This is a genomic window from Holdemania massiliensis AP2, assembly GCF_000327285.1.
Lineage (GTDB): Bacteria > Bacillota_I > Bacilli_A > Erysipelotrichales > Erysipelotrichaceae > Holdemania > Holdemania massiliensis.
Map to the genome: position 1 here is coordinate 925,186 of NZ_HE998567.1, position 56,189 is coordinate 981,374.

Here is a 56,189-nt window from a genome sequence, read left to right on the forward strand (position 1 = left end):
AGCTGAACGGCGGATCTTTTTTCTGTTTTCTTTGAAGGAATTGTTCAGTCCGGCTGGGATGTTTGAGAAGCGGCCATACTTTGCCGGGCAAGCGCATGCACCTGCTCCTTGAACTGACGGCCGCGCTGCTCATAGTCGGTAAACTGATCCCAGCTCGCGCAGACCGGCGACAACAGGACAATATCGCCCTCCCCAGCCAGCTGATAGGCCTGATCAACGGCTTCCTGCATTGTTTCCACGACGATGGCATCCGGACGCAGCGCCTTGAGCTGAGCGCGGGTTTCGCCATAGACAATCATCGTTTTAATCCGTTCCAGAACCGGCTTCAATCCTTCAAAGCCGGTTTTTTTGTCATACCCGCCGGCCAACAGGATCACCGGTTTATCAAAGGCATTTAACGCTACACAGGTCGCATCGACGTTGGTGCCTTTGGAATCGTTGTAATAGCGCGCTCCCTGAATTTCAGCCACGAACTCAATGCGGTGTTCCACCCCTTTAAAGGCTTGGATGCCCGCGCGGATCTGATCGGCGCTGACGCCCATTTTTATAGCCATCGCTGCCGCGACCATCGCATTCTGCAGATTGTGCTTGCCCGGCAGATGCAGATCGCTTAACGCAAACAGCGGCTGATCCAACAGCCAGACCTGATCTTGCTTAACGCATAAGTCAGCCGGTTGCTTCAGCGAAAACGTCACGCCCTGGCAAGGCAGATCGGTACAGCGGCGGACGATTTCCGGATCGTCTAAGTTAATCAGAAACCAATCGTCATCGCGCTGATTTTTCCAAACCCGCATCTTGGCCTCATAATAGGCGTCCAACGATCCGAAATAATCCAGATGATCCGGGGTCAAATTCATACAGACGGAAACAACCGGATGAAATTTTTCCATGGCGACTAACTGAAACGCTGCCACTTCCAAGGCGATATCCGTCTTCTGATCTCCCTGTTCGCGCACGATTTCACTTAACGGCACGCCGATATTGCCGGCGGCCCGGGCATTGGGACGCTTGCGCTGAAGCAATTCCGCCAGCAGCGTCGTTGTCGTCGTTTTGCCGTTGGTCCCGGTCACCGCCGCATAGGCAAACTGATCGGTAAACCACGAAGCCACTTCGATCTCATTGACAATCCGCACTTGTTTCTCAACAAAGTACTGCACAAATGGAGCCTGATAGGGAATTCCAGGATTTTTCACGATCAGATCCCAGTTTTCCATCTTTAAAAACTCCGGATGCCCGTGGTCCAGTACCTGAACCCCGGCTTCTTCCAGTTCCCGCTTGGCATCAATTTGCTTCATATCCGTCAGCGTCACCGCATGATGATGCGCGGCCAATAACAGAGCCGCCTGAGTTCCGCTGCGGGCAGCACCAATAATTAAGACTTTCATCCTACATCACTCCTATCAGAAAGCCGGCCACTGTACAGACCAGCTGCAAAATCCAGAACATCAGAACGACCTGCGTTTCCCGCATGCCGCCTAAAACAAAGCTGTAATGAATCGGGGTATAGCGGAAGACCCGCTTCCCGCGCAGCTTTACGGAAGAAATCTGAATGATGACGCACAGCGTTTCCCATACGAATACGCCACCGATCACCACGACGGCAATTTCCTGCTTTAAAATCATGCCAACCGCGGCCAGCGCACCGCCCAAAGCCAGCGAACCGGTATCACCCATAAAGATTTTGGCTGGATGCGAATTGTATTTCAGAAACCCCAAAAGCGCCCCCATCACCGCCATGATAAACGTTGCGATCGCCAGTTTTTCCTGCTGCAGCGCAAACATCACAAACGGCGCAAAGGCCAGAAAGCTGCACCCGGCTGCCAAGCCATCCATGCCGTCCGTCAGATTGACGGCGTTGGAAGCTCCGGTAAACATAAAGAAGACCAGCAGCATATACAGTGCGCCTAAAGGAATCACCCACCGAACAAACGGAAGGATGACATCGGTCGAAGCATTTTGACGGTACATAAAGAAGAACAGCACCGCCAGAAGCAGCTGCAGAAAGAACTTGTACTGCGGCTTAAGCCCTTCGTTGTTCTGGCGGATCACGATGATATAATCGTCCAGAAATCCGATCAGTCCATAGCCGACATACGCCAGCATCACGATCATCGCCTGCAGATCACGGATCGCTGAGGGCTGCAGGATAAGCGTGACCAATAACGGCGTCAGCACAAACACGATGCCGCCCATCGTCGGCGTCTTCTGCTTCTGCTTGTATTCTTCCAAGGAATACTCGCTGACTGTCTGGTTGTAGTTGATTTTATGTAGATAGGAGATCAGCATCGGCATCGTCACTAAGACGATGATGAGGCTGATTCCAAAGGCACTGACTAATGTTAGAAACATGTTTCTTTCCTCCCCGCCTGCCCCAGCCATCGTTCAATCCATTCCCGATCGCTGAGACAAGTCATTGTCGTGTCCTGGATCAGGGAAGTTTCCCCGCCTTTTCCAGCGACTATTATTATATCATCAGTTTGCGCGCCGTCGAGTACAAATTTTATCGCTTCTCCCCGCTCGCGGATGATTTTCTGCCGGCCGTCGCAGCCCTCGGCAATCTGCGCTAAAATTCGATTCGGATCTTCAGAGCGCGGATTATCGTCGCACAGCACGACGTGATCGCAATACGTACAGGCAAGCCTGCCCATCTGCGGCCGTTTGTCCGCTTCCCGATCACCGCCGCAGCCAAACACGACCCATAGCTGCCGTCCGCGTTTGTCTGCCATCGTTCGCCAATGCTTCAGCATCGCTTCCATCGCGCTGGCAGTATGGGCATAATCCACAACGGCCAGCACCGGATGCTCCGTCACAATTTCCATCCGGCCCTCCGGCAGCCGGGCATGACGGGCAAAGTCCAGCATTTTTTCCCAAGCCAGATCCAAGGCAAATCCGCAAGCCAGGGCAGCCGTCAGGTTATAGCGGTTAAACGCTCCGGCCAGCGGCGTTTCAATGCGGTGATCGTTCAGCTCAAAGGTCAGTGAATTCCAGGTTTCCGCAATCGGTTTGATTCTAAAATTGACGCTTTCCTCTCCATAGGTAAACACCGGTCTGCCGATCTTCGCCAGCCAACGCCGAGTAATCGGATCATCCTGGTTGAGAATGGCCGTGCCTTTTTCCTTTAATTTTTCAAACAACAGAAATTTCGCCTGTTGATAGGCTTTCAGCGTTTTGTGATAGTCCAGATGATCCTGCTTCAGATTCGTCAGAACTGCCAGATCAAAAAACAGACCATCTACCCGATGCATTGCCAAAGCCTGCGAACTGACCTCCATAATCACGACCTCAACCCCACGCTGACAAGCCTCATCCAATAACCGCACCAACGTCAAAGGATCCGGAGTTGTATTGGGACTGGCGCGGTTTTCGCCTTCGATCAAAATCCGGCCGGTGCCGATCAGACAGCACCGCCGTCCATTTTCGCAAAACAGATCGTAAAGCAGCTGGGTGACAGTGCTCTTGCCATTGGTTCCGGTCACGCCGATCATCGTCAGCTTCAATGCTGGATAATCATAATACGCCTGAAGCAAAAGCGGATAAACAGAGCGTGGATCCGGATGCACGAAAGTTCGCTCACCCGGCTGATCGCTCAGAACATACCCGCCGCGTTGGCGCACGAGCTCTGCCCATTGCCGGCCGTCTGTTCGTGTTCCTTGAAGCGCGACAAACAGACCATTTTCACCAATTTCCTGCGCGCGGTCGCTGATGCCGCTCAATTCCACCGTTTCCTGACATTCGATTCCGATAACCCGCAACAGCTCATTTAGCCGCCGTCTTCGGGCAGTACAGCCAGACTGTTCCTTGTTCATCAATTTTCACCCCCGGACTTGGCAGCTGATCCACAACGACATCCCCTTCGCCGACCTTCACCAGCTTCAGATTCTCATTTTTCACTTTTTTGTATTCCTGACCGATATAATCCCCAACCTCGATTGTGACCGGATCAGTCCACAGCTTGATTTTCGCCATCTGATCATCCGTTCGCTTCACCTCATAAAGCGTCAGAACATCTTCCAAGACATTGCGGACAATCGGCGAAACAACCGTCCCGCCATACTGAATGTTGGACTTCGGCGCATCCAGCGCAATATAGACGACAATCTGCGGATCATCAATCGGCGCGGCGGCAATCGTGGACAGAATATACTCGCCGCTCAGATAAGCTCCGTCCTTGGCTTTCTGGGCAGTACCGGTCTTGCCGCCGATCTTATAGCCGTCGATATAGGCACCTTTGGCTCCGCCCAGCGCAACGACACTTTCCAAAGCATAGCGCATCTTAAAGCTGGTATCCTCGCTGATGACCTGCCGCACGGCATTCGGCTTAACCTCAACGATCGGATCTTTGGTTGTCGGATGCAGAATGGCCTTGGTGATATAAGGCTGATATAATGTTCCGCCGTTGACAATCGCACAGAAGGCTGTGACCAGCTGAATTGCCGTTACGGAAATGCCCTGACCAAACCCCGTTGTCGATTGTTCCAATAAACCCCAATCGTCAGTATTAAACAGAATACCCTTGGCTTCACCCGGCAGATCAACGCCGGTTTTCTGACCAAATCCGAACTTATCCAAATATTCGCTCAGATTGTCCCCGCCCAGCATCTGCGCGATATGCACAAAACAGGGATTGGACGAGTTCTGCAGACACTGCATATAGGTCTGCTGCCCATGACCTCCGGCTTTCCATGACTTTAACCGCGCTCCCTCTACGATTTCATAGCCGCGGTCATAATACCCATCGTGTTCCATATCGAACAAACCTTCTTCCAATCCGGCAGAGAACGTCACCGTCTTAAATGTCGAACCTGGCTCATAGCTCATCCAAACCGGCAGATTGCGGTTATAGACCGATTCATCATAATCCTGATAATGATTAGGATCAAAGTCCGGCTTGGACACCATCGCCAGAATTTCTCCGGTGTTGGGATTCATCGCCATTCCCCAGGCGGAATCCGGATTGTAGCGCTCCATCGCATTGTTTAATTCCCGCTCCAAAATACTTTGAATCCGCGTATCAATCGTCAGCATGACGTCCATTCCCTGACCCGGTGCTTCATAGCGTTCCGAATAGATCTTGACCGGATGACCCTTGGCGTCAAACGGAATTTTCATGCTTCCCTTGTTCGCTTTCAGAATTTCCTCATACTGCAGTTCCAGTCCGGCTAAGCCCTGATTGTCAACACCGGTAAAGCCCAAGACCTGAGCCAGATAGGCGCCGTTGGGATAATAGCGCAGGGAATCCTGAACTAAATACACTCCGGTTAAATCCAAATGATCAATCGCCTTGGCCTGTTCGTTGGAAATCAAGCGTCCGTAAGGCACAATTCGTTGTGTTGAAACCTTGCGCGTAATCTGCGTGTAAATTTTATCTTTTTCTGTTTGAAGAATCTCTGCCAGCAGCTGCGCCGTACTTTCGGGATCTTCAATCTGGGCCGGTACAACCATCACAGAAGTCGAGGGAATATCACTCGCCAGGACTTCGCCGTTGACATCCAGCAGATTGCCGCGCAGTCCGGAAACTGGAAAATCCCGTTCCCATAGATCCTGCGCTTTGGAGAATAAGCTCTGCCGATCCAAAATTTGAATCCAGGCCAGCTTTCCGATGATCAAGGCAAAAATGACCGTACCGCCGATCACGATTTTATTGATGCGTTTTTTGATCCGCGTACTCAGCATTCGATCACCTCTGCTTCATCCTATGAAAAAAGACCCGCAAACATGCGAATCTTTCTTTTGTCTTTTGTTTGCGGATCTTCAAGATGACATTTTGCTTTTAGGATTCGCCCCCATCAGCCTTCCCCTTGTTCTGACGCATCTTCTTTCCTTTAAACCCGTTTTTGCGGATGCAATACACAGGAGAATCCGTCAATTCCGGTATGTTTATTCTGTTCAAAAATTGAAGTATAAAAGCAAACTCCAATTCAGCGTTCTTCTAATTCAGATGAACTTTTTCATTAATTTACAAAATCAACTCATAAAATCTGTGCTGTAACCTTACTTTTTTCTATTTTTGGCGGGGCTTTTTCCAATTTTCCGCAATATTAAACCTGTAGGGTCTTTTGTTTACAGCGGCTGCCCGTCCGGATGGATCATTGTTTGATTCATTGTTTTCAAGCTTGTTTTTCTGAGCTTAGGAAAGGAGGGGCTTTTTATGAAGCTATTCATAAAACTTTTGAGCTCTATTTCTCTTTCTGAATTCATACTGATCGTCCAAACAACGATCCTGTTTCTTGAATACAGACTGAAAATTATAGATCGAAAAAGAAAAAACGCCGCACTCTCTCACAAAGACCGGCGTTTATCTGTCCACCACTTCCCTCGTAAGAGGTAGTGAATGACGGGTATCGCTGTTGCAAGCGATCCTACCTTTATATTATAGAACATTCCTGAGTTATTTCAAGTTCTTTTGTTTACTTTCACCGGGGATAGAGGAAAAAGAAAACTGTATCAACTTAAAACTGCCGATTGATCTGCAGTCTCTCTGAATTCAGAATAATCTTACGGTCTTCCCTAGCTTCTTTGTTTCATAATCGATGGATAAACCGAGGTTAGATTATGGGTGTTAATGGTATCCGTAAACCGATATTTCTTTAATTGTCTGCGTAGCTCGTTTATGATCTCATCCTGATTTTGAATGATCTTTTCCTGTTCTTCGATCATTGTATCCCGGTTTGTAATTTGGTCATTGAGTATATCATGGATTTCTTCGATTTCCTGTTTAATATCCTCAACGGTATTTCCCTTATCCAAATCCTTTGTTTTCAGATTATAAAGCTGAACTTTCACCTCTTTTGTTCTGAGCATTACTTCTTGATTCACTAGGAATAAAATAAATCCCTCATCAAAATAATCAGCATGCACAAAGTACAGTTCCGATGATAAACGATTTACATTTTGCGTTAAAACATTGGTGTTTTTCATATTTTCAGTGTAGCACACGAAAGCAAAGTGTGCAACGGAAACGACTTTTGAAAAACAAGAACAGGTATAGAAGTCTTTGTTATGTGGATTTAAAAAAGGTCATCCGCGTTTTGCCGATGACCTATCCGGATTTTTCAATTTTTTCGTTGAATCCCTCAGGAACTATTTAAACAGCTTTTTCCTATTCCTGCAGTACAACTTCAATCGCGGTCTGTTTGTTCACCAATGTGCCCGGCGGAATGTTCTGCGAAGTCACTTTGCCATACCCGTCAATCTTGACTGGCAGACCGCTGGCTTTCCAGAAACCGCTGACTTCCTTACGCGTCCAGCCGGTCATATCCGGCATGCTGATCTGATAGGTATCCGTTAATAAGAACACCTTCTGACGGGTGACGACCAGGTCTCCCTCCTGCGGAAACTGATCGATAATCTCATCACCGCCGCCGAGGACAATCACCTCACATTCGCTCTCCGCCATCTTGTTTTGAGCATACTCCAATGAGTGATTGATCAGAGAAGGCATCGTTGATTCATGGATCGGAACGATTTCCGCGGATGGTTCTTTGGGTTCAGCCGCCTCCAGCTGTCCGGCAAAATTATAAGTCATTGCGACTTTGCGCAGCACGGATTTAATCGCATCGGACTTGACATGGGCATTCTTATCATATTCCGCCTGAAAGGCATAATACACTAATATTTTCGGATCTTCTGCCGGCATCGCCGCCATTAAAGAAACAATCGTCTTGCCGGTACTGTAACCACCGCCGCCCACAGCTGCCAGCTGCGTTGTTCCCGTTTTGGCAATGATCGTCGTCTCAGGAATCTGATAAAAACGAGCGGTACCGTCCTCGCGATTGGCCGTATCGTACATCAGCTGCTGCACCTGCTGTGATGTTTCATAGCTGATCGGATTGCCGACAACCTGCGTCTGTCCCTGATACAGGACATTCTGATCATCATAGGAGGAGCGCACCTGATCAATGACATACGGTTTGACCATCGTACCATCATTGAAAATAGCGGAATACGCCTGAATCATCTGCAGCATTGTTACTGTCGAGCCCTGTCCGTATGTCAGCGCCAGTTTATCCGCCGGCCAAGTGAAGTTTTTAACACCGGTGGTTTCCGCAATGCCATCCGTATCAACCAGCTTAAAAAAGCCGAAGCGGTCCAGATAGTCCTCATAAACCTCCGGTTCAATCAGACTTGTAATAATGCTTGCGGTAACAACGTTGGAGGAATACACCAATCCCAAGTCATACGGAATCATGCCCCAGCTTTTTCCGGAAGCATTGCCGATACATCCGATTTTGCGGGAATCTCCCTGCGAAACGCGATACGGCTTACGGTTGGAGGCCGCATAACAAAACTTAGAGCTGTCAACCAGCGCGCTGCCGTCATACGCCCCGCTGTCGATCGCGGCGGCATACGTAAATACCTTCATCGTTGACCCCGGCTCATACGGCATCTGTGAAACATAGTTGACATAATCATCAATATTCATCGTGTTTGGGTCAAAAGAAGGCGACTGACCCCAAGCCAGAATCTTGCCGGTTTCCACTTCCATGACCGAACCCCATACCTTATCCGGATTGAATTCAGCCTGCGTCTGGACAAATGCGGACTCCAGCGCTTCCTGAATCCCCTGATCCAAGGTTAAAATCACGTCGTTGCCGTTCACGGCGCTTTTTTCTTCCATCTTCATACCCGGCAGAATATTGCCATTTTTATCAGCCTGATACCGTTTATAACCATCTTCACCGCTTAGTGCGGCGTTCATATACTGTTCAATTCCCATCTTGCCGCTGACTTCTCCGCTGTCATCGGCCTGGGCAAACCCAATCAAATAAGAAGCAAAGGTCCCCAGGGGATAGGAACGTTTTGTCGTCTGAACGAATTCAATGCCGTTAAGGTCCAGCGCTTCGATCGCTTCCTTAGTTTCCCGCGGCAGATTTCGGCCTTTATTGCCCAGTTCAACCTGCTTGGCGTTCTTGGTCAGATAGCCGTAAATCGTAGATTCCTCCATGCCTAAAATGGGCGCCAGCGCCCGCGCGGTTGCCAGCGGATCGTCCACATAGGCAATTTCACCCTTGCGGCTCTGCCGGTCCTTATCCAGCACGGCGATAATATTATAAGTCACGTTATCCTGGGCAATGATCGTTCCATTGCGGTCTAAAATATATCCCCGGCGCGCCTGCTGAACCTGACGATGGACATTGCTCGCAGAAACATAGTCCGTCAAATCCGTGCCGCTGCGGGCGTGAACCTTGACGACGGCCACTAAAAAAACATTCGCCGTGACCAGTCCGCTGATCAGCAAAATTGCCAGCAGAATCAGCAGTATCATGCGATTGCTTTGCCGCATTTCTGACTACTCTCCAGTTTTGGCAATGGTCACAATGTTCCCCTGATTTTGGGTCATGCCATCCTCGGCGGCGATGCCGGTGACGCGGTCGCGGGTGCTCAAGCTCTGAACTTCAATCTTTAAAGCGTCATTTTCAGTCTGCAGTGCCGCGATATCGCGGGATACGCTCTGTTGGCGCGCGCTCAGTGAGTTGTTATATGTCCGTAAGAATAATGAAGAAGAAACATAACAAACTGAGGCGAAAAAAAGCAGCACTGCAGCAAATCCTTCTAACCTTAGCTTCTTCTTCTTTTTCACTAACTTAGCCATGATTCTAATCCCCTATCCTTTCTAAAACGCGTAATTTCGCGGAATGTGATCGATTGTTTTCCGCCAGTTCTTCACCGCTTGGCAAAATCGGCTTGCGGCTGATCAGACGGAATTTCGGCTGTGTGATCTGACTTGGCAAAAGCGGTATCCGCGGATCAATTTTCTCCACGCTGGAGGCTTGTCGGAAGGCTTCCTTCACGATTCGATCTTCCAGTGAATGAAAAGTGATGACCGCGATCCGGCCGTTGAGATTCAGCAGAGACATCGCCGCCTGCAGGCCTGTTTCTAACGAATCCAGTTCGCGGTTGACCGCGATCCTCAAAGCCTGGAACGTCTGCTTGGCAGGATGTCCTTTCTTATTGAGCACTTTGGCTGGCAGCGCCTTTTTGATCACATCCACTAATTCAAAGGTGGTGTTGATCGGGCTGACAGCTCTCGCTTTGACAATCTGCCGGGCAATGGAGCGGGAATAGCTTTCCTCGCCATATTTCCACAGCAGTGCACTTAATTCTTTTTCTTCCAGTTCATTGACGAGATTCCAGGCTGAGATCGGCTGGCTCTGATCCATCCGCATGTCCAGCTGCGCCTCATAGCGATAGCTGAAACCCCGCTGGGCATCGTCAAACTGCGGTGAAGAAACGCCCAGATCCATGACGACTCCATCAACGCCATGCACACCCCGCAAATTCAGCTCATCCTGCATCTGAGCGAAATTAGCACGGATCAGAGTCACGCGATCCGCAACTTCCGCCAAACGCTGCCGGGATTCTGTTAAGGCCTGTTCATCTAAATCAAAAGCGTATAATTGACCGGTCTGCAGCCGCCGGGCAATTTCCAGGCTGTGACCGCCCCGTCCCAACGTTCCGTCAACATAAATTCCGTCCGGCCTGCAATTCAAAGCATCGACGGACTCTTTAAGCAACACACTGTAATGTTTTATCATACGAGAAACTCCGTGAGCTGTTCGGCAACATCCTCAAATGAAGCGCTGGCTTCATTGTAGTAGTCGTCCCAGCGTTCCTTAGCCCAAATTTCCACGTGATCCGCAACTCCGACCACAACACATTCTTTTTCAATTTTGGACTCTGTGATTAAAGCGGCAGGCAATAAAATTCGTCCCTGGCTGTCCAGTTCACACTCCGCCGCTTTGGACGTCAGCATGTGAATATACATCCGGGTTTCCCGTTTAGTGGAAGGCAGCCGTTTCAGCTGCTCAAACACGGCGTCCCACTGCGCCATCGTATAGGTGCGCAGGCAGCCGTCAAGACCGCGGGTAACGACAAAGCGATTGCCCAGTTCATCGCGAAAGCGGGCAGGAATGATCATTCTGCCCTTGGCGTCAATGTTATGTCTGTATTCGCCCATGAACACGATCAATCACCCACAATCTACCACTTTATGCCACTTCACACCACAATTATAACACTGTACACGCAAATGCCAAGAATTTATTTTAATAAAACGTCATTAAGTTGTCATAATTTGTTAACCAATTTTTACCATTTGGCTTAAACACAGGCTTTTTGTCGAAGATGATCAAAATAAATCAAGTTTTGTTTCTTAATCTAATTGAATTATTTTCAACTTATCTATTAAAATAAAAAAAGATACCGGATTTGATCTTCCGATATCTTCTTTTTGTTTTATTTGCCGTTGTAGGAACCGCAGGAGCAAACGCGATGCGGCAGCTTGTATTCACCGCAAGCCGGGCATTTAACCAGCGTCGGAGCCGTCAGCTTGAAATGCGTTCTGCGTTTTGCCTTTCTTGTCTTAGAATTTCTTCTCTGTTGTACAGCCATGTGTCAGCACCTCCTAATCATCAAACTTGAATTCTTTCAGTTTCGCTAAACGAGGGTCAATTTCTTGTTTTTTCTGCCGGTTGTAATCTTCTTCCCTGATGACTTCCCAGCCTTCTCCCTTGGGATAGGAAATTCCGCTTTTGACTACTTTGAGCGGAACTTCGGCCAGGATCAGCTGAAAGACGACCGGGTAGAGTTCAAGTACATCCTTCTTCAGAACATGAACCTCATCTTCCTCGCACGGAAGGAAAGAGAACACTTCGTGAGAAGAAGTCTCAAACGGCACGATGACGTCTTCCAACGACACCGCGCAGGGAACCACCATATCACCCGTGATCTTGAGATCCGCTTCAAAACGCTGCAGGTCAGGATCATAATGTCCGCTGCCTGTCACCGTTACGTTCTTCAAATCCCGAAGACGATCCGTTGCCCAACTTGTCGGATCAAAAGTTACAGCCTCGTTAATTGTGAGTTCTTGATTCCCTTGATTGATCAGTTCAGCCTTAGACCATTTCACGCGCAGTTCACCCTATTTCGTTAACAGCCTTTATTATATGTAAAAACCAGACTAAAGTCAATGATAACTTTTAAAGCTTAACATCGGGTTTTTTCGCCAGTCTGAAAACGCTGCAGCTGGAGTTTTTAAGGTAATTTTCAGATGATTATTCCGCCTTTGAAGCCGGCTGCAGATCAGCACAGCCCTCCACCTTGCGGCTGATCCAGTCGAGAATCTCCGCCATGACCTGATCCTTTTCTTTTTCATTGAGCAGTTCATGCCGCAGGCTTTTAAACACCCGCATCTCAATATCGTCATACCCAGCTTCCCGCAGCGTCGCCGCCGAGCTTTCCAAGCCCTTGCGACCGCCGGTAACCGGATCATCGCCTCCGGCAATAAACAGCACCGGCAGCTTCGGGTTTTTAAGATTCCACCGCATCAGATCATGCATGTCCTGAATTCCATAGAACATATCGTCATAGGCTGAAGCCGTAAACATGAAGCCGCACAGCGGATCCGTCATGTAGGCATCAACGTTGTCCGGATTTTTGCTCAGCCAATCCAGAGAGGTACGGGGATTGGGAATTTGCTTATTAAAGGATCCCTGAACCAGCTGATCGAGAAACTTGCTGCGGTAATGATCGCCTTTGAACGTGATGATTGTTTTCGCCGCGATCCGACCGAGTGATGCCGCCGGATTGTAGTTTGGCGCTCCGCATAAAATCAGTCCGTTAAGCAGGGCATCGTAGCGTTTGACAAAGCTGCGCGCCATGATCGATCCCATGCTGTGGCCGAACAGGATCACAGGGATATCCGGATATTCCTGTTTGACCTGAATCATTAATTCATACAGATCATTGACGCATTTCTGCCAGCCTTTATGCTTATTGAAATATCCCAGCTCATTCGCATTAACGGCACTGCCGCCATGTCCGCGATGATCGCTGGTGACGACGACAAATCCCCGCTCTGCCAGAAACTGGGCAAATTCGGCATACCGCAGCCGATGTTCTGCCATCCCATGCGAAATCTGGAAAATCGCCCGCGGCTGGCCTTTCGGACGATAAATCGTAGTCGCTATCTTTTGTTTTTCATCCATTATTTTTGTTTCACCTCGGATTCCGTGTTTATTATATCATAGCGATTCTCTGGTTTGTGAGCATTTCACGAATGTTTATGGTATCATAGTGAACGATAGCGGAAAATACTGCTGCAGTTCTGCTTAAGTCAGGGCTTGGAAAGATCTGGAGGTTGCTTATGAAAGCATGCGGAATCATCGTTGAATACAATCCGTTTCATCACGGACATGAATATCATATTGAGCGGGCGCGCGCACTCACCGGCTGTGATGTTTTGGTCGCAGTCATGTCAGGAAACTTTGTTCAGCGTGGGGAACCGGCGATTTTGGATAAATGGAAGCGGGCGGAAACCGCTGTCCGGCATGGAGTTGATTTGATTATCGAGCTGCCCTATCCCTGGGTAACTCAAAGCGCCTCGCATTTTGCCCAAGGCGCGGTGACGTTGTTAAAACAGGCGCAGGTTTCAGCGCTGGTCTTTGGATCGGAAAGCAATAACCTGCAGGAACTGATGGAAATCGCCGCAATGCCGATCAATCCTGATCATCTTAAGGAGTCCATGGGTGAAGGTTTGGCATTTCCGAAGGCTTACGGACTGTGGGCAAAAGCGATGCTGCCTAACGATATCCTGGGCGTCGCTTATCTGAAGCAGCTGCAGGACAGTTCCATTACTCCGTATACAATTCAGCGCACCGTTGGCTATCATGATACAGAGCTGCAGGGCCCTATCGCCAGCGCCAAAGCGATACGCCTAGCCGCAAACGAAGGGTATTATTCCAACGAACAGACACCCATGGCCGAAGCTCTGGAAAACGGCCCGCGTGTTCAATTAGCCCAGTTCTATCCTTATTTAAGAACTTTGCTTCTGACGATGCCTGCCTCCAACTTAAAAACCTATTTTCTGTTCTGCGAAGGCATTGAAGTCCATTTGGCTCACTGTGCAGAAGTTTCACCGGATTGGGACAGCTTCATTAACGCTGCAGTGAACCGCCGTTATACTCGTTCACGGATTCAGCGAACCTGCCTGCAGCTGTTGTGTCAAATTCATTGGGACGAGATCCGCAGCCTGCCGCCGTTAGATACCCTTCGTCCGCTGGCCTTCAACGAAACGGGAAGACGTTATCTAAAACAGCTGCGTGCCAGTGAAGTCCGCATCGCTTCCCGCTTCGCTGCCGTTGCTGAGCCTTACCGACGACTGGAATATCGTACAACCCAGCTGTATGCTTCCCAAATGGAGGAACCTCAGCGACAGGCCTTGTTAAAAAAAGAAATCGGCGGACCGATTTTACTTTAATCAAGGATAACGGATCAAGGAAACTGCGGCATGGACTGCAGTTTTTTTTGTATTTTAAGCAAGTAATCTTGCCCATTATTGATCCTTTTTAAAACAAGTTTCATAAAAATTTGAATTTCTGGTATAAAAGTTCAACTTTCTTCGATTATCAGTGGGACTTTTTCCATTTTTCCGCAATATGTATAATGGAGAGTTAATGATAAACATGATTTACAAGTTTATAAGCTCATCTTAAAAAGCAGCAAAAGAAAAGAAGTCTGCATTTCTGTAAGTTTTATTTTCAGAAATAGCCCAGACTTCTTTTTTTACTGGAACCTCTGATTCAGCTGCGATGAATCGGCTTCCTTATTTCAGCTTCTCCAGATCTTCTTTAATTTTCGTTGTCGATATTCCTTCTGTCCGCGGTAGATACACCACTTCGCAATAAGCTTTCAGTTCGTCAAACTTGCCTTCCCAATCATCGCCCATGACAAAGACATCCGCATGATATTCCTGGATATCCTTGGCCTTTTGACCCCATTCATTCTCAGGAATAACTAAATCTACATAGCGAATAGCCTCCAGCATCATCTTGCGTTCTTCATAGCTGTGATAAGCCTTCTTGCCTTTAATCGCATTAAACTCATCAGTTGATAAACCGACGATCAAATAATCCCCCAATTGTTTCGCGCGCTTTAATAAACGGATATGTCCCCAATGCAGAAGATCATAGGTACCGTAAGTCAATATTCGTTTCATGATGAATTCCTTTCCTTCATTTATCATTATAACAAAAAACTAACTTGAAGGAAAACTTTCATTCATCCGTCGACGGTTTCGATTATTTTCAAGCTTTCCTTCAGATCACTTTGTGAATATGATGCACTACTTAACAAAACGATTGTTTTCCCTTCCTGCTGAGCGTACAGTTAAATTAAAAGAGGGATCGTGTTGAAAATCTTAGATGGAAAAGTAGCCCTGATTACAGGGTGCAGCGGCGGAATCGGCAGAGAAACCGCCATTCGCTTCGCAGAAGAAGGAGCATCGCTGGCGATTTGCGCCCGAACCGCGTCCAAGTTGGAGGAAACGGCTGAAGCCTGCCGGCAGAGAGACGCGCAGGTACTGGCTGTCGTCTGCGATATTACAGACAAGACTCAGCTTGAAAACCTGGTTCATCAAACTACCGATCAATTCGGACGCATTGACATTCTGATCAACAATGCTGTCAATGCCAAACCGGGCAGTCCGTTTCTTGAACAAACGGAAGCGGATCTGATGACTGTATTTGAAAGCGGCTATCTGGCTACATGGCGCTTAATGCGTCTCTGCTATCCCTATTTAAAAGAATCCAAAGGCAAAATCATTAACTTTGCCTCCCCTGCCGGCCTAACGGGTGCGGAAGGTTATGCCGCCTACGCTTCAATCAAGGAAGCCATCCGCGGACTGACTATGGTTACGGCACGGGAATGGGGCAAGGATGGCATTAACGTCAACTGCATCAGCCCAACTGCGATCACACCAAAAATGCAGATGATTATTGATTCCTTTCCGGAAGGCCAGCGCAAACCGGAAACACTGGGTTTTAAAGTTCCAGCCATCGGCCGAATCGGTACCGCTTATGAAGATCTGACGCCAATTCTTGTCTTCTTAGCCAGCGAAGCTTCCAATTACATCACCGGTCAGACTCTTCGTGCTGACGGCGGTGGTACCATTTTCTAAACCGCAAGTTTTCTGTCCCACAGAAAAACGGCTTTCAATCAGCCGTTTTTTCTTTCTTATTCAGACTGTACGTTGTGATAAACCTTCTGAACGTCGTCGCAGTCATCCAGCATCGTCAGTAAACGATTCCAGGATTCTTTATCCTCATCGCTGTCCAGCGTAACATATTCCTGCGGCAGCATTGTAATTTCGCAGGCTTCGTATTCCACCTCCGGAATTAATCCATCAATCGCTTCCTTCGCTTTATGGAAATCCGTCGGATCCACAGTTACGGTCATACTGCCTTCTTCGCTTTCAATATCAATGACATTGACTTCAGCCATGATCAGCGTGTCCAGCATGCCTTCCTCATCTTCATAAGGGAAGTTGAACAGACCCACGTTATCATAGCTGTGCGAAACACAGCCGGCGACGCCCATTTTGCAATGAGCCTTGTTGAAGCATGTTTTTACAGCGCTGACGCTGCGGTTGGTATTGTCGGTCAGACAGTCGATAATGATTGTCGCTGCCCCTGGACCAAAACCCTCGTAACGGCAGGAATCATAGTTTTCCCCACTGCCGCCCTTAGCCTTTTCAATCGCTCTTTTGATGACATCCGCCGGCACCTGATTGGCTTTGGCTTCGGCAATCTTCCGCTTCAGACCCAGGTTCATTTCCGGATCCGGAACCCCCGCTTTTGCCGCAATCAACAATTCTTTGCCATAACGCGAATATAATTTGGATTTCGCTGCAGCTGTTTTGGCCATGGCTGCCGCACGGACTTCATGTGCTCGTCCCATAATTAATAACCACCTTCCAAAATTGACTTTATCATTATATCAAAGCAGCCTGTAAAAATCACGAAAAAGTTGTAAAACAGGGCTTAAAAGCGATGAATTTCCGCTTCATCCTTCAGATAAGGCAAGCCGCCGATGCGAATAGCCGGCTTGTGGTGTCCATGGAAATCACTGCCGCAGCTCATCCACAGGTGATGATCCAGCGCCATCTGCCGATAATGCAAAGTTTCAGCTTCGCTGTGATAGCTGCTGTAAACCTCCAAACCGTCAACACCGCTGTCCAGTAACCGTGCCAGAACTTCATCTTTTCCTTTGAAATTCGCTCCTGGATGAGCAACGACCGCTGCCCCATGGGTTTGATGGATAAGTTCAATAACTTCCGCTGCCGTCTTCTTGGATCCGGCCGTATAACCCGGTTTTCCCTGTGAAAAGAAATCCCAGAAAAAATTCACGTTTGGATTATCGCTGCGGCTGCCGCCTTCACGATAAGGGTCCAGCCAGGCCAAACCATCAAATTCAGCATGACTTAACAAATAGGCACCGATGTCCTCCGGCACAAGAATGTTATCCTTGGCAATTGATTTTAACGCTGCATCCGGCAGATCCAGATGCATCGCCTCACAGAACTGATGTTTGGCTTTCCATGTATTTTCAACAGACTGATCGTAATAATAATGGAACAACGCATCATAGCGCGGATCGGTATAATCAATTTGATAGGCCGTCATATGCAGACCGACGCCTTCAAATTCACAGTCAATTTCAATTCCCGGAATCACGCGAATTCCATTCTGCGCCCCCAACTGCATCGCTTCTGCGATACTGGCTACATTGTTATGATCCGTAATCGCCAGGGTTTTCACACCGTTTTCCTTAGCCATGGCAATGATTTCAGCCGGTGTGTAATCCGCATCCGTGCTGACGATCGTATGAATATGATAGTCTAGGGTACTCATAAATATCCTCCTTCACCTTTAGGCTCAGTATATCGTGAATCCGCTTTCTGAGCAACAAAAGAACTCGGTTTTTCCGAGTTCTTTCATAATCTTTCTATTCTTCAAACAATCCGGATGGATCCAAAGCGATGCCGTCCTGCATGAAATAGAAATGAACATGCGGTCCGGTCGCACGGCCCGTCATTCCCATCACCCCCAGGGTTTGTCCCTGGTTAACCTGATCGCCCTCTTGAACCTGAATCTCATCCAAATGGCCGTAAAAGCTCTGAATCCCCTCACTGTGTTCCAAAATCACATAATTTCCCTGAATCGTATTATAACCGGTTGCAAAAACCTGACCGTCAGCAGTTGCCAGAATTGGTGCTCGTTTATTATCAGGATCCGTAATGTCCAGAGCCTGATGATCCGCATAACAGTTCCAGCCGCAGGTAATTTTCCAATTTTCAACCGGGGATATTGCATTCAGCAGCTGCACTGTTTCATCGCCGTCGGCTTCCGGATAAGGTCTTTGAAGCTGATCCTCAGTTAACTTCACCAAGATCTTGCCCTGAGGCATAAAGCATTCCACAGAGTTGGGTATTTCACCCCATTCCAAGCTGACTGCCGATTCCGCTCCCAGCTGCATGTCTCTCAGTGTCAACGGCTCACCGAAAGGTGTCTGCCAAACCTCGGCATGGGCGATCACCGGGACCTGCATCCCCATCGATTCAAGGGCCTTTTTAGATCCTTCGCACCACACCATCTGATCTGGATCTCCAACCAATTCTACAGGATTCGTTTCATTTTGGATTAACGTCAGCTGCATCTTCATTTCCCATCCTGACTGAGCTTCTGGTTTCAGCATCAAGCCGACGCTGCCGACCAGAACGAGAATGACAACTCCTGCGGCAATCAGTCCTGGTGTTCGTTTTTTATTCACAATCCATCCCAACCTTTCTTTTAAGCGTGTTTGTGTCCGCTGGCTGTTCAGACACTGCAAAGCGTGCTGATCCTTATCCGCCGCTAACGAAAGCAGCAGCTGCGCATAGCGAATCCGTACTGTCTGCGGTTTGTCTTCCAGCAGTTTTTCATCAATAAAATATTCCAGATCCAGCCGCAGCTGATTCATCATCAGTCCGACTAAAGGATTGAACCAATAAACGATTTCCAAGATTTGAATCAAGCCCAGAAACCACGGATGTCCATATCTCAAATGCAGACATTCGTGCAAAAGCATCGTTTGTCTTTCTTCCGCGGTTCTTTGCTTAAAGTCAGTTCCCAAAACCAGGTGCGGCTTCCAATTTCCGTAAATGGCACAGCTGTGTACAGCCGCGCTTTGATCTACCTGAACGCTAAGACAACGGCTTTGACGCATCAACTGCCGTGATTCTTCCTCCAGCTCCCTGCTGCAGGGCTGCAAATTCAGACGACGTTTCAAGCGAAGGCGGCCAATTCCATTCACAGACGCAGCCACAAAGACTCCGAAAATCCAAATCCAAGACGCGATCCCACTGAGCGTCCAGACCTTTTTCTGCGGCATGACCCATGCGTCATCAGAGGTTTTTCCCTCTGGCTGCACGGGCTGGCGCTGGACAAATATGGGCTGGTTAGCCAGCGTGTCCATTTTCTCCTTTACTCCTGTTTCATCCAGCTTCTGATAAGGGCTGTAAACAGAGGTCAGCTGAATCGGAACCATCAGCTGAAGCAGCAGCGGCACCCAGATCAGCAGTCTTGCGGTTTTGCCGAGATGCCGGAAAACCTTGCTGCGCAAAACCAGTAAGACAAGAATCAACGGACTGCTTAAAAGCGAAATTTCAATCAGACAAACAGCACCCCGTTCAAGCATTTATTTCCCTCCTTTCCATTTTTCTCGCTGCCGCCGATTGTCGGCAAACAGCGACTTAACGAAGCAGCGCTTCCGGATTATACCGAATTCCATCAACCATAAGAAAGAAATGCAAGGAAATCGTTTGAGCCGCTCCGGTAGATCCGATCTTTCCAAGTTTATCACCCTGCTGAACTGATTGTCCCTGACTCACATCAAGACTTTCCAAATGCATATAATAGCTCTGCACATCGTCGCCATGATCCAAAACAAGATAATTTCCATTGACTGCCGAATAGCCGGCTTCCGCTACAATCCCCTTTGATACCGCCAATACAGCGGCATGATCATCATCTGGATCAAAGATATCCACAGCCTCATGTCCAAGATGACAACCCCAGCCGCACAGAACCACAGGGTTTTTAAGCGGCGCTGTCATTTCCTTCTGGGCTGCTTTTTCCGGAAGAACAGGGGCAGGTTGGTCTTTGGGCAGCAGACTTACGGTCAGTGGTACAGTCGTTTCTTTTCCAGTACATACCCAGGCATCAGATTCGGGCAGCATCCACTGAATCTCAGCGCTTACCCGTCCCGCCTGCAATTCATTCAGCTGAACTGGTTTTCCGTTTTGCCGAAGCGCGGATGCGGAGAGTGACGCTTTAAGATCTTTTTCCTGGATCTGTTTCAACGCTTCAGGTTTGCCCTGGCATTGAACATGAACCTGCAAAGATTCCAGATAGAGCGAATACTCATAATCCGCTAAGTCAGAAACATCCAATGTTACTGTGTTCATCTGAGAAGCTAACGGTTGTGGCCTTTGCAGCATAAATCCGCAGAAGCCAATCACCGGGATGACGATCATCCCGGCAAGCAGCCAGGGGGTCCGTTTCTGATGCACAATCAATCCCAACCTTTCTTTAAGCCGTTGTTTAGAGCTTTGACTGCTCAGACACTGCAGTGCTTTGTGCTGCGGATCAGTCGCGGCAGATAGAATCATCGCAGCGTAATGACAGCGTTTCTGCGGCGGCTGGTCCTGCAGAAGACGGTCGTCAATGAAGGTTTCAAGATCCTGACGAATTTGCCTGATCATTAATCTGACAAAGGGATTGAACCAATACAGGATTTCCAACAGCCGGAATATTCCGCATAACCACGGATGGCCGTAACGCAGATGGTAGCATTCGTGCCAGATCATCAGCTGCTGATCCTCCAATGACCACTGATCCCAATTTTCACCGATGACTAACTGCGGAAACAGGTTGCCGTAAATTGCGCAGCTGTTCAGCACCGGACTCTCCAGAACCGGAACACGCAGGCATCGTGTCTGACGCATTTGTTCCTGAATCCACTGAGTTTTCTTTGGCGTGCTGGCATGCAGCTGAAGCCGTCTGCGGCAAAATATCTGCGACAGACCATTAACCAGAAGTGATCCAAGCAGGCCAAGAATCCAGATTCCCGTCGCAATCTCCAGAGATGAAACTGACGTCACAGGCTGCGGCAATAACGCATCGGTCTTCTCAGCATGATCCTGTTGTGAATCTTCCAACAGTGGCTGCTGATCCGCGGAAGCGGTCTGCGCAAAATGCAGCTGAATCTGATCTGTCAGCGGTTGGTAAGGACTGCTGGATGAAGACCAGGAAATAGGAACCATCAGCTGAAGCAGCAGCGGCACCCAGATCAGCAGCCGTGCGGTTTTGCCTAATCGCTTAAGAAACTTTCTCCGCAAAATCAATACAATAAGAATCAGCGGACTGACCAGCAATGAAATTTCCAAGAGTGCCCGAAGACTATTTTTCAGCATGACGGATCATTTCCTTTAACTCTGCCAGTTCCTCTTCACTCAGTTCAACTTCTTCCATAAAATTCAGCATCATCCGGCTCATTGAACCGTTAAACAGCTTATCCGCCAGACTTCTCTGTGTTTGACGAGTATAGTCCTTGCGGCTGATCGCCGGCCGGTATAAAATTTCACGCTGGCTGCGGTCCGCAAATACAGCTTCTTTTTCTTCACAGCGATAGATCAGCGTGCGGATTGTTTTGACATTCCACGCTTTGTGCCGCGATACCTCATCCACGATTTGATTGGCCGTCAGCGGTTCATTCTGCCAAAGCACCTTGAGAATTTCCAGTTCAGCATCAGTAATTTTTTCTGCTTTCATAAGTCCACCTCTTTTAGATTACAGTTGTAATACAATTACATATTACATTTGTAATCTATTTTTGTCAAGCTTTCCTGCAACATAAAAACAGCGGGTATTCCCGCTGCTTTCGTATCTAATCTTCGCTGTCACTGAGCTTATTCAGTTGAACTGTTATTTTACTCCCAGCTCGCTTAGAATCTGTTTCTCATTCGCTGTCAGTTTCGGCTTAAATAAAATTTCATGTTGGTTTTCACAATACCATTGATAAGCTTTGGCCAGCCCTGTTTCAAATAGCGTATCTTCCATTACAATCTGATGGATTTTAGACACATCCAGCACGTTATCATAATCGCGGAAAGGAAAGTAATCCTTAGCCTTCCATTTAGCGTCATGGACCGGGATAATATTAGCTTGGATGCCGCAGACATTTGCGCAATGTTGAATCCATTCACTGAAGCTCACACCCTGCTTGTCGCCAACATTATAAATTTCAATGCCCTGCGCTGGCAGCGCTAGCAAAGTGGTAATTACGCTCGCCAAATCCCCGGTATAGCAGAATTGAATGCGATTGTCTGAGGCAGGAATCAAAATTGGCTGGTTTTGTGTCAAATGATGAAAGATAAAACTTTCCCGCTGAACATAATTGTATTCGCCATACATATACGGCGGACGCAGAATCGTCAAAGCGGTCCCCCGCTTCGTGCAGCTGCTGATCAGCGCCGCTTCCGCAGCGATTTTGTCTGCACCGTATTGTCCCCAATATGGATTTTCGCCCAGCGGTTCAGTTTCTGCGATCGGCAGCGCACACCGGTCCACATCGTAAACTGCGCTGGAACTGATGAAAACCCAATGCTGAACCGGACAATCCAGGCTGCCGCAGACGATTTCAATCTGCTTTCGGTTCAACCCTGAAACATCAATAACTGCCTCAAAAGCTTTGCCCTTCAGCGCTTGCTTCATCGCCGCTGCATCATCCCGATCACAGATCAGCTGAGTGACGGGTTCACCTGTCCATGGCCGGCTGCCGCGGTTTAACAGGGTTACTGCCCAGCCTTCCTTTAAGCATTGTTCTGTAATTCGTCTGCCGATAAAATAACTGCCTCCCAAAATCAATACATTCTGCATCGTGCCTCTCCTTTTTCATCTTATTCTATCATTGATGAATGTTTTTTCCAATCCTTGCAGATTATATAAAAGTATTCAAAAAGAGATCTGCGGTATGATAACCGCCTGTTTCCCAATTATCACATCAAGTCGCGGTTTTGCCGTTGACATAATCTCTTTTTATTCTGCCTGACAAGTCCCAGTCCTAGAGTTCTGCAGTCTTAAAATTGACTATATAAGCAAAAAAACGCCCGCTTTTTATAAGCAGCGCTTTTTTATCAGAGTTATGAAATTTATTCTTCTTCAAACAAGCTCATCATTTCAACATCGGAATGAACTTTTTCATCTCCGTCTTCTTCATAGTCTTCAAACGGAATTTCATCTTCACCGACTGGATGATCGACGATCCGCACTTCTTCAATTCCCTTGATCAGACCCCATTCCGGTTTCAATTCCAAAGGTGTTGAGAAGGTTGCTTCCCGACTCATCATCGGCACGTCCTTCGCCTGCAGAATCTGAACCTGCGGATCCATCAAAATCAGGCTGTCATAAGGCTGAACGCATTGACAGTAAGCGATATGATAAGGGTTGGTCTTCAGCCGCTTCACTACAATTTCCCCTTTGACCGGGCGGGCAGTGATACTGACATCGCTCATTTTCACCCGTTTCATATTGCCTTTATCCGACAGCACCCACAAACTCTGGCGTTCATCGCCATAGCTGCAGGCCGCGGCCAGATTGTCGTCTTTAGCTAAATTTAAGGCCTTGACTCCCTGCGACTTGGTCCCCGTTGAAGGCACAAGATCGGAAGAATAACGGCTGATCCAGCCGCTGCGGCTGATCATGATCAGATCTTCATGCGCATACACAACAAACGCCCGGATCATAGCGTCGTCTTTTTTCAGATTCATCGCCGTCATCATCTTGTTGTTGCGCTGCACCTGCCATTGGCTGACTGGTGTTTTCTTCACCTGACCGCGCCGGCTGACCGTAACGATCCAAGCATAGCTGCTGAAATTTTTGACAAGAATCGCATTGATGATCTTATCATCTCCATCAATGCTGACATATTTATTCAGATGGGATCCAATGTCTTTCCACTTAGCTTCGTCAATCTGATAAACTGGCAAATACGCATAATTGCCCTTGCTTGTAAACAGCAGCAGCGTATCCAGGGTATCGACTTCCAACTGTCCGACTAGCAGATCGCCCTCTTTCAAACCGGTCATCGCATTGTCGCTGGCGCCATAGGAGCGCAGTGAGACCCGTTTGACATAACCATCGCGGGAAACCGTAATCATCACCCGTTCGTTTGGAATCATCGCGGTTTTGTCAATGACAATTTCTTCGACTTCTTCCTGAATCTCGCTGCGGCGCGGATCAGCGTATTCCTTTTTGATCTCCTTCAGTTCCTTGATCAAAACGCTTTTCAGCACCGTTTCGCTTTCCAGAATCGTCCTGAGCATTTCCATCTCATTGACCAGCTGCGCAAATTCCTCGCGCAAAGCGACGATGTCGGTGGATGTCAACCGGTACAGCCGCAGCGTGACGATGGCTTCCGCCTGCGTTTCACTGAACTGAAAGGAATCCATCAGGTTGCGCTTGGCGTCGCCTTTATCCTTGGACTGACGAATTACGGCGATCACTTCGTCCATGATCGACACCGCCTTCATCAAACCTTCCAGAATATGGCAGCGTTCCTCCATCTTGTTATAAAGATAGCGGCTGCGCCGCAGCACAACTTCCTCCCGATGGGCAATGAAAGCGTCGAGCATCCCGATCAGCCCCATCTGGACCGGACGCTTATTGACGATGGAAACCATGTTGTAGCTGTAATAGATCTGCAAGTCGGTATTCTTATAGAAGTAATTCAGAATGATGTTGGGATCGACATCCTTTTTGACATCGATCACAATGCGCAGACCCGTACGGTCTGTTTCATCCCGGATATCCATGATCCCCTCAATTTCCCGCGACAACCGGATATCATCCATTTTTCGGACCATGGATGATTTAATGACTTCATATGGAATCTCGCGGATCACGATTTGATTGCATGTCTTGCCGGTCACGATTTCGGTCCGGGCCCGGATGACAATCCGGCCTTTTCCGGTTGTAAAGGCATCGACAATTCCCTTTTTGCCCATCACAATGCCGCCGGTTGGAAAGTCCGGACCCGGCAGGATTTCCATCAGCTCCTCCAGCGTGCATTTCGGCCGCTGCATGCGCAGAATGGCTGCATCAATAACCTCACTTAGATTATGCGGCGGAATATTGGTTGCATAACCGGCTGCAATCCCCGTCGCCCCATTGACCAATAAGACCGGAAAACGCGCCGGAAGCACCGTCGGCTCATTTTCCGTATCGTCAAAGTTCGGGGCGAACAGGACCGTATCCTTGTCGATATCCTCCAGCATCGTCCCGGCAATTTTCGCCAACCGCGCTTCGGTATATCGCATCGCCGCTGCCGGATCATCATCAATCGAGCCGTTGTTGCCGTGCATGTCGATCAACGGCATGCGGATTTTCCAATCCTGCGACATCCGCACCATTGCGTCATAAACAGAGCTGTCGCCGTGAGGATGGTAATTACCGATGACCAGACCGACGGTTTTCGCCGATTTGCGGTGCTGGTGATCAAACGTATTGCCGTCATGGAACATTGCGTACAGAATCCGCCGCTGAACCGGCTTAAGTCCGTCACGCGCATCCGGCAGCGCCCGTTCCTGAATAATATATTTTGAATAGCGGCCAAACCGCTCGCCCATGATTTCTTCTAAAGGAGAAATCACCAGACTGGGTTCTTTAACCGGAGCCTTATTTTCTTTCTTCTTCATCCTTGATCCACCTTAAACGTATCTTCGAGCGTAAACGCCACATTCTGTTCAATCCAAGTGCGGCGCAAATTGGCTTTGTCGCCCATCAAAATCGAAACGTTGCGTTCAGCCTGTACCGCATCTTCAATCGAAACCTGAATCAGTGTTCGTGTTTGGGGATCCATGGTCGTTTCCCACAGCTGAGACGCGTTCATTTCACCCAAACCTTTATACCGCTGGATCTCGACCTTGCCCCACTGCTGCTTGACTTCGTCGAGTTCTTCATCAGTATAGGCGTAGCGCAGCTGCTTGCCCTTGGTCACTTTATAAAGCGGAGGCAAAGCGATGTAAACCATACCATGCTCGATCAGCGGCCGCATATAACGGTAAAAGAATGTCAGCAGCAAAACCTGAATATGCGCTCCGTCGGTATCAGCATCAGTCATAATAATAATTTTTTTGTAGTTGCTGTCGGAGTAGTCAAAACCAGAACCGATGCCTGCCCCCAGGGCATGAACAATCGTATTCAGTTCCTCATTCTTTTCAATTTCCGACAATCCGGCTTTTTCAGTATTCAGCACTTTACCCCGCAGCGGCAGAATTGCCTGATACTTGGAATCCCGGCCTTGTTTGGCGGAACCGCCGGCCGAATCACCTTCCACCAAAAACAATTCTTTGCGGCTGGCATCTTTGGATTGTGCAGGAGCCAGCTTGCCGGAAAGCACCTTTTCACTCTTGCCGGCCTTCTTGCCCTTGCGTGCTTCTTCCCGCGCTTTCCGGGCCGCTTCCCGAGCCTGTGAGGCTTTCTGCATCTTTTTGATCAGCATCGTGGACAGCTCTTTATTTTCTTCCAGATAAAAGCTCAGCTTTTCGCCGACAATGCTTTCCACCGCACTTTTAGCTTCCGCCGTGCCCAGCTTGCCTTTCGTCTGCCCTTCAAACTGAAGCAGATTTTCCGGAATGGAGACCGATACGATCGAAGTCAGACCTTCCCGAACGTCGCTGCCTTCAAAGTTTTTATCCTTTTCCTTTAATAGCCCCAGCTTGCGGGCATAATCGTTAAATGCCTTGGTAAACGCTGTCCGAAAACCCATTTCATGCGTTCCGCCATCCTTGGTACGAACAAGATTGACAAACGAAACCATGCTTTCCTGATAATCATCGGTATATTGGAAAGCGCATTGAACTTCGATGTCATTCGCTGCTCCGGTAAAGACAACCGGATCATGCAGCACAGTGCGGTCTTCGTGCAGATACTCCAAAAAGGCCTTTAAACCATCTTCATAATGGAATGTTTCGGTTTTGCCGGCCCGTTCATCCTTGACAACCATCGTGATATTCTTTAACAAGAAGGCATTTTCCCTAGCCCGTTCGCAAATCAATCCGGCATTGAATTCAATCGTTGAGAAAATCCGCTTATCCGGCATGAATCGAATCTTACTTCCGGTCCGTGTACTTTTGCCCAGCTTTTCCAGTTTGCCAATCTTCTTGCCCCCGTCTTCAAAACGCATTGAAACCATCTGTCCATCCTGACAGACCGTTACCTCCACCCATTCGCTGAGTGCGTTAACCACGGAGGCCCCGACCCCATGCAGTCCTCCTGACGTTTTATAACCGCCTTCGGAAGAAAACTTGCCGCCGGCATGCAGCACTGTGAAAATAACCTGAATTGTAGGAACACCGCTGGCATGCATACCGATCGGCATACCGCGCCCCTCATCCTCTACGCAGACCGCACCGCATTTTTCCAGTGTGATCGTTATTTTTTTGCCAAATCCGTTCAATGCTTCATCGATTGCATTATCGACAGTTTCCCAGACCAGATGATGCAGACCGCGGGCATCCGTGGATCCGATATACATCCCCGGACGTTTTCTGACCGCTTCTAATCCTTCCAGAATCTGGATTGAATTTTCATCGTATTTCTGTGTTTTTGCCATTAACTATTACGATTAGAGAAGAAAAAAATCCTACTCTTTCTCCTTTCCCTTTCAGCTCGATTTTCCTGCTCTTAGCCTTTCCCCGCTTCCTTCATTCCAATCTGCCATAGATTAGATTATACACAAAAACGGCTTAAAATAAAAGTTTACGTACTCTGTTTTTATGATAAAATAGGAGCGAAGGAGTGAAGAGGAAATGATTAAAATTCTTTTTGCGATGGTCTTGGGTTATCTTTTCGGATCAATCCCCTGGGCGTTAGTCATCGGCAAAGTCTTCTATAAAACGGATGTTCGTAACTTCGGCTCGGGAAATCTGGGCGGCACCAATGCCGGACGGGTGTTAGGAAAAAAAGCCGGCGTTACCGTAATTATTCTGGACGGCCTGAAAGCTTTCTTTGTTGTCTGGCTGTGCGTCTTGTTTGTTCCGGAAGCGGCTATTTACGCCGGTATGTGCTGCTGCGCCGGTCATTGCTTCCCGATATTCGCCAAGTTTAAGGGCGGCAAAGCTGTTGCGACAACCTTTGGTTATCTGTTGGCAGCCGGCTTATTTGTAACGCATGAACCAATTCAGATGTTTGTCATTCCGTTTGTCATCTTTATGATTACTCTGAAAATCTGGAAAATGGTTTCCCTGTCTTCCATTATCGGAATTGCCAGTGCAGCACTGATTACAACTTTAACGCAATCCAACCTCATGATGACGGCTTCAATCTGGATTCTCTGGGCCTTTGTCACTTACCGCCATAAAACCAATATTGAACGCATTCGCAGTCACGAAGAAAAGAAAATTTCATGGATGTAAAAAAACTCGTTATCATCAGCGAGTTTTTTTATACGTTTTTCATATTTCGGAATTCACCGTTCTCTTACCGTATTATGTCCTGTCAAAATTTCAACTGCGATTTCCTGATCAGAGTAATCAGGATATTTGTGTTTTATCTCTGAAATTCGCTGAATATAACCCTCTTCTTCCATCAGATCCTCTGCAATTTCTGCAATCGTTAATCCTTTTTCTAATTTCTTCAGAGTTTGCCTGATCAGTTTAAGAAGCGCGCCTTGCGCCAGGCCCTGCTCCATAGCCCGCTCTCTTGCACGCCGAATCTCTCCATTGCGTACCATTGCCCGATCTAACCGATCCGTCTCGTTCATGTATTCAATCATATCCATTGGAATTTCCTGCATTTTTTTCACTGCCTTTCTGCAGCCTTCATTCATTGACATGATCTGTTCAATCCACTTTTCCTTTTCGGGGTCACCCGCAAATTTAAACACAATTCGCCAATGATCTAAAGCCGATAAGCGATCAAGTGGTTTTCGTAATAGACGTCCTGCTGTCCCTGCCTCAATAATACTCACTTGAATATGTTTTGTCAAGCTCATTCCTGTCTTTTCCCCTACAAGGTAGAAGAGTACATCACTGATCTCCTCTTCCTTTTTTCCTTTAAGTAAAGAAAAATTCGTGATCATGATGACCCGTACCGGCTTTAACTCACTATAATCTTTCCCTTTTGTAGCCTGACTGGAAAGCAGCCGAGATAAATAAAACACAATCCGAATCTCTTGATCTTCTAAATTTCCTTCTTGTTGAATTTCCAAATCAAAGTAAATTTCTTCATTGATAATTCCCCGAATATCATAACGGATTGCTTTAGAATCCGGATGCTCAACCCGTTCCTCGTTGGGAAAGAGTCTAATTTTTTTAAAGCTGGGATCAACTGCCATTAAAAAGCTAACAAGAATAGATGGATCTTCCAGATCATAAAATACATATTTAAAAACCCAATCCATCATTAACGAAATACGTTTACGCTTACTTTTCTTAGGCTCAAGCAGATTTGTGGACATTGCTCCACCTCCTCTACTTTTAATATTGCGGTTTTTTCAAAAAAGCCCCGCTAATTTTTGGAAATTTTGAACAAAAAACGACATAAATCAAGAAATCAATGTAACTATTTTCATTTTATTCATTTATTCAATAAAAAATGAATGCCCTGTTGTTTAAACATCTTTTAAACAAATTTCTATCAATTACGGACAAAGAAATTTCCAGTCGTTTTAGACATGAGATGATAAGCAACACGAAAAAGCAGAGCGCTCAATCCTCTGCCTTTTCGTGCCAATAATAATAAGAATCTGAATTATATTCTTCTAATTCATTAATCCTCATTTCTTCTAAAACAACATAAGCTTTTCTATCCTTTAAAATCAAATAAAAATCAACACTTTCGGATATAGGAGAATTTTTAGATAGCATTGTCGGCATAAACTCTCCCTTAGCGCTGTATATATTTTCAGAAAGTTCAGTCAACGTTCCTTCATAAATCGATCGGTGCAGTTTAATATAAGCTTCATCATCTTGTTCGGTAATGATATCAAGATCAAGCCCAATTCCGCAGTCTGCTACCCAGCGTATATTCTTCGAATCCAAGTTAATGACGATATCCGTAGGATAAAACAAATACTTTTCTTTAATTTGATCTTTGATTGCCAATGTTTCCGGAATCAAGCCACCATAATCTCTTTCCGCTGTGTCTTCCTCGACGTTTTGAGTTGGCGGTGGTTCAACCATAACGGTTGGTGCTAAAGAAGATATATCTTCACTCTCTTTGGCCGAACATTCGCCTAATAAAAACAGAGTTAAACAAAGTATTAAAAATTTTCTCATTTCAGAGCTTTTGCCTAATTCGCTCCCAGCTGTTCGTTTAAAGCTTGAAGTATATCCTGGTTTTCACCATAATAAATAATCATCAGCTGATCGTAATAATAAGTATGATAATCCGTATCCAATATTCTTTCTTCACGGGCCTCAGCCTGACCTTCAATAATATATAAGGTAGAATCTGAAATCGAGAGCGAACCTAGCTGGTCCGCATCTATGGTTTCGACATTCAGCATTTCATAAAAACTATATGACTTAAAACGATCTAGCAAACTGCTGATCGAAATCGGAAATCCATCATTATTAATACTGATTTCGGTTTCCTGCTTTACCGTATAATCAGAAGCCAAGGCAACATTCTTAGGCTGACTGCCGCATCCTGCATTCAATATAAACATGCAGAAAAACAAGAAAGGCAAAACTGACCTTTTCATAGACAGAACCTCCTACCACTCTGATTATACCGATCCCAGATGTAAATAGATAGAGGGTTAAGGAATGCTTCATGTCAATTTAAGAAAGGCGTAATAATTATTCAATTACTGATTCAAATATGTGGATGACCATTCCAAAGCAGCCTGACTTTGCTCCGAATCGATCAAACCGACGGCCTGCATTGCCTCCAAGACCTGTTGCTGACGCTGCAGTGCCAGCTCCTTACCGCTGCTTAGCTGATATCGGCTCGGTGACTGAGGTAAACCGGCCAATAAAGTGGCTTCCGCCAACGTTAGTTCCGCGGGTTCTTTATCAAAATAACCCCGGCTGGCCTGAGCAATACCATAATGTCCGTCGCCATAATAAATTACATTCACATAAAAAGATAAAATCTCATCTTTACTGTAATTCGCCTCTAATTCATAGAGGAAGAATACTTCCGCAATCTTTCGGGTCAGAGATGGTTTATGCGTAAAATACAGGTTTTTTGCCAGCTGCTGAGGGATCGTGCTTCCTCCTTCTCTAACCTCGCCTGTGATCAAATTCGTTAATAAAGCACGCCCCAGCGATATTACATCAACACCGCGGCGGGTATAAAAACGGCGGTCCTCAACAGCTACGACAGCGTTAACAAAATTGGGGCTGATCTGATCCAGCGGTGTATAATCTTCCCGTTGTTTTACTTCTTCAATCTTTTCTGCCAGCGGGACTTCATCTATCGCTTCTTTATATCTCTGATAGCCTAAAACCGTGAGCCAGCCTGCGCCAATCATGATGATAAGCAGCAGTACCAGTACTAAACGTTTTACCCATTTCATCTTTATCACCTGGCTGCATTATATCATGAACCCAAAGTTTACAGCCTTACAGTTTAGTCATCTTATCGTCATCTTAAGCCCTTTTTTATAGAAAAAAACTAATATATTGCGGATTAATCTCATCAACATATTAGTTTTTTCTTAACCTCTTTTTCAGTAAGACTACTGCCCCATGGACTTCATGATTGCCCGAATCTGAGCCTCCGACGGCTTCCGTCCCATCTGCAGGAACATGGCACGAATCATCTTCTCATTTACCGGAGGATGTTCCTTCAACTGCTTTTCAAAATAACGGCGAGTGAAGAAGAAACCTAATCCACCACCGATAAGCAATCCCAAAATCAGAAATACAATTGAACTCAAAAATTCGCTTCCCATTATTACACCACCTATCTCTGTGATTATCGTTCTTATTGTATCGTTTTTCAGTCTATTTTACAAGTCTATTTCCGTGAGAACCAATGTACCTTGCAGCTGTTTCAGCTCATAGAGAAACGGATATTCGTTCCTGTCGGATAAAACTAAATGCCACTGTGCTCTCTTTAACGTACTTGTTCTTTTGGTAAGCGGATTATAATAAGTGATTTTATCCGGCACTAAAAACAGATCCTCGCGATTTTGAAAACGTGTCCTCAACTGCTGAAAAAGAAATTCTGGTTGGATTAAAATTGCATCGAGCTGATTGTTATATTCTTCTCGATCTTCCATCCATTCTAGTACCGACGTACTGTTTTTCATAACGGAGATGAATTCATCCCGAATCATATACCCTTTTAACATCTTCTCACCCTTTTCAGTATATCAATTTGCATTCTGATTTTTTGTCGAAAAAAAACGATGATGAACCAGACTCCCTATCTGATTCACCATCGTCACTTGTGATCGTTTTTGCACCTAATTAATAGACGATCACTCACCAATTTTTTTATCATTTTTCTACAAGCAAGACGTCAAATAAATATCGATTATGTTTTTATTCTCACTGTAGCGGTCCGGTTTATCATGCTTTTGTAATTTAGATCATTTACTTGTTTCGCTCTCTCGTTTTCCCGTATAATGCATCACCCATTACGCTGACATAACAAACACTGTTGTAGATTTTTAATTATTGCCACATGCAATCAGGCGACGAGCATCCCATTGGTTCAATGCACAATTCAGGATGTTCTACAGAACAACCATTCTGATCAGTACCTTCAGCACTAATGGAAGTGCATAACATGCCAACTGTCATGATAGCAATAAGGCTAATTAAAAACTTTTTCATATATCCTCCTTTCAACATTTATAATTATACCTATAAAATATCTTAAACTTGAAATTTGATACAACTACTAGAAATAAGCAATTAATCACTTATAATATTACATATCAGTCAATTTTATGCGAAGTAAAATCATTAAAACTTTTCAGATCTTTATAACATTTCGTTATTTTAACAAGTTTATTGAGTTCATATTCAAAATAATTTATTAAGTTATCAGATCTATATTTGTTTACTAATACCTTATGTATATCATGCATTATATAAGTTTCTATTTCTTTTTCCGGTGCTTTATTAATCTTTAATAGAAAATATTCAAAGAACACCTTACAAATATCATTTTTCTTATTTTCATCACATTTTAATGCTCTGAAATACTCATCTAATGAATTTGTTTTTAATTCTTCTGCACAATGTAAAATGTATAATATATGCATAGTGAACGGCGGTTTATATTCTAAATATTTTTTGAAATACTCTATAGCCGATAAATAATCCTTGTCATAATAGTAATGAAAACCTATATTGAAATAATTTTTTTCTAATTTCTTATTACTTAAAACTCCTTTAGCTAAAGAAAGACACTCAATTGATTTATCAAAATAATATTTTACATTTTCTTTATTTCCAGTATGTAAAGCTAAGGCTTTAGTAAAATACAGTATACCCAATTGATAATCAGACTTCAAATTATCAAAATAATCAATTGCATCATTAGTTATTTCTAATGCATCAAACCATTTTTCTTTATACATTAACCAACCTGCTATAAAATATGCTGATAGCTTTGAACCATTATCAAAACGAATCAAATCCTGATAAACTTTCTCGGCAATAAACATATTACTTTCCCAATAATAGAAATAGTCAAAAAAAATATTTAATAACAATTCCTCTAACTTAGAATTCAGTATAAAACTAATTCTTATCATTAAATCAGATTTGTCTTTTTTAGGATATTCTACATATAGATAATAATGTATAATTATTTTCAAAACATCATAAATATCTTTATAATAAAAGTAATTCTTAGCTTTATAAAAAAGATTCTCCACTTCGTGATCAATCCTTTTTATCCTGTCTACATCATACATTTCAACAGCAGTATATAATTCCTCGCTGATCCGCTCAACATTGGACATGATTCCTGGAAAATCATCGACCTGAAAACCTAATTTCTGAATAAAGAAGATATATAGATCATCATCTTTTATACTTTGGCCTCGTTCTAAACGATTTAATGTCGCTCGTGAACAAACAGGGGCACCTTCAATGATTTCATAAAAAGGATGTTCCTTTGTCGCCAAAATAAACTCATTACAGCTGAATTGCTTATCCTTCGATCTCTGATGCCGCCGTTCACGATATATTTTAATCAGACGTCCACTGTTTTCTCGCATTTTATCATTCGCAAACATTTTTATCCCCCTTTACAAATTCCGGTTATATTCTATCACATAAAATAATGAACATTGGTATTATTTGGGAATTCTACCAATCAAATCATATCATAATTTTATGAATGCAGAACGTTTTGTAATCATTTTAGAAGCGAAATAAGCAAAGTTGCCAAAACTTTATTCTTCAGCTTCTAAATGCTTTTTTTTTCATAAAATATGTCAGATTTCGACTAAATTCTTGTTTTGCTTCATACGCTGAAGAAGGTGATAACAATGTGGACACAACTATTTCAAATGCTACAGGTTTTCTTCAGCTGCTTTATCGGCTCTATCCGTACAACCTCCTTTCCCCAGCCCTTATCCGCAGAAGAGGAACAGGACGCTCTGCAGAGAATGGCGAAGGGAGATGTGGAAGCCCGCGCGGATCTGATTGAACACAATCTTCGCTTGGTTGCGCATATCGTTAAGAAGTTTGATATCCGCCGTGAACAGACTGAAGATCTCATCAGTATTGGCACAATTGGTTTGATTAAAGGCATTGATACCTTTAAGGTCGACAAAGGTCATAAGTTGGCGACGTATGTTTCACGCTGCATTGAGAATGAAATCTTGATGCATCTGCGCAACAATAAGCATGCTTTCCAGACTCGTTCTCTGGATGACGCGATCGGTCAGGATAAGGATGGCAGTGAACTTACGCTCATTGACGTCATTCCGGCTCCGGATGAGCCCGATCCCATCGATAAGCTGATGCTGGAAGAAAACAAACGCAAGCTAGCTCAGTTTATGAACTTGCTGGATGATCGTGAATACAGCATCATCGTCCGGCGTTATGGCTTAGAAGGTCATCAGGAAATGACGCAGCGGGATATTGCCCGTCAGGAACATATCTCACGATCTTATGTGTCGCGAATTGAGAAGCGAGCTTTCATGAAACTTCTGCGGGCGTTTATGAAAGAGAATCAGGAAAAGAAGTAGCCATTTGTTTTGAAAACCTTTATAATCATCTTGAGAGATTCGAGGTGGATAAAATGAGTATAGAATGTGTTATTTTTGATTGTGACGGCCTGATGTTTGATACAGAAAAGGTGGCCAATGAAAACTGGCGGGAAATCGCCGGACAATATGGTATTACGCTGGATGATGAATTTTTCTATCAGATCATCGGCTGTGGACACAAATTATTCTTAAAAGCGATGGAGAGTCATCAAGATCTAAAACCGCATCTTCCGGAAATCAGTGAAGGACGGTTAAAGAAGATCTTTGGCATGTGCGAAAACAAAGGCAGCCTGAATAAAAAAGGACTGACTGAATTATTAGATTATTTGGACGAAAGCGGAATAAAAAAATGTGTTGCTTCTTCCAGCCATCGGGAATATGTGGATACCCTGCTGGGAAGCATTGGCAAGCCTTATCAATTCGACAGTGTTGTCTGCGGTGATGAAGTGACGCATGGCAAGCCGGATCCGGAAATTTTTCTGACAGCCGCGCGCAAAGCCGGAATCGAACCGGAAAAGTGTGTTGTTCTGGAAGATTCCAAATTTGGAATTATCGCAGCGAAGCGGGCAGGGATGAAAAGCGTCTGGATCTATGATTTTGTTAAACCGGATGAAGAAATGAAAGAAGCGATTCAGGAAAGCCGGAATGATTTGCTTGAAGTCATTGATTATTTGAAGGAGCAGGCATAATGCGCTGTTCCTCAGCTTCTTCTTCATCTTTCAGCGGCCGTCGGTGGTCGGCGATGATCTTATCGCTGTTCATACTTGCCGGCTGCAGTAACCCCATCCCTGTTCCTACGCCGGAAGCTGCATCGACGCCGGCTCCCTCTTCAGATTCCATGCCGGATAAAATGAGTGAGCAGCAGTTGAAGGATCTCGTTGCCAAAATGGACGTTCAGGAAAAAGTCGGTCAGCTGGTGATCGTTTCTTTTGAAACGACAGAAGTCGATACCAAGACTGAAGCTTGGCTAAGGACAAACAAAATCGGCAATGTCATCGTCTACGCAAAAAATATCGAAAATGCCGAACAGGCTACCAGTTTAACCGGTCAGCTTCAGAAAACGATCCGCAATGCAACACAGATCCCAGCGTTTATCGGGATTGATCAGGAAGGCGGAATGGTGAACCGCGTCCGGGAAGGTGTGACCATTTTTCCTTCCCCGATGGCGATTGCGGCCGGACGGCATGAGAATTTATATTCCCTGGCCTGGTCCATGGCCGATGAACTTTCCGGCATGGGCTTCAATATGAATTTCGCGCCGGTGCTGGATGTCAACAGCAACCCGGATAATCCGGTCATTCATCTGCGGGCTTATGGAGATGATCCGCAGGCTGCAGCCAACTTTGCCTCAATCTGGATTAAAGGGCTGCAGGAAGGCGGAATGGTCAGCGTTGCGAAGCATTTTCCAGGCCACGGTGATACCAGTGAAGATTCACACTTTGCTTTGCCGAAGGTCAATAAAACACTGGATGAACTGAAAGCCATGGAACTGATTCCATTTGAAGCGGCGATTCACAGCGGTGTCAGCGCGATTATGACTTCGCATATTTTGTTTCCTAAAATTGAAAAGGAAAAAATTCCTGCGACCTTATCCAAAACAATAGTCACGGATCTGTTGAAAGATGAACTGGGCTACAATGGAATTGTCATCAGCGACAGTCTGCAGATGGACGCCATCCAGGCGCATTATGGGATGGCAGAAGCTGCTGTGAAAGCCATTCAAGCGGGCGTGGACATGTTGATCCTGGGTGATGGCAAAGTCCTGCAGCCGGACAGTGAAGACGTTCAGACACCGGTAATCGAAGCTCTGATTGAAGCTGTCGGCCAGGGAACGATTACAGCCGAGCGGCTGGATGATGCCGTGCTTTCGATTCTGCGAATTAAGAATGACTATGGTTTGTTTATTGATCAGGGTGAACAGAATCATGCGCCTTATGATATTGATCTTAATGCCCATCAGGTTCTTGTACAGGAAACCTCAGATCAAAGTATGACACTCATTCGGGATGATGTTTCAGCGCTCCCGCTGCCCACAGACAGTACTTTGTTTGTTTCCTTCCCCTGCGTCTATCCTTTAGCGTTCGATAAAAAAAGCTTCGGTGAAGTCGCTGCCGATTCCTTGTTTGGCAAAGCTGTCAATGTTCATCAGGATCCAACGCAGTCAGAAATTGAGGATATTCTGCAGAAGGCAAGTGGTTACGATACGATTGTTCTGTTAGTTTACAACATGGCGGATTCCCCCAACCAGCTGAATCTGTTGACTCAGCTGCTGGAAACCGAAAAACCGATCGTTGTGATCTGTGCTGGAAGTCCGTATGATCTGCAGTATCTTGAAGACGCGCCGACGGTCTTATGTACCTATGGCTATACCCCATCAGCCGTGCTTTCAGCGATTTCCGTTTTAAATGGAACCCTGCTTCCGGAAGGCAAGCTGCCGGTCGAAATTCCGGAAAAATAAAATAAAAAGCTGATGATTCAGACTTACGATAAACGATTTCCGTATGGAAATTGAATACTCAGTAAGGGTTATCGAATCACTCAGCTTTTTCTTTTTCTGACATTCTGAAATATCTGACCTGCTCTGTTCAGGCAGGAACGTTGTTTCCTTAACAAGAAAGCAGGTTAATTTTGAAGCCAATGTAAAAGAGCCGAAATGGCTCTTTGTTTTATAAGCTCATCCAGCTGGAATCGGACGGATTGGCGCGGAACGCCTGAAGCTTTTTAACATCATCGGCGCTGATATAGCCGGTTTCTACGGCAACTTCGATCAGGGCGTCATAATTGGAAGCTGAAACATTCTTGACCTGAGCGGCTGCCAGACGGTCGATTCCTTTCTGCAGGCCATACGTGAAGATCGAAGCAATGCCTAAGACCTCCGCGCCGGCCTCCCGCAGCACGTTGACAACGTCGATGCAGCTGCCGCCGGTTGAGATCAGATCTTCAACGACAACAACTTTCGTTCCCGGTTCGCAGCGGCCCTCAATCTGATTGGTCCGGCCATGATCTTTGGCGCTGGAACGGACATAGCCCATCGGCAGGTTCAGGATCTGAGCTACCAAGGCGGCATGCGCAATCCCGGCGGTGCTAGTGCCCATTACGGCTTCACATTCCGGATAATGGGTTTTGATGATCTCTGCGATGGCATGCTCCACATCATCGCGAACCTCAGGATAAGACAAGGTCAGACGATTGTCGCAGTAGATCGGCGCTTTGATGCCGCTGGCCCAGGTAAACGGGTCATTCGGCTTCAAGAAAACCGCTTTGATATCCAGTAAGTGCTTGGCAATGTTTTTTTCTGTGTTCATGATTTATTCTCCCTTTACAAATTCCCGGACGCAGCGGCGATAGCTGGCTACCGGATCTGAACTGGCGGTGATCGAACGGCCGACGACAATGTAATCGGAACCGATCTCGCGGGCTTTGGCCGGCGTCGTTACACGAACCTGATCGCCCTTCGCGTCATCCGCAAACCGAATGCCCGGCGTTACCGTGATGAAGTTTTCACCGCAGACCTGATGCACAAGATCAGCTTCCAGCGGGCTGCAGACAACCCCGGCCAGCCCGGCAATTTCCGCGTTGCGGGCATAATGCTGAACGGTATCGGCAATCGGATGATCAATCCACAGTTCACTGCGCATCCGTTCTTCACTGGTGCTGGTCAGCTGAGTGACCGCGATCAGCTGGGTATGCGCGCCGACCTCATCAATCGCTTCCTGCGCCGCTTTCATCATTTCGATCGTTCCTGCCGCATGGACGTTAGTCATATCGACGTCCAGCAACGCGATGTTGCGCATTGCTTTTTTTACGGTATTGGGAATGTCATGCAGCTTCAGGTCGAGGAAAATCTTATGTCCCCGAGCTTTGATTTCACGAACCATATCCGGACCTTCCGCATAAAGCAGTTCCATGCCGATTTTGACATACGGTTTTTCTTCGGTAAACAGATCCAAAAAGGCCATGGTTTCCGCTTTGGTTGAAAAGTCGCAGGCGATCATTACATCTTTTTCTTTCGTCATTGGTGAGCCCTCCCTATAATATCACTCAATTTCTCAATCTTCAGTTCATCCATCAAGGATGGCAGCCGTTCAATAATTTCCTTGCAGACATAGGGGTTGCGCAGGTTTTCCGCGCCGATCTCCACGGCCGTTGCCCCAGCGCTCATCATCTCGATGACATCTTCAGCACAGGCAATCCCACCGATTCCGATGATCGGCAGCTTCACGGCTTCATACACCTGATACACCATTCTGAGTGCAACCGGTTTGATCGCCGGGCCGGAGAATCCGCCCATGACGTTGGCGATGATCGGCTTGCCGGTACGCAGGTCGAACCGCGCTCCCAACAAGGTATTGATCATTGAAATTCCATCCGCGCCGGCTTCCTCACAGGCTTTGGCGATGGCCACGATATCCGTCACGTTCGGCGACAGCTTGATGTAGACCGGCTTTCTCGTCACCGCTTTGACGGCTTTCGTGATCTGGGCGGCCGCTTCCGGACAAACTCCGAAGCTCATCCCGCCGCCATGCACATTCGGACAGCTGATGTTGATTTCCAGAATCCCAACGATGTCCTGAGCATCCATCTTCTTCGCGCATTCGACGTATTCTTCTTCGGAAAATCCGGAAACATTCGCCACGACCTGCTTGTGATACACCTGCTTCAGCTTCGCGAATTCTTCGCTGATCACCTTGTCAATTCCCGGATTCTGCAGGCCGACGGCATTGATCATGCCTCTTTCACACTCTGCGATCCGCGGCGTCGGATTGCCGAAGCGCGGGTCACGGGTTGTGCCCTTGGTTGCGATCGAGCCGAGGATGTTGATATCATAAAACTCCGTAAATTCATAGCCGAAGCCAAATGTGCCGCTGGCGGGAATGATCGGATTGTCCAGCTGCCAGCCCGACAGACTGACCTTTAATCTTTCGTCCATAAGACCTCCTGACTGGAAAGCACCGGGCCTTCCTTACAGATGCGTTTCGGGCCGGAAATTGTTTCACAGCTGCAGCCCATGCAGGCGCCGAAGCCGCAGCCCATCCGCTCTTCAAAGGACAGCTGCCCCTGCGCGTTAGAGGTTTTCCATACCGCTTTAAGCATCGGCATCGGTCCGCAGGCAAAATACGGCAAATCAGTCAAGCCTTCCTGAACCATAACGTCGCTGACAAAGCCTTTCACGCCCTGACTTCCATCGTTGGTACTGAGCTTGACATCGCAGCCCAGATCGGTAAATTTCTTGATGTAGAAAATATCTTTTTCCGAGGTAAAGCCCAGGATCACCACCGGCTGCTTGCCTTGCTTCAAACAGGTTTTTGCCAGTCCGTAAAGCGGCGGCACGCCGACGCCCCCGCCGACTAACAGCACGCGTTTTTCCTCAAACGCTTCCGGTGTAAAGCCGTTGCCCAGACCCACTAAGCATTCCAGCATGGTTCCCGGCGGCTTTTGCGACATCTGTTTTGTTCCGAAACCGACGACCTTGTAAATCAGCGTCAGACCGTTTTCATTCCAATCGCAGATACTGATCGGACGCTTGAGATAGGCATTGTCAATCGTGACGTTGAGAAACTGACCGGGATGGGTGATCCAGGAAGAATCTCCCTCCAGCTCCATTTCAAACACCTGATCCGCCAGCTGCCAGTTGGAGATGATTCGGTATTGTTGTATACGCTCTTTCATAACTCCTCCTTAATTCTGATCTATGGTTGAAACACCCATTGTGATTTCTTCCAGAACATCCAGCAGGACATTGACCGTATCCAGAGAAGTAAAGACGGTCACGTTGTTTTCCACAGCGCACCGGCGGATCTGATAGCCGTCTTTGGAGGTGTTGGTGTCGCTGGAAGACAAGGTATTGAGGATGTAGGTGACATGACCCTTGCGGATGGAGTCCAGAATTTCTTCTGAACCCTCGGAAATTTTCTTCTTTTCACGGGTTTTGATGCCGTGCGCCTTCAACAGTTTCGCCGTGCCCGAAGTCGCTTCGATATTGAAGCCCAGATCGTAGAACCGGCGGACTAACGGAATTGCCCGCGCTTTGTCCTGATCGGCCAGCGTCACCAGCACCGTGCCGTAATTGACAACCCGCATGTTGGAGGCCTGCAGGGATTTATACAGGGCGCGGTTGAGCGAATCATCATAGCCGATCGCCTCGCCGGTCGATTTCATTTCCGGTGACAGGTAAGCGTCCAGACCGTGCAGCTTCGAGAAGCTGAAGGTCGGGCTCTTGACATAGAAGCGTTTTTTCTCAGCCATGACTTCCGTTGTAAAGCCTTGGTCTTTCAGGCTGCGGCCCAGCATCACTTTGGTTGCGATATTGGCCATTGGTATGCCCGTTGCCTTTGATAAGAACGGGACGGAACGAGAGGAACGCGGATTGACTTCAATCACGGACACCTCATCGTTTTCATCGACGATGAACTGGATGTTGAACAAGCCTTCGATGCCAATCGCCAGTCCCAGTTTGACCGTGTAGTCACGGATTGTCGCCTTGACCTGTTCACTTAAGGAGTATGGCGGATAGACGCTCATCGAGTCCCCGGAATGCACCCCGGTCGCTTCAACCAGCTGCATGATGCCCGGAATGAAGACGTCGTTTCCATCGCAGATCGCATCGACTTCGACTTCACAGCCATGGATGTACTTATCGACCAGCACAGGCTGATCCTTGTCAATTTTAACCGCCGTCGTCAGGTATTCGACCAGTTCTTCATCCTGATGAACGATCTGCATCGCCCGGCCGCCCAGCACATAGCTTGGGCGCACAAGCACCGGATAGCCGATCCGATTGGCCACCTGTAGGCCATCCTCAATGTTGGTCACAGCCTGACCTAACGGCTGCGGAATTCCGCATTCCGTGACCACTTTTTCAAATAAGTCGCGGTTTTCCGCCTTATCGATCGCCTCCGTGCCGGTGCCGATGATCGGAACATTGAGCTTGCTCAGACGATCGGCCAGATTGATCGCCGTCTGACCGCCCAGCGAAACGATGACGCCCTGCGGTTTTTCCAGTTCAATGACATTCATGACATCTTCGATGCACAGCGGTTCAAAGTACAGCTTATCGCTGATGGAGTAATCGGTCGATACGGTTTCCGGGTTGTTGTTGATGACAATCGCTTCATAGCCGGCCTGCTGGATCGCCCAGATGGCATGGACGGTCGAATAGTCAAATTCAACACCCTGACCGATGCGGATCGGTCCGGAACCCAACACGATGATCGACGGCTTATCCGTAACCGCGCTTTCATTTTCGTCTTCATACGTGGAATAGAAATACGGAACATAGGCGCTGAACTCGCCGGCGCAGGTATCAATCATCTTGTAGACCGGCATCAGTCCATGGTCTTTGCGCCAGGTGAACATTTCCAGTTCGCTCTTGCCCAGGATTTTGCCCAAGTATTGATCTGAGAAGCCCAAGCGCTTGGCGCGGCGGATATTGGCTTCGCATGGATCGGCTTTTACCCGTTCTTCCACGGCGATGATGTGATGGATTTTATCGAGGAAGAACGCGTCGATCTTGGTCGCGTCGTAGATCAGCATCATATCGACCTTCCGGCGGAACAGCTCGGCAATCGCATACAGCCGCTCATCCGTCGGGGTTTTGATGTTTTCCAGCAGCTGTTGGGTGGTGAAGCTGTCAAACTTCTCCAAATAGAGATGATCGACGCCGATTTCTAATGATCGCACCGCTTTCAAAAGACTTTCTTCCATGGTCCGGCCGATGCTCATGACCTCGCCGGTCGCTTTCATCTGTGTGCTCAGCGTGTGATCGGCCTTGGCAAACTTATCAAATGGGAAGCGTGCGATCTTGGTGACGACGTAGTCAATCGTCGGTTCAAAGGACGCCGGCGTATTGGCGATCGGAATTTCATCGAGCGTCAGGCCGACCGCAATTTTGCTCGAAACGCGCGCGATCGGGAAGCCGGCCGCTTTGGAAGCCAGCGCCGAGGAACGGGAAACCCGTGGGTTGACTTCGATGACATAGTAATCGAAAGAAAACGGATCAAGCGCAAACTGGACGTTGCAGCCGCCTTCAATTTTCAGTTCGCGAATCAAGCTTAGCGCCGCATTGCGCAGCAGCTGATATTCTTTGTTGGACAGCGTCTGACACGGCGCGACGACCATCGAATCGCCGGTATGCACGCCGACCGGATCAATATTTTCCATGCTGCAGATCACGATGGCCGTATCGTTGTGATCGCGCATGACTTCAAATTCAATTTCCTTATAGCCTTTGATCGACTTCTCGACCAGCACCTCATTGACCGGGGACAGCTTCAGCGCGTTCTTGCCCAGCGCCGTGACTTCCTCATCATCGTAAGCAAACCCACCGCCGGTGCCGCCGAGGGTGAACGCCGGTCTTAAGACGACCGGATAGCCGATTTTATTGGCAAATTCAACGACTTCTTCAATCGTGCGGGCTACGTAGGATTCCAGGCAGGGCTGCCCGATCCTCAGACACAGATCTTTAAACCGCTGCCGGTCTTCCGCCTGATCGATCGATTCAAAATCCGTACCGAGAATTTCGCACCGGCATTCTTCCAGCACACCTTTTTTCGCCAGCTGCATCGCCATGTTCAGGCCCGTTTGACCACCCAGGGTTGGCAGGATTGCGTCAGGGCGTTCCTTGCGGATGATGCGGGATACATATTCCAGCGTCAGCGGTTCCATGTAAACTTTATCCGCAATGTGGGTATCGGTCATGATTGTCGCCGGATTGGAATTGATCAGAATGACCTCATAGCCTTCCTCACGCAGCGCCAGACAGGCCTGGGTACCGGCGTAATCGAATTCGGCGGCCTGGCCGATGACAATCGGTCCGGAACCGATCACCAAGATCTTATGGATATCTTCTCTTTTCGGCATACTAACGGCCCTCCTTCATCGCTTCCATATGGCTGACAAACAATCCGAACAAGTATTTGGAATCCTCCGGCCCGGCTGAAGATTCCGGATGGTATTGGGTAGAGAAGATCCGATCTTCTTTAATCCGTAAGCCTTCCACGGTCTGATCGAGCAGATTGATATGCGTAATCTCAACCCGGGAATTCTCCAGTCCTTCGGTGCTGACGGCATAGCTGTGATTCTGCGAGGTAATTTCCACCTTGCCGGTCAACCGATTTTTAACTGGATGGTTGGCCCCGCGGTGGCCGAATTTCAGCTTGTAGGTTTTTAAGCCGTTGGCTAAAGCAATCAGCTGATGTCCCAGACAGATGCCGAAAATCGGCTTTTTCCCCTGCAGCCGGCGGATCAGGTCGATGACCTCAGGAACATTTTCCGGATCGCCCGGCCCGTTGGAGAGAAAGATGCCGTCCGGATTGAGCGCCAGGATCGTTTCAAACGAGGTGTTGTAAGGAACAATCGTCACATTGCAGCCATAGCGGTTCAGTTCACGGATGATGTTGTATTTGATCCCGCAGTCGATGGCGACGACATTAAAGCGCGGATTGGCACAGCGGGAATACCATTTTTTCTTACAGGAAACCCGCGCGACCAAATCTTTGGGCGCCGAATACGCCGCCAGCTTGGCCATCGCATCTTCATGCGTCACGTCAGCATCGCAGATCAGCCCCAGCATGGCTCCCTCATCCCGCAGAATCCGCGTCAGCCTGCGGGTGTCCAGATGCGTAAGCCCCGGCACGTCATTTTCTTCCAGCAGCTCATTGAGCGTTTTGGTATAACGGAAGTTGCTTGGCTTGTCGTTGTATTCGCGCACGATCAGCCCTTTCGGTCCGATCAGCTTGGATTCATAATCTTCATCAATGATGCCGTAATTGCCGATCAGCGGATAGGTCATCACGACGATCTGTTCGGTGTAGGAGGGATCGCTGAGGATCTCCTGGTAACCGACCATCGATGTGTTGAACACCAATTCGGCAATGACCTCCCGATCGCTGCCGAAACCCTTGGCCGCCAGCTCAACACCGTTCTGCAAGACTAATTTCCGATTCATATTTATAGCCCCTCTCTGTATACGATCTGTCCATCCGTCACGTTCATCACACAACGGCCCATTGCCCACCAGCCTTCAAAGGGTGTGCTTTTGCCTTGGGAAACGAAGGTTTTCGGATTGATTTTTTCTCGCTTGTTTAAATCGAAAACCGCCAGGTTGGCTTTTTCAAAATTCACAATTTCACCGCCCTCAATCCCGAAGAGATCCGCGCAGTTAAAGCTCATTAACTCAAAGCAGCGCTCTAAGGTCAGCTTGCTGGTCTTGACCAGATAGGTATAGATCAGCTCAAAAGCGGTTTCCAGTCCGACGATGCCCATCGCGCTGCCCTGCAGGCCTTTGCCTTTCTCTTGGGCGCTGTGGGGCGCGTGGTCGGTTGCGATCATATCGATCGTCCCGTCCAATAAGCCGGCGATCAGAGCTTCCTGATCCGCCTTGGAGCGCAGCGGCGGATTCATTTTAAACCGTCCGTCGTCCGCGGTGATATCGTCCTCGCACAAAAGCAGATGATGCGGCGTAACTTCACAGCTGACGGAAACACCGCGCTTTTTCGCCTGACGCACCAGCTCGACGGATTCCTTGCAGGAGATGTGGCAGATATGATATTGACAGCCGGTTTCTTCGGCTAAGCGCAGATCCCGCTCAATCTGACGGTATTCGCTTGCGCTGCTGATGCCTATTAACCCCAGTTCTTCTGCTTTGCGGCCTTCATGGATGCACGCGCCTTTCGCGATCAGACTTTCATCTTCACAATGCGCGACGATCAGGCAGTTGTTGCGTTGAGCCGCCAACATTGCCTCGCGCATCATCGCCTCGTCCTGCACCCCCTTGCCATCATCCGAAAAAGCGATGACCTCCGCAGCTAACGCATCGAAGTCGACCAGCTCGCCGACGCCTTTCTGTCCCTTTGTAATCGCCGCATAGGGAATGACCTGAACTTTAGCGTCATAGTGAATCCGTTCCTGCTGGATTTTCAGGTGTTCCAGACTGTCCGGCACCGGATTGAGGTTGGGCATCGCCATGATCGTCGTATAGCCGCCCTTGGCCGCGGCCAGCGTACCCGACGCGATGGTTTCTTTATATTCAAAACCTGGTTCGCGCAGATGAACATGCGGATCGATCAGTCCCGGAGCGATCAATAAGCTGGAAGCGTCGATGATTTCATCCACATCCTCGGCGGTTAAATCAATCTGATCCGCCACGGTTACCCGTCCGAAATCATCCACCAGCACATCCATTTTGCGGATTTTGCCGCGGTACAGCACATCGCCGTTCTGCATTAAAAAACTCATTTATCGTCCCTCCATCGCCCATTTCAGCACAGCCATCCGAACGAAAACGCCGTTGTTGATCTGTTTGAAGATACGCGACTTATCGCATTCGACAACCTCATCGGCGATTTCCACGCCGCGGTTAAACGGCGCCGGATGCATAATGATCGCGGTTTCCTTCATCCGTTTGACCCGTTGGGCGGTCAAGCCGTATTTTTCATGATATTCCTGCTTGCTTAAAGACATCGCCTGTTCGTGCCGTTCATGCTGAACACGCAGAAGCATAAGGATGTCCATTTCCTGTACAGCCTGATCAAAATCGATGTAATCGTACTGCGGATCGCGGTATTCTTCCGGACCGCTGATCACACACTGCATCCCTAAACGCTGCATCACCTCAATGTTGGTATGCGCGACGCGGGAATACTTGACATCGCCGACAATCGCGATTTTTAAGCCCTCAAACCGGCCGAACTCCTGCCGTATGGTCAACAGGTCGAGCAAAGACTGCGTCGGATGATCTTTTTTGCCATCCCCGGCATTGAGAATCGGAATTTGAACGCGGCCGAGCAGTTGTTTGTAATACTCATCTTCCCGATCCCGGATTACCAGCGCATCCAGCCCGAAGCTTTCAAACGTCTTAACGGTGTCATAGAACGTTTCCCCCTTCTGCATTGAGGACGCCTGCGCGTTGAAGTTAATCACTTTCATGCCCAGCTTTTCTTCCGCCGTATTGAAGCTGTACTGCGTCCGGGTAGACGGTTCAAAAAACAGATTGGCAACGAGTTTCCCTTTTTCACTGTCCACAAATTGACCCTGACGGCAAAGCTCCGCCACATCCAGAATATGCTGGATCTTGGCAGTGGAAAGCGAACTGAGTTGAAGCAGATCGTTCATCATGGTTCCTCCATTTCCATAAAAAAAGCCTTCAAAAAAACAGGCTTTTGAAGGTTACACGAAAAGAGCACAGAAATCTTAAGTTTTGTGTATGCCTTCTTAGTGTCGCTGCACTAAATTAAAGCCATGAATATTATACCGCAGTTTTCAGATCAGCACAAGCTCCTCAGTTCAATCCAAACGCAAAACTGTTCAAGCGCAAAGGGGATGATCAGAATCCGATTCCGTTCAGGCATAAACTTGGATGCCGACTGACTTCGATTTAACAAAAGACAGCCCCTTTTGCGAGCCGCCTGAGGGGAAGGACTGTTTATTGAGTCTTCTTTTTATTCTGTTCACAAAAACAAATTGAATTCCTTTGCTTTCAGCACAAGCAAACAAAAAGAAATATTCAGGGAATGCCAATGACCCCGGCGCAGATCCTACAAGCTATAAGTCCTTCAATATCTGGTTTCTTTATTCTTATTTTAGAGCTGCGGACTTTGGGTGATTCCGCTTTTCTCATGCATTCTGCTTCCTGTTTATTCTGCAAAACTGAAACAAAATATTTTTTCTTATTCACTGCGGTCAGCGACTTAGGCATGACTTGTTCCCGCTTCATTCTATCCCTACCCGATCAAACCCATCAGAACCAGCAGGATCCCATCCGCCGCGGCAAGCATCAGCGTATTTCCGCCGAATCGGTAAGATTTTCCCTGCTCGATATCCCGATGCAGTTTATCCTGTTCGATCATCAGCCAGATGATATTGATCAGCAAATAGGGTAAAAGAATGATCACCTGAAAAGCCGCCTGCGGAGAATTGTGTTTTACTGAGCCTGAAACACCGCCGATGATCAAGATTGCAGCCGCCAGAATAACGGCCGTCAGAAAAAAGACGGTGATGCCTATGCCGCCGCGTACTTTCTGCGGATACTGGGGATCCCGGTAAAGCCGGTTTCGGTATTTCAAATTCACGGTAATGATTGCCAGACCCAAGCAAAACAGATAAGCGATAAACAAAAGCAGCGACAGATCGGATGAAATCCAGCTTTCCAACACGCCGGTCAAGATCGAGAATCCCAGCGTATCCAGCAAGATCATCATCGCCAGAGCCGCCGTCATCTCACCCAGAACTTCCTGGTCATAAGGGGCATGCGGATCATAACCGGACAACAGCGAATAGTCATGGCTGCGCAGACAAAAAGACAGTGCAAAATAGATGGATGTCGCGATTAAGACAAACACGAAGCGAAAACCATAGCGGCCGAAAGCCGCCGTCCAACTGGACGTTTTTTGGACAAGGCTGAGAAAATAGATTAGATTCACGGCCAGAACCGCAGCGTACAGCACCGTCAGCCTGCGCGTATCCATCGGCTTCGCCGGATGCTGGACATCGTCCAGCAGTTCATTCATGTCGACTCCAAAAAGCTTTCCGATTTGTTTTAAGGCCGAAACATCCGGCTCATTCTTATCCCGTTCCCAATTCGATACGGCCTGCCGGCTGACCGACATTCGATCCGCAAATTCCTGCTGGGTCAGCTTTTTCTCACGGCGCAGCTGCGCGATTTTTTCTCCGAGTGTTTTCATTGGGGATCACCTCAACTCCAATTTTAGAAGGAAGCTTCAATTTTGTCACGCAACGTTTTCTTGCATTGCTTCAAAAGCCTTGGCTTTAAGCTTTTTCAGTCCCTCAAGACGAATTTCATCCAATTGCTGAGCACTCAGTGTTCCAGCCTGATACAGCCGCAAATATTCCTTGGAAACGTCGCTGTCAAAGATCAGCACGTCATCCGAATTGATTGTCACTTCAATCCCCGCCGCTTTGAAGGCGGCGATCGGATGCCGGGCCAGCGAAGGCACCCGGCCTAAAAGATAGTTGCTGGACGGCGTCAAATTCAGACGCACCTGTCTTGCTTTCAGATAGGCCATCACCGCCGGATCTTGGGCTGCGGCAAGGCCATGCTGAACCTCGTCCAGATCCAGACAGTCAACCGCCTTCTGCACATCCATCGCGCTGCCCCATTCACCGACATGCGCCTTCAGCACCCAGCCGCTTTGGCGGGCGCGGCGATAGATCGGAATAAAATTCTCAATCGGCTGGGCGTTTTCATCACCATACAGATCCAATGCATAAAATTCCGGCCGATCCCAAAACGGCGCCAGTTTTTCCATCAGATAATCAATTCCGCAATGCCGCGACATCCCTACCTGAAACCGCAGTTCTATCTGCGGCGCCACCGCTTGTCTGACGGCATCCCAGCTGCTGAGCAGATTCTGAATGTCGCCTTGATAAAAATGCTTTAACGCCCAGACATCCTCACCGATTTCCAGCACCTGTACGCCATCCTTGACAGCCTGGCGCAGCGTCGCTTCCAACATGATCAGCCGGCCGCTGCGGCCGCCGAAATGGGCATTGATCTGCTTTTGGCTCCATTGATCCATCTCTGCCATGGAAGCCAGCGGCTGCGTTACCGGATCAATCTGAATTCCGCAGTTCTCCCTGATCCACTTGCGGTCACCGCCGAGCATGAAATGATTGTGCAGATCGGCTTTCGGCACCTTCCGCAAGGCCGCTAAATCCTGACGCTGCAGGGCCTCGATAAATAATCCTGAATCCTGATTCATATTTTTTCCTCAATTTCTTTGACTTTATTATACGAAAGAAAATTCACTTCGTCAAAATTGCCCGGTATGCTTCCAAAATTTTCCGCTTTGGATTTCTGTGATTTTTTCCTGGAGTGCAGTCATTTTTTTCAGACCATGATCAGCTTGCTGTTCCACTTTCCTTTCTGTATCCATACTTATAAAGCCCGTAAGCAAAGGCTTTGCGAATTCTGCACGGGCAAAGGTTAGGTAAGAGTTATCGCCGCAAATAAGCGAAGCTTGTAAAACTCGACCGCGGACGCTTGTAATTTGCCAAACGACTCGATATAATTTTGATATTCAACGATGCTTTGACTTTCAAATCGATTTTAAAAAGCAGACGTCAGCGCTGCTGCAGCACAGGGGGAATCTGCCATGAAAAGCAATTCGGTTAATAATGTGATGTTTGAGCTGTCCGTCAGCCAACAAAATATCTGGAATTTGGAACAGGCTCTGCCCAACACCCCGATCAACAACATCTGCACAACCTTACTGATTGAACAGATTTTTGACGGTGAAGCGCTGCAGCGAGTGCTCAATGCAGTCATCATGCATGATGAAACGCTGCGGATGCGCTTAGTCTTAGAGGGAAACGAACCGCGGCAGTTTTTTGCTCAGCCGCAGACGCAGCGCTTTCCGCTTTTTGATTTTACCCACAGCGATGAAGAGGGACTAAACAACTGGGAAGAAACTGTTACCCGTCAGCCGATGACGCTGATCGACAGTCCGCTGATCCAGTTTTATTGTTTTCAAACGGGAGAGAACAGCGGCGGTCTGCTGATCAAAGCGCATCACTTGATCTCGGATGGCTGGACGCAGGTTCTGCTCAGCAACCGGATCGCCCGTTTATATCTAAAAGCGCTGGACCAGGAAGAACTGGAGGAAGAACCGCTGACGCCGTATCGCGAGCATCTGCGCAGCGAACAGATTTATCTCAGTTCCTCCCGCTGCCGCCAGGACCGGGCTTTCTGGGCTGAAAAGGCGCCGCAGATGACTGAATCGCTGGTGCTTAAGGAAGCGGCCTCTCCCCAGCTCAGCCGGATCGGCCAGCGCCGAACCTACATGCTCTCTGAAAAACTGGGCTATCAGATCCATGCTTTCTGCACGCAGCAGCGCCTGGCGCCCTTTTCCGCGATGATGCTGGCGCTGGCGGTCTTTCTCAGCCGCTTAAGCCATGAAAAGAAACTGACGATCGGCGTTCCGGTGATCAACCGGGCTACCTTCGCGGAAAAACAGGCCAGCGGAATGTATGTCAGCACCCTGCCGTTTCCCTGTGAGATCGATGAAAACTGGACGCGCGATGCGTTTTATCAATATCTGACCGACAGCTGGCTTACGCTGCTGCGGCATCAAAAATATCCGCTGACAGAAATCCTGCGCTTGGTCCGGGCAGAAAATCCGCAGACCCAAAGCCTGTTTCGGATCGCCCTGTCCTATCAGAATTCAAGGGTGTACCGCAGTGAAAAAGCCGCGGTGCGCTTTCAGGGACGCTGGCATTACAGCGGCTGGCAGAATGAAGATTTATGCCTGCATTTGAGCAACCGTGAGGATGTTCACCAGTTTATGATCGACTACGACTATCTTTCCCAGCTGTTCATGCCTTCGGAAATTGACCTGATCCATCAATGTTTGATGGAAATCTTAAAGGATGCGCTGAATCATCCGGAAAAACCGCTGTGGAAGTTAGGCCTGCTTCAGGAGCCGCAGGAAAACAAAGTTTTGTTTCAGTTCAACGCGATTCCGGCTGCACCGCTGCCGGAAAGTTCCTTAACCGCACGTTGGCAGCGGATTGTCCGTGAATCAGCTCAGCGGGCGGCCTGCATTGAAGCGGGAAATCGGATTCGTTATGATCAGCTGGATCACCAGGCCCGTCAGCTGGCCGGAGCCCTCGCCCAACAAGTTCCAGCGGGTTCCCGTATTGTTTTATTGATTGAGCGCAGCAGCGCGTTATTGACCGCGATGGTCAGTGTCTTTCTGCATCAGAGCTTGTGGATTACCCTCGATCCTTCCCAACCGGTTTCCCGAATTCAAGATTTGCTTACGCAGAGCAAACCTGATCTGATTCTGGCCGATCCTGATCTGGCGCAGAAGCTGGATCCGCAGAAGCAATGGCGCTGGCTTACCCCTTCTGCTCAGGCTGAGAAACTGACGTTGGACCAAGAGCTCGGCAACGATGCCTATATTCTTTATACCTCCGGCACTACCGGCAATCCCAAGGGCGTCCGGGTCGGTCAGACAAGCCTGTTGAATTTCATCGAAAACATGGCATCCGTCTACCCTCAGAAAGCGGTCTTGTCGATCTGCAATCCGGCTTTTGACGCCTTCTTGATCGAGAGCCTGGGTGCTTTGCTGAATGGGCGAACGATTGTGATCGCCAATGATCGGCAGGCCTTGGATCCCCAGGCGCTGGCGCAGCTGATCCGCAGCTATGGCGTCGGCATGATTTCCACAACGCCATCCCGGCTTCAGGCGTATCTCTACAACGCAGCCTTCCGTCAGGCGGTCAAAAGTCTGGACTGCCTCTTATGCGGGGGTGAGAAATTCCCAGCCGCTTTGCTGCAGCAGCTGCAGCGGTTAACCCTGGCAAAAATATATAATCAATACGGGCCGAGTGAAGCGACGATCGGCGTCAGTCTGAAACAGCTGAATCAATGCCGTCAGATCACGGCCGGCAAGCCGATGCCAGGCTGTCAGCTGTACGTTCTCGATCAGCACCAACAGCCGCTGCCCTGGGGACTGACCGGTGATCTGTATTTGAGCGGCGTTTGTCTGGCTCGTGGTTACGATGACAATCCGACCCTCACCTCGCAGTGTTTTATCGATCATCCGTTTATCTACGGGCAGAAGCTCTACCGTACCGGTGATCGGGCCTGTTGGACGGAAGAGGGGGAAATTGTAATCGCCGGGCGCAGTGATGAACAGATTAAACTCAACGGCTGGCGCATTGATCCGCAGGAGATTGCCGATCTGTTATGCCGCAGCACCCCTATCCGCAGCGCGGCCGTTGTCCGCTGGCCGCAGTTTCAAGGGCTGTGTGCCTATTACGTCAGCGATGAGCCGTATCCTGAAGCGCAGCTGCGCCAGGCTTTGGCTGATAAGCTGCCCCCGATCATGATTCCCACTTTCTTTATTCCGCTCTCCGAACTGCCGATGACCTCCAACGGCAAGCTGGACCGCAAACGGCTGCCGCAGCCGCAGCGCTCGGCCGACAGCGTACTTACGCCGCAGACCGACTTGCAGCGCTGGCTGTTAGAAGCCTGTCAGACGCTTTTGGAACAGCCGCAGATGCAGTTAGACAGCGATTATTTTGCGATGGGCGGTGATTCGCTTAAAGCGATGGAGCTGATCACCCGAATTGAGGAACATTGCGGCGTGCGGTTCAGCGTAGCTGATTTCTATCAATACCGCACCGTCCAAGCTCTGGCCTGCGCCCTAGAAGGCAGCCCATCAGCGCGCCAATCCGAAGCGAAAGGGCAGAAGGCTCCTGAATTGGCCGATTATCCGCTGACCTTCCAGCAGCAGGCAATCTACACACAGCTGCTGATGAATCCCAAGCAGGACAGCTATCACATGCCTGGATTGTTTTTGCTTCCCGATGACATTGATTTACAGCGGCTGAAACAGGCGCTCCGGCAGTTAGTCGCGGAAGAAGAAACGCTCAGGACCTCCTTTCATGAAGTGGAAAATGAGATCCGGATGCGGATTGCACAACAGGCCGAGCTGAACATCACGGAGAAGGTTTGGGATGAGGGCCTTGATCCGATGACTTTAATTCGGCCGTTTGACCTGCAGAAAGCGCCCTTAATGCATGTGACGCTGCTGCTTGGGCAAAACCGCCGGGGTTTATGGATCGATACACATCATCTGATCAGCGACGGTTTGTCAACCTTGTTGATCCTGCGTAAGCTGGATCGAGGAATGAGGAATGAAATATCTCCGGCTTTGCCGCTGAGCTATAAAGATATCAGCTGGGCGCAAACGCAGCAGGACACGCAGGCGGCGCTGGCTTACTGGAAAAACGCATTGGCCTCAGTCCGTGAGAAAAGCCTGCTGCCAACCGACAAAGGGCTGGAAAAACAAGGGGAGAAAGGGGCTCGGGAACAGCTTGATTTTGATCCAGCGCTGGCTGCGGCCATCCTGCCCTTCGTCAAGCAGCATCAAATCACGCCCGCGGTTTTCTTTGCCAGTGCCTTCTTCGTGCAGATCACCCGTTGGACTGGCATTGAAATGAGCTGCGTCGGAATGCCGGTCAGCGGCCGCAGCCGCCGTGAATGGATGGAAGTGCCGGGCTTGTTCATGCACACACTGCCCTTAGCCGCTGAAATTTCTCCGGAAATGACCGTTTCCCAGCTGTTGAAGCAGGTGCAGACAAAGCTGATCGAGATGCAGGATCACCAAGAGGTTTCCCTGGAACAAATCCTGCGCCAGCTGCCGCGTTCGCAAAGTGTTGAAGGTCATTCGCTGTTTGAGATGATGTTTTCGATGCGGCCGATTCCAGACGGTGCCTTTACGCTGCAGAACCAGCCGTTGGTCTGTCTGCCGATTGAGGATGGGTTAAGCAAATTTGCTTTAACCCTGGAAATCATTCAGACAAAAACCGGTTGGCAGGCGCAGATGGAATATCGCTTAAGCCAATATCGCAAAGCGACCGTTCAGCTCTATCTGCGCAGCTTTCAGGCGTTGTGCAAGGCTTTTTTGGAAGACGCGGATCAGCCGCTGTCGCAGCTGAGCTGTCTGGCTGAGTCGGATCGCTGGCAGCTGTTGGAAAAACCGAACCGGCTGCGGGTGCCCTATTGGGATCTGCCGTTAGACGAACAGATTGCGCTGCTGGCCAACGCCAAACCGGAAGCGGCGGCGCTTGTCTGCGGCACTCAACGAATAACCCGCCGTCAGCTGCAGCAGAAAGCAATCCAGATCGCAGGACTGCTCAGGGAGGTCAAACCGAGCAGTAAAATCGGTCTGCTTGCGCACCGCTCCGATACCCTGATCGCCGCGATGCTGGCGATCATGCATACCGGCTGTGCGTATGTGCCGCTGGATCCGCAGTTTCCGGATTCGCGGATCGCGACGATGCTCCAACAGGCGGAGGCTGCGGCCGTGCTCGCTGAACCTTCGCTGATTCAGCGCATCGAAGCAAAATTTCATCCGATCGCTCTGATCGTAAAGGATTCCCCCGCCGGCTGGATAAATAACCCTGTACGTTCTATGGAAGACGATCATTATGTCTTATTCACTTCCGGCTCGACCGGCAAGCCCAAAGGCGTGCGGATCACCCACCGCAATACCGCGGCGTTTCTGGAATCCATGCGTCCGCTCATTCAAGCCTGTGATACAGTTCTGTGCTCCACCAATCCGGTGTTCGATGTGTTCTTAACGGAAAGCTTAGTGCCGCTGGCCTTGGGACAGACTGTCGTCATGGCCCAGGATGAAGAAACCCTGCTGCCATGGAAGCTGGCGGAGCTGATCCAAAAAGAACATTGCGAGCTGATTCAGTTCACACCGACCCGTATGCAGATGAATCTGGCCGATGCTGCCTTCTGCGCCAGCTTGGCTCAGGTCAAGGTCATCATTCATGTCGGCGAAGTTCTCTCACCGCTCACCGTTGCCAAAACCAAAACGCTGACGCAGGCGCGGATTTATAATTGCTACGGACCGACAGAAACCACCGTCTATGCCTCCGCTAAAGAGGTTTCCCACTCCGCCGTGACGATCGGTCAGCCGCTGGCCAACATGCAGATTGAAATCTTAGATTCCACGGGAAACCGCTGTCTGCCGATGCAGACCGGACAATTGTGGATCGGCGGCGAAGGCGTGGGGCCGGGTTATCTGAACAATCCGGAAGCTACCGCCGCAGTTTTCTGCCCGCGGCAAAATCAGAAGTGGTATAACAGCGGCGATCTGGCGCGCGTCAACAGCGACGGCGAACTGGAATATGAAGGGCGCCGGGACAGTCAGATCAAATTCAACGGCCATCGGATTGAATTGGAAGAAATTCAGTCCGTGCTGCTGCAGCAGTCCCAATATCGCGATGCGATCGTGATCGCCGAACAGAAAGACGGCGAAGTCTGTGCGCTGCATGGCTTTGTTCTGAGTGATCAGCCAGTCGATCCTGATTGGGTCCAACCGCTGCAGGCTCAGCTGCCTGCCTATATGATTCCGGCGACCTTAACGGCGCTGAAACAGCTGCCGCTGACCGCTTCCGGCAAAGTTGACCGCCAAGCCTTAAGTCAACAGATTCCTATATTGCAGCCGGCCCAGGTTCCTGCAGTGCCGCAGGAAGATGAGCTAAGCGGCTTGTGGCGGCAGATTCTGAAAGTTCCAGTCCTTGATCCGGATCGTTCCTTCTTTGATCTGGGCGGCAGCTCGCTGCAGGCGTTGATGTTATTGACG

The 56,189-nt window shown here is 48.3% G+C and carries 47 protein-coding genes; 7 read left to right on the plus strand and 40 right to left on the minus strand.

Features of this window, described 5'->3' with window-relative positions:
• Window positions 1-44: 44 nt before the first annotated feature.
• The 12 genes from murD to BN162_RS04395 form a co-directional block, all read right to left on the minus strand.
• Window positions 45-1,385: a UDP-N-acetylmuramoyl-L-alanine--D-glutamate ligase gene (gene murD / locus BN162_RS04335; RefSeq protein ID WP_020223856.1), complete on the minus strand. Its 1,341-nt coding sequence runs from the start codon at window positions 1,383-1,385 to the stop codon at window positions 45-47.
• 1 nt (window position 1,386) lies between these two features.
• Window positions 1,387-2,349, minus strand: a complete 963-nt coding sequence (mraY, locus tag BN162_RS04340) for a phospho-N-acetylmuramoyl-pentapeptide-transferase (protein WP_020223857.1) — start codon at window positions 2,347-2,349, stop codon at window positions 1,387-1,389.
• The gene (locus BN162_RS04345; protein ID WP_020223858.1) at window positions 2,340-3,806 is read right to left on the minus strand and encodes a UDP-N-acetylmuramoyl-L-alanyl-D-glutamate--2,6-diaminopimelate ligase; all 1,467 of its coding nucleotides are present in this window, start codon (window positions 3,804-3,806) and stop codon (window positions 2,340-2,342) included. Before BN162_RS04345 ends, mraY begins: the two co-directional genes overlap by 10 nt.
• Complete coding sequence (locus BN162_RS04350) at window positions 3,757-5,673, minus strand: penicillin-binding transpeptidase domain-containing protein (protein ID WP_020223859.1); 1,917 nt, start codon at window positions 5,671-5,673, stop codon at window positions 3,757-3,759. Before BN162_RS04350 ends, BN162_RS04345 begins: the two co-directional genes overlap by 50 nt.
• Before the next feature lie 834 nt (window positions 5,674-6,507).
• Window positions 6,508-6,918 (minus strand): hypothetical protein, encoded by a 411-nt coding sequence (locus BN162_RS04360; protein WP_147612137.1) that lies wholly within the window; start codon window positions 6,916-6,918, stop codon window positions 6,508-6,510.
• Window positions 6,919-7,099: 181 nt separating this feature from the next.
• Window positions 7,100-9,283, minus strand: coding sequence for a penicillin-binding protein (locus BN162_RS04365; RefSeq protein WP_020223862.1), 2,184 nt, complete (start codon window positions 9,281-9,283; stop codon window positions 7,100-7,102).
• A 6-nt stretch (window positions 9,284-9,289) separates the two neighbouring features.
• Complete coding sequence (locus BN162_RS04370) at window positions 9,290-9,592, minus strand: hypothetical protein (protein ID WP_020223863.1); 303 nt, start codon at window positions 9,590-9,592, stop codon at window positions 9,290-9,292.
• Between the two features lie 4 nt (window positions 9,593-9,596).
• On the minus strand, window positions 9,597-10,535 hold the full coding sequence (gene rsmH, locus BN162_RS04375) for a 16S rRNA (cytosine(1402)-N(4))-methyltransferase RsmH (RefSeq protein WP_020223864.1): 939 nt from the start codon (window positions 10,533-10,535) through the stop codon (window positions 9,597-9,599).
• Window positions 10,532-10,957 (minus strand): division/cell wall cluster transcriptional repressor MraZ, encoded by a 426-nt coding sequence (gene mraZ / locus BN162_RS04380; protein ID WP_020223865.1) that lies wholly within the window; start codon window positions 10,955-10,957, stop codon window positions 10,532-10,534. The genes rsmH and mraZ overlap by 4 nt, the downstream gene beginning before the upstream one ends.
• Window positions 10,958-11,235: 278 nt before the next feature.
• Entirely contained in the window at window positions 11,236-11,391 is a 156-nt protein-coding gene (rpmF, locus tag BN162_RS04385) for a 50S ribosomal protein L32 (RefSeq protein WP_006058885.1), read from the minus strand.
• 13 nt (window positions 11,392-11,404) lie between these two features.
• Window positions 11,405-11,908 (minus strand): YceD family protein, encoded by a 504-nt coding sequence (locus tag BN162_RS04390; RefSeq protein ID WP_020223866.1) that lies wholly within the window; start codon window positions 11,906-11,908, stop codon window positions 11,405-11,407.
• A gap of 145 nt (window positions 11,909-12,053) precedes the next feature.
• Window positions 12,054-12,986 (minus strand): alpha/beta hydrolase, encoded by a 933-nt coding sequence (locus BN162_RS04395; protein ID WP_020223867.1) that lies wholly within the window; start codon window positions 12,984-12,986, stop codon window positions 12,054-12,056.
• Between the two features lie 158 nt (window positions 12,987-13,144).
• On the opposite strand from BN162_RS04395, the gene BN162_RS04400 reads away from it, so the two are divergent.
• Complete coding sequence (locus BN162_RS04400) at window positions 13,145-14,257, plus strand: tRNA(Met) cytidine acetate ligase (RefSeq protein WP_020223868.1); 1,113 nt, start codon at window positions 13,145-13,147, stop codon at window positions 14,255-14,257.
• Between the two features lie 345 nt (window positions 14,258-14,602).
• Here BN162_RS04400 and tagD read toward each other — a convergent pair whose 3' ends face one another.
• Window positions 14,603-14,995, minus strand: a complete 393-nt coding sequence (gene tagD, locus BN162_RS04405; protein ID WP_020223869.1) for a glycerol-3-phosphate cytidylyltransferase — start codon at window positions 14,993-14,995, stop codon at window positions 14,603-14,605.
• A 192-nt stretch (window positions 14,996-15,187) separates the two neighbouring features.
• On the opposite strand from tagD, the gene BN162_RS04410 reads away from it, so the two are divergent.
• Complete coding sequence (locus tag BN162_RS04410) at window positions 15,188-15,955, plus strand: SDR family NAD(P)-dependent oxidoreductase (protein WP_020223870.1); 768 nt, start codon at window positions 15,188-15,190, stop codon at window positions 15,953-15,955.
• 56 nt (window positions 15,956-16,011) lie between these two features.
• Here the strand turns inward: BN162_RS04410 and BN162_RS04415 are convergent, their stop codons facing one another.
• The 8 genes from BN162_RS04415 to parE all read right to left on the minus strand — a co-directional run bounded on the left by BN162_RS04415 (window position 16,012) and on the right by parE (window position 27,489).
• Window positions 16,012-16,734 (minus strand): YebC/PmpR family DNA-binding transcriptional regulator, encoded by a 723-nt coding sequence (locus BN162_RS04415; protein ID WP_020223871.1) that lies wholly within the window; start codon window positions 16,732-16,734, stop codon window positions 16,012-16,014.
• 83 nt (window positions 16,735-16,817) lie between these two features.
• A complete protein-coding gene (locus BN162_RS04420) occupies window positions 16,818-17,687 on the minus strand; it encodes a PHP domain-containing protein (RefSeq protein WP_020223872.1) in 870 nt (289 codons plus the stop codon).
• 94 nt (window positions 17,688-17,781) lie between these two features.
• Window positions 17,782-19,512, minus strand: a complete 1,731-nt coding sequence (locus BN162_RS17705) for a M56 family metallopeptidase (protein WP_020223873.1) — start codon at window positions 19,510-19,512, stop codon at window positions 17,782-17,784.
• Window positions 19,513-19,567: 55 nt separating this feature from the next.
• A complete protein-coding gene (locus BN162_RS04430; RefSeq protein WP_020223874.1) occupies window positions 19,568-21,289 on the minus strand; it encodes a M23/M56 family metallopeptidase in 1,722 nt (573 codons plus the stop codon).
• Window positions 21,276-21,647 (minus strand): BlaI/MecI/CopY family transcriptional regulator, encoded by a 372-nt coding sequence (locus BN162_RS04435; protein ID WP_020223875.1) that lies wholly within the window; start codon window positions 21,645-21,647, stop codon window positions 21,276-21,278. Before BN162_RS04435 ends, BN162_RS04430 begins: the two co-directional genes overlap by 14 nt.
• A 153-nt stretch (window positions 21,648-21,800) precedes the next feature.
• The gene (locus BN162_RS04440) at window positions 21,801-22,754 is read right to left on the minus strand and encodes an NAD-dependent epimerase/dehydratase family protein (protein WP_020223876.1); all 954 of its coding nucleotides are present in this window, start codon (window positions 22,752-22,754) and stop codon (window positions 21,801-21,803) included.
• Window positions 22,755-23,026: 272 nt separating this feature from the next.
• Entirely contained in the window at window positions 23,027-25,570 is a 2,544-nt protein-coding gene (gene parC, locus BN162_RS04445; protein ID WP_020223877.1) for a DNA topoisomerase IV subunit A, read from the minus strand.
• Window positions 25,567-27,489 (minus strand): DNA topoisomerase IV subunit B, encoded by a 1,923-nt coding sequence (gene parE, locus BN162_RS04450; RefSeq protein ID WP_020223878.1) that lies wholly within the window; start codon window positions 27,487-27,489, stop codon window positions 25,567-25,569. Before parE ends, parC begins: the two co-directional genes overlap by 4 nt.
• A gap of 196 nt (window positions 27,490-27,685) precedes the next feature.
• Between parE and plsY the strand changes: the two genes are divergently transcribed.
• The gene (plsY, locus tag BN162_RS04455) at window positions 27,686-28,291 is read left to right on the plus strand and encodes a glycerol-3-phosphate 1-O-acyltransferase PlsY (RefSeq protein ID WP_020223879.1); all 606 of its coding nucleotides are present in this window, start codon (window positions 27,686-27,688) and stop codon (window positions 28,289-28,291) included.
• Between the two features lie 53 nt (window positions 28,292-28,344).
• On the opposite strand, the gene BN162_RS04460 is transcribed toward plsY, so the two are convergent.
• From BN162_RS04460 to BN162_RS04490, 8 genes are all read right to left on the minus strand, one after another.
• Window positions 28,345-29,334: an Rpn family recombination-promoting nuclease/putative transposase gene (locus BN162_RS04460; protein ID WP_020223880.1), complete on the minus strand. Its 990-nt coding sequence runs from the start codon at window positions 29,332-29,334 to the stop codon at window positions 28,345-28,347.
• 250 nt (window positions 29,335-29,584) lie between these two features.
• Window positions 29,585-30,154, minus strand: coding sequence for a hypothetical protein (locus BN162_RS04465; protein WP_147612138.1), 570 nt, complete (start codon window positions 30,152-30,154; stop codon window positions 29,585-29,587).
• A gap of 14 nt (window positions 30,155-30,168) precedes the next feature.
• On the minus strand, window positions 30,169-30,582 hold the full coding sequence (locus BN162_RS04470) for a hypothetical protein (RefSeq protein WP_020223882.1): 414 nt from the start codon (window positions 30,580-30,582) through the stop codon (window positions 30,169-30,171).
• 105 nt (window positions 30,583-30,687) lie between these two features.
• The gene (locus BN162_RS04475) at window positions 30,688-31,401 is read right to left on the minus strand and encodes a transglycosylase domain-containing protein (protein WP_020223883.1); all 714 of its coding nucleotides are present in this window, start codon (window positions 31,399-31,401) and stop codon (window positions 30,688-30,690) included.
• Between the two features lie 162 nt (window positions 31,402-31,563).
• Window positions 31,564-31,779, minus strand: coding sequence for a YneF family protein (locus BN162_RS04480; RefSeq protein ID WP_020223884.1), 216 nt, complete (start codon window positions 31,777-31,779; stop codon window positions 31,564-31,566).
• Window positions 31,780-31,836: 57 nt separating this feature from the next.
• Window positions 31,837-32,181 (minus strand): hypothetical protein, encoded by a 345-nt coding sequence (locus BN162_RS04485; RefSeq protein WP_020223885.1) that lies wholly within the window; start codon window positions 32,179-32,181, stop codon window positions 31,837-31,839.
• A gap of 325 nt (window positions 32,182-32,506) precedes the next feature.
• Window positions 32,507-32,668 (minus strand): hypothetical protein, encoded by a 162-nt coding sequence (locus tag BN162_RS18550; protein ID WP_020223886.1) that lies wholly within the window; start codon window positions 32,666-32,668, stop codon window positions 32,507-32,509.
• 104 nt (window positions 32,669-32,772) lie between these two features.
• The gene (locus tag BN162_RS04490; protein ID WP_020223887.1) at window positions 32,773-34,083 is read right to left on the minus strand and encodes a tetratricopeptide repeat protein; all 1,311 of its coding nucleotides are present in this window, start codon (window positions 34,081-34,083) and stop codon (window positions 32,773-32,775) included.
• Window positions 34,084-34,338: 255 nt separating this feature from the next.
• On the opposite strand from BN162_RS04490, the gene sigK reads away from it, so the two are divergent.
• The 3 genes from sigK to nagZ are packed head-to-tail and all read left to right on the plus strand — an operon-like array spanning window position 34,339 to window position 37,522.
• A complete protein-coding gene (gene sigK, locus BN162_RS04495; protein WP_020223888.1) occupies window positions 34,339-35,043 on the plus strand; it encodes an RNA polymerase sporulation sigma factor SigK in 705 nt (234 codons plus the stop codon).
• A gap of 53 nt (window positions 35,044-35,096) precedes the next feature.
• Window positions 35,097-35,753 (plus strand): HAD family hydrolase, encoded by a 657-nt coding sequence (locus BN162_RS04500; protein WP_020223889.1) that lies wholly within the window; start codon window positions 35,097-35,099, stop codon window positions 35,751-35,753.
• A complete protein-coding gene (nagZ, locus tag BN162_RS04505; RefSeq protein WP_020223890.1) occupies window positions 35,753-37,522 on the plus strand; it encodes a beta-N-acetylhexosaminidase in 1,770 nt (589 codons plus the stop codon). Before BN162_RS04500 ends, nagZ begins: the two co-directional genes overlap by 1 nt.
• Before the next feature lie 208 nt (window positions 37,523-37,730).
• Here nagZ and pyrE read toward each other — a convergent pair whose 3' ends face one another.
• The 11 genes from pyrE to BN162_RS04560 form a co-directional block, all read right to left on the minus strand.
• Window positions 37,731-38,369: an orotate phosphoribosyltransferase gene (pyrE, locus tag BN162_RS04510; protein WP_020223891.1), complete on the minus strand. Its 639-nt coding sequence runs from the start codon at window positions 38,367-38,369 to the stop codon at window positions 37,731-37,733.
• Window positions 38,370-38,372: 3 nt separating this feature from the next.
• A complete protein-coding gene (gene pyrF / locus BN162_RS04515) occupies window positions 38,373-39,080 on the minus strand; it encodes an orotidine-5'-phosphate decarboxylase (protein ID WP_020223892.1) in 708 nt (235 codons plus the stop codon).
• Complete coding sequence (locus tag BN162_RS04520) at window positions 39,077-39,994, minus strand: dihydroorotate dehydrogenase (protein WP_020223893.1); 918 nt, start codon at window positions 39,992-39,994, stop codon at window positions 39,077-39,079. Before BN162_RS04520 ends, pyrF begins: the two co-directional genes overlap by 4 nt.
• The gene (locus BN162_RS04525; RefSeq protein ID WP_020223894.1) at window positions 39,979-40,734 is read right to left on the minus strand and encodes a dihydroorotate dehydrogenase electron transfer subunit; all 756 of its coding nucleotides are present in this window, start codon (window positions 40,732-40,734) and stop codon (window positions 39,979-39,981) included. The genes BN162_RS04520 and BN162_RS04525 overlap by 16 nt, the downstream gene beginning before the upstream one ends.
• A 9-nt stretch (window positions 40,735-40,743) precedes the next feature.
• On the minus strand, window positions 40,744-43,923 hold the full coding sequence (carB, locus tag BN162_RS04530; RefSeq protein WP_020223895.1) for a carbamoyl-phosphate synthase large subunit: 3,180 nt from the start codon (window positions 43,921-43,923) through the stop codon (window positions 40,744-40,746).
• A gap of 1 nt (window position 43,924) precedes the next feature.
• Entirely contained in the window at window positions 43,925-45,010 is a 1,086-nt protein-coding gene (gene carA, locus BN162_RS04535) for a glutamine-hydrolyzing carbamoyl-phosphate synthase small subunit (protein WP_020223896.1), read from the minus strand.
• Window positions 45,011-45,012: 2 nt separating this feature from the next.
• Window positions 45,013-46,299, minus strand: a complete 1,287-nt coding sequence (locus BN162_RS04540) for a dihydroorotase (protein ID WP_020223897.1) — start codon at window positions 46,297-46,299, stop codon at window positions 45,013-45,015.
• Window positions 46,300-47,175 (minus strand): aspartate carbamoyltransferase catalytic subunit, encoded by an 876-nt coding sequence (locus BN162_RS04545; protein WP_020223898.1) that lies wholly within the window; start codon window positions 47,173-47,175, stop codon window positions 46,300-46,302.
• A 391-nt stretch (window positions 47,176-47,566) separates the two neighbouring features.
• Complete coding sequence (locus BN162_RS04550) at window positions 47,567-47,776, minus strand: hypothetical protein (protein WP_020223899.1); 210 nt, start codon at window positions 47,774-47,776, stop codon at window positions 47,567-47,569.
• A 7-nt stretch (window positions 47,777-47,783) separates the two neighbouring features.
• Window positions 47,784-48,743, minus strand: a complete 960-nt coding sequence (locus BN162_RS04555; RefSeq protein WP_020223900.1) for a helix-turn-helix domain-containing protein — start codon at window positions 48,741-48,743, stop codon at window positions 47,784-47,786.
• A 45-nt stretch (window positions 48,744-48,788) separates the two neighbouring features.
• On the minus strand, window positions 48,789-49,781 hold the full coding sequence (locus BN162_RS04560) for an amidohydrolase family protein (protein WP_020223901.1): 993 nt from the start codon (window positions 49,779-49,781) through the stop codon (window positions 48,789-48,791).
• Window positions 49,782-50,174: 393 nt separating this feature from the next.
• On the opposite strand from BN162_RS04560, the gene BN162_RS04565 reads away from it, so the two are divergent.
• Window positions 50,175-56,189 (plus strand): non-ribosomal peptide synthetase (locus BN162_RS04565; protein WP_020223903.1); only part of this gene is annotated, 6,015 nt, incomplete at its 3' end.

Excerpts from the sequence above, each read along its gene's own strand:
- BN162_RS04520 (WP_020223893.1), bottom strand. The coding sequence starts at position 39,994 with ATGGACGAAAGATTAAAGGTCAGTCTGTCGGGCTGGCAGCTGGACAAT.
- BN162_RS04430 (WP_020223874.1), bottom strand. The coding sequence starts at position 21,289 with ATGCTGAAAAATAGTCTTCGGGCACTCTTGGAAATTTCATTGCTGGTC.
- BN162_RS04490 (WP_020223887.1), bottom strand. The coding sequence starts at position 34,083 with ATGTTTGCGAATGATAAAATGCGAGAAAACAGTGGACGTCTGATTAAA.
- BN162_RS04460 (WP_020223880.1), bottom strand. The coding sequence starts at position 29,334 with ATGTCCACAAATCTGCTTGAGCCTAAGAAAAGTAAGCGTAAACGTATT.
- BN162_RS04480 (WP_020223884.1), bottom strand. The coding sequence starts at position 31,779 with ATGGGAAGCGAATTTTTGAGTTCAATTGTATTTCTGATTTTGGGATTG.
- BN162_RS04435 (WP_020223875.1), bottom strand. The coding sequence starts at position 21,647 with ATGAAAGCAGAAAAAATTACTGATGCTGAACTGGAAATTCTCAAGGTG.
- mraZ (WP_020223865.1), bottom strand. The coding sequence starts at position 10,957 with ATGGGCGAATACAGACATAACATTGACGCCAAGGGCAGAATGATCATT.
- parC (WP_020223877.1), bottom strand. The coding sequence starts at position 25,570 with ATGAAGAAGAAAGAAAATAAGGCTCCGGTTAAAGAACCCAGTCTGGTG.
- BN162_RS04470 (WP_020223882.1), bottom strand. The coding sequence starts at position 30,582 with ATGAAAAGGTCAGTTTTGCCTTTCTTGTTTTTCTGCATGTTTATATTG.
- BN162_RS04350 (WP_020223859.1), bottom strand. The coding sequence starts at position 5,673 with ATGCTGAGTACGCGGATCAAAAAACGCATCAATAAAATCGTGATCGGC.
- rsmH (WP_020223864.1), bottom strand. The coding sequence starts at position 10,535 with ATGATAAAACATTACAGTGTGTTGCTTAAAGAGTCCGTCGATGCTTTG.
- tagD (WP_020223869.1), bottom strand. The coding sequence starts at position 14,995 with ATGAAACGAATATTGACTTACGGTACCTATGATCTTCTGCATTGGGGA.
- sigK (WP_020223888.1), top strand. The coding sequence starts at position 34,339 with ATGTGGACACAACTATTTCAAATGCTACAGGTTTTCTTCAGCTGCTTT.
- BN162_RS04415 (WP_020223871.1), bottom strand. The coding sequence starts at position 16,734 with ATGGGACGAGCACATGAAGTCCGTGCGGCAGCCATGGCCAAAACAGCT.
- BN162_RS04500 (WP_020223889.1), top strand. The coding sequence starts at position 35,097 with ATGAGTATAGAATGTGTTATTTTTGATTGTGACGGCCTGATGTTTGAT.
- carA (WP_020223896.1), bottom strand. The coding sequence starts at position 45,010 with ATGAATCGGAAATTAGTCTTGCAGAACGGTGTTGAGCTGGCGGCCAAG.
- BN162_RS04420 (WP_020223872.1), bottom strand. The coding sequence starts at position 17,687 with ATGAGTACCCTAGACTATCATATTCATACGATCGTCAGCACGGATGCG.
- BN162_RS04475 (WP_020223883.1), bottom strand. The coding sequence starts at position 31,401 with ATGAAATGGGTAAAACGTTTAGTACTGGTACTGCTGCTTATCATCATG.
- rpmF (WP_006058885.1), bottom strand. The coding sequence starts at position 11,391 with ATGGCTGTACAACAGAGAAGAAATTCTAAGACAAGAAAGGCAAAACGC.
- pyrE (WP_020223891.1), bottom strand. The coding sequence starts at position 38,369 with ATGAACACAGAAAAAAACATTGCCAAGCACTTACTGGATATCAAAGCG.
- murD (WP_020223856.1), bottom strand. The coding sequence starts at position 1,385 with ATGAAAGTCTTAATTATTGGTGCTGCCCGCAGCGGAACTCAGGCGGCT.
- BN162_RS04440 (WP_020223876.1), bottom strand. The coding sequence starts at position 22,754 with ATGCAGAATGTATTGATTTTGGGAGGCAGTTATTTTATCGGCAGACGA.
- BN162_RS04395 (WP_020223867.1), bottom strand. The coding sequence starts at position 12,986 with ATGGATGAAAAACAAAAGATAGCGACTACGATTTATCGTCCGAAAGGC.
- BN162_RS04540 (WP_020223897.1), bottom strand. The coding sequence starts at position 46,299 with ATGAGTTTTTTAATGCAGAACGGCGATGTGCTGTACCGCGGCAAAATC.
- BN162_RS04360 (WP_147612137.1), bottom strand. The coding sequence starts at position 6,918 with ATGAAAAACACCAATGTTTTAACGCAAAATGTAAATCGTTTATCATCG.
- BN162_RS18550 (WP_020223886.1), bottom strand. The coding sequence starts at position 32,668 with ATGAAAAAGTTTTTAATTAGCCTTATTGCTATCATGACAGTTGGCATG.
- BN162_RS04550 (WP_020223899.1), bottom strand. The coding sequence starts at position 47,776 with ATGAAGCGGGAACAAGTCATGCCTAAGTCGCTGACCGCAGTGAATAAG.
- mraY (WP_020223857.1), bottom strand. The coding sequence starts at position 2,349 with ATGTTTCTAACATTAGTCAGTGCCTTTGGAATCAGCCTCATCATCGTC.
- BN162_RS04525 (WP_020223894.1), bottom strand. The coding sequence starts at position 40,734 with ATGAAAGAGCGTATACAACAATACCGAATCATCTCCAACTGGCAGCTG.
- BN162_RS04370 (WP_020223863.1), bottom strand. The coding sequence starts at position 9,592 with ATGGCTAAGTTAGTGAAAAAGAAGAAGAAGCTAAGGTTAGAAGGATTT.
- BN162_RS04365 (WP_020223862.1), bottom strand. The coding sequence starts at position 9,283 with ATGCGGCAAAGCAATCGCATGATACTGCTGATTCTGCTGGCAATTTTG.
- parE (WP_020223878.1), bottom strand. The coding sequence starts at position 27,489 with ATGGCAAAAACACAGAAATACGATGAAAATTCAATCCAGATTCTGGAA.
- BN162_RS04400 (WP_020223868.1), top strand. The coding sequence starts at position 13,145 with ATGAAAGCATGCGGAATCATCGTTGAATACAATCCGTTTCATCACGGA.
- BN162_RS04555 (WP_020223900.1), bottom strand. The coding sequence starts at position 48,743 with ATGAAAACACTCGGAGAAAAAATCGCGCAGCTGCGCCGTGAGAAAAAG.
- BN162_RS17705 (WP_020223873.1), bottom strand. The coding sequence starts at position 19,512 with ATGCTTGAACGGGGTGCTGTTTGTCTGATTGAAATTTCGCTTTTAAGC.
- BN162_RS04545 (WP_020223898.1), bottom strand. The coding sequence starts at position 47,175 with ATGAACGATCTGCTTCAACTCAGTTCGCTTTCCACTGCCAAGATCCAG.
- BN162_RS04345 (WP_020223858.1), bottom strand. The coding sequence starts at position 3,806 with ATGAACAAGGAACAGTCTGGCTGTACTGCCCGAAGACGGCGGCTAAAT.
- BN162_RS04485 (WP_020223885.1), bottom strand. The coding sequence starts at position 32,181 with ATGTTAAAAGGGTATATGATTCGGGATGAATTCATCTCCGTTATGAAA.
- BN162_RS04560 (WP_020223901.1), bottom strand. The coding sequence starts at position 49,781 with ATGAATCAGGATTCAGGATTATTTATCGAGGCCCTGCAGCGTCAGGAT.
- carB (WP_020223895.1), bottom strand. The coding sequence starts at position 43,923 with ATGCCGAAAAGAGAAGATATCCATAAGATCTTGGTGATCGGTTCCGGA.
- pyrF (WP_020223892.1), bottom strand. The coding sequence starts at position 39,080 with ATGACGAAAGAAAAAGATGTAATGATCGCCTGCGACTTTTCAACCAAA.
- BN162_RS04465 (WP_147612138.1), bottom strand. The coding sequence starts at position 30,154 with ATGAGAAAATTTTTAATACTTTGTTTAACTCTGTTTTTATTAGGCGAA.
- nagZ (WP_020223890.1), top strand. The coding sequence starts at position 35,753 with ATGCGCTGTTCCTCAGCTTCTTCTTCATCTTTCAGCGGCCGTCGGTGG.
- plsY (WP_020223879.1), top strand. The coding sequence starts at position 27,686 with ATGATTAAAATTCTTTTTGCGATGGTCTTGGGTTATCTTTTCGGATCA.